The organism is Thermogemmatispora aurantia, from assembly GCF_008974285.1.
Taxonomy (GTDB): domain Bacteria; phylum Chloroflexota; class Ktedonobacteria; order Ktedonobacterales; family Ktedonobacteraceae; genus Thermogemmatispora; species Thermogemmatispora aurantia.
Genome location: NZ_BKZV01000003.1, coordinates 574,974 through 632,644 on the forward strand (window position 1 = coordinate 574,974; position 57,671 = coordinate 632,644).

At 59.7% G+C, this 57,671-nt stretch carries 49 protein-coding genes, 2 tRNA genes and 2 pseudogenes (2 of these 53 cut by a window edge); 23 read left to right on the top strand and 30 right to left on the bottom strand.

The genetic code is table 11. The features are described from left to right. The 5 genes and pseudogenes from KTAU_RS11995 to KTAU_RS12015 form a co-directional block, all read left to right on the top strand. Positions 1–89, top strand: the 3' end of a protein-coding gene (locus tag KTAU_RS11995) for a molybdopterin oxidoreductase family protein (protein WP_151728595.1). The gene continues 2,200 nt to the left of window position 1, outside the view; 89 of the gene's 2,289 nt are visible here — the last part of the coding sequence; its start codon lies beyond the left edge, outside the window; it ends in the stop codon at positions 87–89. A gap of 73 nt (positions 90–162) precedes the next feature. Next, positions 163–663, top strand: a pseudogene (locus KTAU_RS12000) (4Fe-4S dicluster domain-containing protein); the annotation flags it as partial. A 307-nt stretch (positions 664–970) separates the two neighbouring features. After that, complete coding sequence (locus KTAU_RS21935) at positions 971–1,525, top strand: QcrA and Rieske domain-containing protein (RefSeq protein WP_228026424.1); 555 nt, start codon at positions 971–973, stop codon at positions 1,523–1,525. Beyond that, entirely contained in the window at positions 1,522–1,878 is a 357-nt protein-coding gene (locus KTAU_RS12010; protein WP_052889406.1) for a hypothetical protein, read from the top strand. Before KTAU_RS21935 ends, KTAU_RS12010 begins: the two co-directional genes overlap by 4 nt. Before the next feature lie 208 nt (positions 1,879–2,086). After that, positions 2,087–3,196, top strand: a complete 1,110-nt coding sequence (locus KTAU_RS12015; protein ID WP_151728596.1) for a tellurite resistance/C4-dicarboxylate transporter family protein — start codon at positions 2,087–2,089, stop codon at positions 3,194–3,196. A gap of 15 nt (positions 3,197–3,211) precedes the next feature. Here KTAU_RS12015 and KTAU_RS12020 read toward each other — a convergent pair whose 3' ends face one another. Then, entirely contained in the window at positions 3,212–3,571 is a 360-nt protein-coding gene (locus KTAU_RS12020; protein ID WP_151728597.1) for an HIT family protein, read from the bottom strand. A gap of 155 nt (positions 3,572–3,726) precedes the next feature. Here KTAU_RS12020 and KTAU_RS12025 point away from each other — a divergent pair, with 155 nt between their 5' ends. Beyond that, positions 3,727–4,509, top strand: a complete 783-nt coding sequence (locus KTAU_RS12025; protein ID WP_151728598.1) for a MerR family transcriptional regulator — start codon at positions 3,727–3,729, stop codon at positions 4,507–4,509. Then, positions 4,506–5,147: a VOC family protein gene (locus KTAU_RS21780; RefSeq protein WP_174844065.1), complete on the top strand. Its 642-nt coding sequence runs from the start codon at positions 4,506–4,508 to the stop codon at positions 5,145–5,147. Before KTAU_RS12025 ends, KTAU_RS21780 begins: the two co-directional genes overlap by 4 nt. Positions 5,148–6,562: 1,415 nt before the next feature. Here KTAU_RS21780 and KTAU_RS12035 read toward each other — a convergent pair. Continuing rightward, a complete protein-coding gene (locus KTAU_RS12035) occupies positions 6,563–6,955 on the bottom strand; it encodes a hypothetical protein (protein ID WP_151728599.1) in 393 nt (130 codons plus the stop codon). A gap of 1,477 nt (positions 6,956–8,432) precedes the next feature. Here KTAU_RS12035 and KTAU_RS12040 point away from each other — a divergent pair. Genes KTAU_RS12040 through KTAU_RS12050 form a run of 3 tightly spaced genes read left to right on the top strand, consistent with a single transcriptional unit; the run spans position 8,433 to position 11,070 of the window. Beyond that, complete coding sequence (locus KTAU_RS12040; protein WP_151728600.1) at positions 8,433–9,305, top strand: TrmB family transcriptional regulator; 873 nt, start codon at positions 8,433–8,435, stop codon at positions 9,303–9,305. Further along, on the top strand, positions 9,302–10,168 hold the full coding sequence (locus tag KTAU_RS12045) for an alpha/beta fold hydrolase (protein WP_151728601.1): 867 nt from the start codon (positions 9,302–9,304) through the stop codon (positions 10,166–10,168). Before KTAU_RS12040 ends, KTAU_RS12045 begins: the two co-directional genes overlap by 4 nt. A gap of 11 nt (positions 10,169–10,179) precedes the next feature. Then, entirely contained in the window at positions 10,180–11,070 is an 891-nt protein-coding gene (locus KTAU_RS12050) for an alpha/beta fold hydrolase (protein WP_151728602.1), read from the top strand. Between the two features lie 746 nt (positions 11,071–11,816). Here the strand turns inward: KTAU_RS12050 and KTAU_RS12055 are convergent. Together KTAU_RS12055 and KTAU_RS12060 are read right to left on the bottom strand one after the other, a co-directional pair. Continuing rightward, positions 11,817–12,614 (bottom strand): ABC transporter ATP-binding protein, encoded by a 798-nt coding sequence (locus KTAU_RS12055; protein WP_151728603.1) that lies wholly within the window; start codon positions 12,612–12,614, stop codon positions 11,817–11,819. Positions 12,615–12,834: 220 nt separating this feature from the next. Next, the gene (locus KTAU_RS12060; RefSeq protein ID WP_151728604.1) at positions 12,835–14,133 is read right to left on the bottom strand and encodes a hypothetical protein; all 1,299 of its coding nucleotides are present in this window, start codon (positions 14,131–14,133) and stop codon (positions 12,835–12,837) included. 1,018 nt (positions 14,134–15,151) lie between these two features. Here KTAU_RS12060 and KTAU_RS12065 point away from each other — a divergent pair. Next, positions 15,152–16,270: a HoxN/HupN/NixA family nickel/cobalt transporter gene (locus tag KTAU_RS12065; protein WP_151728605.1), complete on the top strand. Its 1,119-nt coding sequence runs from the start codon at positions 15,152–15,154 to the stop codon at positions 16,268–16,270. A 309-nt stretch (positions 16,271–16,579) separates the two neighbouring features. On the opposite strand, the gene KTAU_RS12070 is transcribed toward KTAU_RS12065, so the two are convergent. Beyond that, on the bottom strand, positions 16,580–16,942 hold the full coding sequence (locus KTAU_RS12070; RefSeq protein ID WP_228026425.1) for a GntR family transcriptional regulator: 363 nt from the start codon (positions 16,940–16,942) through the stop codon (positions 16,580–16,582). A gap of 37 nt (positions 16,943–16,979) precedes the next feature. Between KTAU_RS12070 and KTAU_RS12075 the strand changes: the two genes are divergently transcribed. The 3 genes from KTAU_RS12075 (at position 16,980) to KTAU_RS12085 (ending at position 19,189) form a co-directional block, all read left to right on the top strand. After that, positions 16,980–17,231: a hypothetical protein gene (locus KTAU_RS12075; RefSeq protein ID WP_151728607.1), complete on the top strand. Its 252-nt coding sequence runs from the start codon at positions 16,980–16,982 to the stop codon at positions 17,229–17,231. Between the two features lie 570 nt (positions 17,232–17,801). Further along, entirely contained in the window at positions 17,802–18,452 is a 651-nt protein-coding gene (locus KTAU_RS12080) for a TetR/AcrR family transcriptional regulator (RefSeq protein ID WP_151728608.1), read from the top strand. A gap of 38 nt (positions 18,453–18,490) precedes the next feature. Next, positions 18,491–19,189, top strand: coding sequence for a hypothetical protein (locus KTAU_RS12085; RefSeq protein ID WP_151728609.1), 699 nt, complete (start codon positions 18,491–18,493; stop codon positions 19,187–19,189). Positions 19,190–20,914: 1,725 nt separating this feature from the next. On the opposite strand, the gene KTAU_RS12095 is transcribed toward KTAU_RS12085, so the two are convergent. The 13 genes and pseudogenes from KTAU_RS12095 to KTAU_RS22375 all read right to left on the bottom strand — a co-directional run. Further along, a complete protein-coding gene (locus KTAU_RS12095) occupies positions 20,915–22,174 on the bottom strand; it encodes a GNAT family N-acetyltransferase (RefSeq protein ID WP_151728610.1) in 1,260 nt (419 codons plus the stop codon). A gap of 81 nt (positions 22,175–22,255) precedes the next feature. Continuing rightward, positions 22,256–23,284 carry a GNAT family N-acetyltransferase gene (locus KTAU_RS12100; RefSeq protein WP_170293243.1) on the bottom strand — a complete coding sequence of 343 codons (1,029 nt, stop codon included), beginning with the start codon at positions 23,282–23,284 and terminating at the stop codon, positions 22,256–22,258. Between the two features lie 72 nt (positions 23,285–23,356). Next, on the bottom strand, positions 23,357–24,679 hold the full coding sequence (locus tag KTAU_RS12105) for an MFS transporter (RefSeq protein ID WP_170293244.1): 1,323 nt from the start codon (positions 24,677–24,679) through the stop codon (positions 23,357–23,359). Positions 24,680–24,707: 28 nt separating this feature from the next. Then, positions 24,708–25,691, bottom strand: coding sequence for a phosphotransferase enzyme family protein (locus tag KTAU_RS12110; RefSeq protein ID WP_308789048.1), 984 nt, complete (start codon positions 25,689–25,691; stop codon positions 24,708–24,710). Then, positions 25,660–26,619, bottom strand: a complete 960-nt coding sequence (locus KTAU_RS12115; protein ID WP_151728614.1) for a DegT/DnrJ/EryC1/StrS family aminotransferase — start codon at positions 26,617–26,619, stop codon at positions 25,660–25,662. Before KTAU_RS12115 ends, KTAU_RS12110 begins: the two co-directional genes overlap by 32 nt. 19 nt (positions 26,620–26,638) lie before the next feature. Further along, a complete protein-coding gene (locus KTAU_RS12120; RefSeq protein ID WP_151728615.1) occupies positions 26,639–27,775 on the bottom strand; it encodes a GNAT family N-acetyltransferase in 1,137 nt (378 codons plus the stop codon). 71 nt (positions 27,776–27,846) lie between these two features. Beyond that, positions 27,847–29,037 carry a hydroxymethylcytosylglucuronate/cytosylglucuronate synthase gene (locus KTAU_RS12125; RefSeq protein ID WP_151728616.1) on the bottom strand — a complete coding sequence of 397 codons (1,191 nt, stop codon included), beginning with the start codon at positions 29,035–29,037 and terminating at the stop codon, positions 27,847–27,849. Then, positions 29,034–29,993, bottom strand: a complete 960-nt coding sequence (locus KTAU_RS12130) for a hypothetical protein (RefSeq protein ID WP_151728617.1) — start codon at positions 29,991–29,993, stop codon at positions 29,034–29,036. The genes KTAU_RS12125 and KTAU_RS12130 overlap by 4 nt, the downstream gene beginning before the upstream one ends. Next, positions 29,981–31,174, bottom strand: a complete 1,194-nt coding sequence (locus KTAU_RS12135) for a class-II aminoacyl-tRNA synthetase family protein (protein ID WP_151728618.1) — start codon at positions 31,172–31,174, stop codon at positions 29,981–29,983. Before KTAU_RS12135 ends, KTAU_RS12130 begins: the two co-directional genes overlap by 13 nt. A gap of 38 nt (positions 31,175–31,212) precedes the next feature. Then, complete coding sequence (locus KTAU_RS12140; protein WP_151728619.1) at positions 31,213–32,241, bottom strand: class I SAM-dependent methyltransferase; 1,029 nt, start codon at positions 32,239–32,241, stop codon at positions 31,213–31,215. Then, positions 32,238–33,473, bottom strand: a complete 1,236-nt coding sequence (locus KTAU_RS12145; protein ID WP_170293246.1) for a DegT/DnrJ/EryC1/StrS family aminotransferase — start codon at positions 33,471–33,473, stop codon at positions 32,238–32,240. The genes KTAU_RS12140 and KTAU_RS12145 overlap by 4 nt, the downstream gene beginning before the upstream one ends. Positions 33,474–33,522: 49 nt before the next feature. Then, positions 33,523–33,885 carry an SPASM domain-containing protein gene (locus KTAU_RS21940; protein WP_228026426.1) on the bottom strand — a complete coding sequence of 121 codons (363 nt, stop codon included), beginning with the start codon at positions 33,883–33,885 and terminating at the stop codon, positions 33,523–33,525. Between the two features lie 105 nt (positions 33,886–33,990). Continuing rightward, a pseudogene (locus KTAU_RS22375) lies at positions 33,991–34,257 on the bottom strand (radical SAM protein); the annotation flags it as partial. A gap of 82 nt (positions 34,258–34,339) precedes the next feature. Here KTAU_RS22375 and KTAU_RS12155 point away from each other — a divergent pair. Continuing rightward, a complete protein-coding gene (locus tag KTAU_RS12155; protein WP_151728622.1) occupies positions 34,340–34,840 on the top strand; it encodes a histidine phosphatase family protein in 501 nt (166 codons plus the stop codon). A 2,565-nt stretch (positions 34,841–37,405) separates the two neighbouring features. Here the strand turns inward: KTAU_RS12155 and KTAU_RS12160 are convergent. After that, positions 37,406–37,585, bottom strand: coding sequence for a hypothetical protein (locus tag KTAU_RS12160; RefSeq protein ID WP_151728623.1), 180 nt, complete (start codon positions 37,583–37,585; stop codon positions 37,406–37,408). A 253-nt stretch (positions 37,586–37,838) separates the two neighbouring features. Here KTAU_RS12160 and KTAU_RS12165 point away from each other — a divergent pair, with 253 nt between their 5' ends. Beyond that, the gene (locus tag KTAU_RS12165) at positions 37,839–38,744 is read left to right on the top strand and encodes a hypothetical protein (RefSeq protein WP_151728624.1); all 906 of its coding nucleotides are present in this window, start codon (positions 37,839–37,841) and stop codon (positions 38,742–38,744) included. Positions 38,745–39,089: 345 nt separating this feature from the next. After that, positions 39,090–39,503 (top strand): hypothetical protein, encoded by a 414-nt coding sequence (locus tag KTAU_RS12170; RefSeq protein WP_151728625.1) that lies wholly within the window; start codon positions 39,090–39,092, stop codon positions 39,501–39,503. A gap of 8 nt (positions 39,504–39,511) precedes the next feature. Here KTAU_RS12170 and KTAU_RS22380 read toward each other — a convergent pair whose 3' ends face one another. Then, on the bottom strand, positions 39,512–39,874 hold the full coding sequence (locus KTAU_RS22380) for a WD40 repeat domain-containing protein (protein ID WP_151728626.1): 363 nt from the start codon (positions 39,872–39,874) through the stop codon (positions 39,512–39,514). Between the two features lie 379 nt (positions 39,875–40,253). Between KTAU_RS22380 and KTAU_RS12180 the strand changes: the two genes are divergently transcribed. Next, positions 40,254–40,892 (top strand): PIG-L deacetylase family protein, encoded by a 639-nt coding sequence (locus tag KTAU_RS12180; protein WP_151728627.1) that lies wholly within the window; start codon positions 40,254–40,256, stop codon positions 40,890–40,892. Here KTAU_RS12180 and KTAU_RS12185 read toward each other — a convergent pair. After that, positions 40,869–41,243: a hypothetical protein gene (locus tag KTAU_RS12185; RefSeq protein ID WP_151728628.1), complete on the bottom strand. Its 375-nt coding sequence runs from the start codon at positions 41,241–41,243 to the stop codon at positions 40,869–40,871. The genes KTAU_RS12180 and KTAU_RS12185 overlap by 24 nt on opposite strands. 32 nt (positions 41,244–41,275) lie before the next feature. Then, positions 41,276–41,464 carry a hypothetical protein gene (locus KTAU_RS12190; RefSeq protein ID WP_151728629.1) on the bottom strand — a complete coding sequence of 63 codons (189 nt, stop codon included), beginning with the start codon at positions 41,462–41,464 and terminating at the stop codon, positions 41,276–41,278. A gap of 1,077 nt (positions 41,465–42,541) precedes the next feature. Here KTAU_RS12190 and KTAU_RS21570 point away from each other — a divergent pair. Together KTAU_RS21570 and KTAU_RS21575 are read left to right on the top strand one after the other, a co-directional pair. Continuing rightward, positions 42,542–43,483, top strand: a complete 942-nt coding sequence (locus KTAU_RS21570) for a class I SAM-dependent methyltransferase (protein WP_170293248.1) — start codon at positions 42,542–42,544, stop codon at positions 43,481–43,483. Positions 43,484–43,487: 4 nt separating this feature from the next. Then, on the top strand, positions 43,488–43,733 hold the full coding sequence (locus tag KTAU_RS21575) for a tyrosine-type recombinase/integrase (protein ID WP_170293249.1): 246 nt from the start codon (positions 43,488–43,490) through the stop codon (positions 43,731–43,733). 77 nt (positions 43,734–43,810) lie between these two features. Here KTAU_RS21575 and KTAU_RS12205 read toward each other — a convergent pair. The 4 genes from KTAU_RS12205 to KTAU_RS12220 form a co-directional block, all read right to left on the bottom strand. Further along, a tRNA-Gly gene (locus tag KTAU_RS12205) sits at positions 43,811–43,883 on the bottom strand. Between the two features lie 62 nt (positions 43,884–43,945). After that, positions 43,946–44,018, bottom strand: a tRNA-Pro gene (locus KTAU_RS12210). A 203-nt stretch (positions 44,019–44,221) separates the two neighbouring features. After that, positions 44,222–44,677 carry a hypothetical protein gene (locus KTAU_RS12215; protein ID WP_151728632.1) on the bottom strand — a complete coding sequence of 152 codons (456 nt, stop codon included), beginning with the start codon at positions 44,675–44,677 and terminating at the stop codon, positions 44,222–44,224. Between the two features lie 174 nt (positions 44,678–44,851). Next, on the bottom strand, positions 44,852–45,250 hold the full coding sequence (locus KTAU_RS12220; RefSeq protein ID WP_151728633.1) for a response regulator transcription factor: 399 nt from the start codon (positions 45,248–45,250) through the stop codon (positions 44,852–44,854). Positions 45,251–45,585: 335 nt separating this feature from the next. Here KTAU_RS12220 and KTAU_RS12225 point away from each other — a divergent pair, with 335 nt between their 5' ends. Further along, positions 45,586–46,575, top strand: a complete 990-nt coding sequence (locus tag KTAU_RS12225) for a GAF domain-containing protein (RefSeq protein ID WP_112433877.1) — start codon at positions 45,586–45,588, stop codon at positions 46,573–46,575. 238 nt (positions 46,576–46,813) lie between these two features. Here the strand turns inward: KTAU_RS12225 and KTAU_RS12230 are convergent, their stop codons facing one another. Together KTAU_RS12230 and KTAU_RS12235 are read right to left on the bottom strand one after the other, a co-directional pair. Then, complete coding sequence (locus KTAU_RS12230; protein WP_151728634.1) at positions 46,814–48,214, bottom strand: sigma-54-dependent transcriptional regulator; 1,401 nt, start codon at positions 48,212–48,214, stop codon at positions 46,814–46,816. Further along, positions 48,211–50,751: an ATP-binding protein gene (locus tag KTAU_RS12235; protein WP_151728635.1), complete on the bottom strand. Its 2,541-nt coding sequence runs from the start codon at positions 50,749–50,751 to the stop codon at positions 48,211–48,213. The genes KTAU_RS12230 and KTAU_RS12235 overlap by 4 nt, the downstream gene beginning before the upstream one ends. 899 nt (positions 50,752–51,650) lie before the next feature. Between KTAU_RS12235 and KTAU_RS12240 the strand changes: the two genes are divergently transcribed. Further along, a complete protein-coding gene (locus KTAU_RS12240; protein ID WP_151728636.1) occupies positions 51,651–52,367 on the top strand; it encodes a DUF1345 domain-containing protein in 717 nt (238 codons plus the stop codon). On the opposite strand, the gene KTAU_RS12245 is transcribed toward KTAU_RS12240, so the two are convergent. Both KTAU_RS12245 and KTAU_RS12250 read right to left on the bottom strand, forming a co-directional pair. Next, positions 52,364–53,680, bottom strand: coding sequence for a cytosine deaminase (locus KTAU_RS12245; protein WP_174844066.1), 1,317 nt, complete (start codon positions 53,678–53,680; stop codon positions 52,364–52,366). The genes KTAU_RS12240 and KTAU_RS12245 overlap by 4 nt on opposite strands. A 269-nt stretch (positions 53,681–53,949) precedes the next feature. Next, positions 53,950–55,329: a purine-cytosine permease family protein gene (locus KTAU_RS12250; RefSeq protein ID WP_151728637.1), complete on the bottom strand. Its 1,380-nt coding sequence runs from the start codon at positions 55,327–55,329 to the stop codon at positions 53,950–53,952. A 571-nt stretch (positions 55,330–55,900) separates the two neighbouring features. On the opposite strand from KTAU_RS12250, the gene KTAU_RS12255 reads away from it, so the two are divergent. Further along, positions 55,901–57,671: the 5' portion of a GAF domain-containing protein gene (locus KTAU_RS12255; RefSeq protein WP_151728638.1), read on the top strand. 326 nt of this gene lie beyond the right edge of the window; 1,771 of the gene's 2,097 nt are visible here — the first part of the coding sequence; its start codon is at positions 55,901–55,903; the stop codon falls past the right edge of the window.

Below are 57,671 nucleotides of genomic sequence, written 5' to 3' on the forward strand. Positions count from 1 at the left end.
CCATCGATCAGGAGCAGCTGACCCAGGCACAACAGCGACGGCGCGAGCTGCCTGCCGCTGCCCGCCGTGCTGTACCGCAGCCGCGCTAGCGAAGGGAAATGGATAAGGAAGCAAGAGGGAAGGAGGAGAAGGAGCGTGCCGGAAACGGTCACCATCAAGCAGATGTTCCTCGATCCTTCGCGCTGCATCGGTTGCCGTTCCTGCGTGGCGGCCTGCCGTGAGTGCGACACCCATCGGGGCGAGAGCATGATCTACATCGACTACATTGAGCGCGCTAACACGGTGGCTTCCTCGCCAACCGTCTGTATGCATTGCGAGGACCCGCTGGCACCCTGTGCCCAGGTCTGTCCTGCCCAGGCCATCCTGGTGAGTCCCGATGGAGTGGTGCATCAGGCCGATGAGACGCGCTGCATCTACTGTCGCAACTGCGGTTACGCCTGTCCCTTTGGAGTGCCCAAGTTTGATATCCGCGGACACTACATGCGCAAATGTAATCTCTGCTATGACCGAACCAGTCAGGGCAAAGGGCCAATGTGCGCGACGGTCTGCCCGACCCAGGCCATCTTCTATGGCACCTACGAGGAGTGGCTGGCGGCAGGCCGGGGAGCGCAGGGAGCAAAGCCCGTTAATCTCTTCTATTTTGGGAGCCAGCGCGTGCGGACCCGCAACTACGTGGTGCTCACCGGAGATGACGAGGCTCTCGATCTGCTCGCACTCCTGGACGAGGCCTCGCTGGGCCTTGGACAGGAGGCTCCCGCGGCAACAGCGAGCCGCAACGCTGCTGACTGGGTGGACGCGCGGACAGCGGGCATCCCTGAACGGGCTGCACCTGCCCAGCCGTGGATGCCACGCGAGCCGGCCCCTGCTCCGGTACCAGCCAGTCCGGCAGGCCCTGCCTGAAGGGATGCAGCCAGATAACCGGTCGGCCTGCCGACCGTGCCAGTAACGCAGACGGAAGGAGATTCTGCCTATGGAATCAGCAACGCATCGTTTTCGGGTCCGGCGCCAGGATCAGCCCGGGTCGGCGCCTCACCCTTCTGAACCTGCCGCTGAATGGCGCCAGGAGTTCCCGTACGTCTGGAGCGAAGACGAAGTCGTGACGCGCCGAGATACGCTCTACTTCTTGCTCGCTGGCTCAGGGGCGCTCTGTCTGGCAACGGGCACGCTGGCGCTCATCGGCAAGCTTTCAGAAGGCAGTCCCAGGAAGATGGTGCCCGTCGCGCGCGTGGGCGAGCTGGCAGAGAATCGCTGGAAGGTCTTCGCCTACCCGGACGAGTACGCTCAGGGCATCCTTATCCATTTGCCAGGCAAGGGGCTGGTAGCCTACAGCGATGTCTGCACCCATCTCTCTTGCGCAGTGACCTACCAGCCGGAGAGCCAACGGCTCTACTGTCCCTGCCATGAGGGTCTCTTTGATGCCGCCACGGGCAACGTGCTGGCTGGACCACCCACTCGCCCGCTGCCGGTGATCGAGTTGGAGGAGCATCAGGGAACCATTTACGCCGTGAGGATGGTGCTGCGATGAGTCAGACAGTCAACAGCGGGACAGGTCCAGCCCGGCCCCTGCGTCGTTCGCTCGGGCCAGCGCGGGCCAATCCCGATGACCCGCCAGTTCAGCCGCCCCCGCGCGGTCGGTATGGTCCGCTCCCCGGTCCGCGCTATCTGGGTATTCCCGGGCGTGCAGCCATCGTTCAAGGGCAGGTCTTACTCGTCGCGCTCATTGTCATTGTGCAGCTGTGGCTGGTGACCGACGCGCTCTACGAGCTGCTCTCAGGGAGGACCAGCCTGCTGCCCTGGTTGGCGCTTGTCAGCTTGCTGGGCTTTGGGCTGGCCCTGCTGATCACGCTCTGGCCCCGCCGCCAGCTTGCGGAAGAATAGGGGCAAGCCGGGTGGCTGCTCTGCCTGCCTGGCAGAGTGAGGAAGGGAGCGCCCGGGCTGGTCTGAGCGAAGAAGGGCCAGCCAGCCCGGCGCCGTGCGTGGCGCAGCGCGGCGAGCGAGCAAGGAGCGTCCCCGGGCCACGCATGGGGTGAGTGACTGGCTGAGCATCAGCCAGGAAAGCAAGTGCACATGCGCAGAGGAGGATGCTGTGAAGAAACGGCCTCTGAGTGACTACCAGGCACATTGGTGGAACTGGGTCAGGCAGCTCTATCCTGGCTATTTTGCCTGTGTCATGGCGACGGGTATTGTCTCCATTGCGCTCCTCTTGAATCGGGCCGTGCTCGTGTCGGTGATCCTGGGCTGGCTCGGTGGTGGCCTCTTCCTCTTGCTGCTCGCTCTCTATCTCCTGCGACTTGTGCGTTATCCCCGGGAGGTGCTCCAGGACGCCACCGATCCAGGCAAGCTTTTTGGCTATTTTACGGCGGTAGCAGCTCCGGGAGTGCTGGCCACCCGGGCCGCCTTGAACCACTGGGTGGGGCTGCCCATACTGCTGATTGCTTTTGCTGCAGGAATCTGGTGCTTCCTGACCTACTGGGCTTTCGCCGTACTCCTCTTCCGCAATGAGCGGCCTCTGCAACAGGCTGTCAATGGGAGCTGGCTCATCAGCATTGTGGGGACCGAGTCACTGGCGATCAACTGGACAATATTGACTACCTTCTGGCCGGAGCGGGCCGCGGTGCTGCAACTGGTGGCTTATGCTTTCTGGACGCTAGGGGTCTTGCTCTATCTGATTTTCATCACCTTCATTGTCTATCGATTCTCCTTTGGGAAGATCTTGCCCGCCGATCTGACGCCTCCCTACTGGATCAACATGGGGGCAATGGCAATCACCACCGTAGCCGGCATCCGCTTGTTACAGGCACCCCATCCAGCGCCCCTGCTCGTCAGCGTCCAGCCTTACATCACCGGGTTCACCCTCATGATGTGGGCCTGGGGGACCTGGTGGCTGCCCCTGCTGGTCCTCATCGGGATATGGAAGTATGGGATCATGCGCCAGCCTCTGCGCTACGAGCCGGCACTTTGGAGCATCGTCTTTCCCCTGGGGATGTATGCGACAGCCCTGCACCTGCTTGGGCAGCTTCCGGGTATAGCCTTCTTTGAGGTAGTGGCAGCCCCTTTCACCTGGGTTGCGTTCAGCGCCTGGCTGCTGGTGATGGGAGGCTGGTTGTACTCGATTGGGCAGACGCTGAGCCGGCTGCGGGCGCGTGCCCAGGCGAGCGAGTCGCCGCCGCTAACTGTTTCCGAGCGCCAGGGGTAAGCCGGCAGCGAAGGGTCACCAGCCGTCCCCGGGAAAGGCCAACGGCAGCCAACGCTGAGCGTACACCTGGCCGTCAGTGAGGGAGGGAGGTACGCAGGCGCACATCGAGCGCGGCGATGTCAGGCGCTCCGCCTCGTGGTGCCTGGGGCCACTCAGTGACGTGCCCCAGTACTGAGACGGTGCCCCGGGATGGCGAGCGATCAGATGGAGATGCAGGTGTGGAATGGGATCCTCCAGAATAAAGGCGTAGACGTGCTTGGCCTGGAGGACCTCATGGAGCGCCTGGCTGAGCCGCCCCATGAGCAGGCTGACCGCCTGGACCTCGTCAGTGGTCAGATCAGCCAGCCCTGGTGCATGGCGCAGCGGCTCGATCATCAGCTCTTATGAGGTGAAGCAAGCGCTGGAATGCGGCGGGGAAGGCCGGTGGCCGGGCTGGTCGCAGTGACCAGGGCAGCTCTTGCCTGACAGAGAGGCCTTGACCCTGACACAACGTCATGGAGTAGCATACCTGTCAGAAGGAGGTGACCACAGTGGACTATACGATCGGGCAGCTCGCCCGGCTGGCCCGCGTCAGCGTGCGCACCCTGCGCCACTACGATCGCATCGGTTTGTTGCATCCCAGTGCTCACTCCCAAGCTGGCTACCGCCTCTACTCCAGCCAGGACCTGGAGCGTCTGCAACGTATTCTGTGCTATCGCCAGCTTGGCTTCTCGCTGCGCCAGATTAAAGCGCTGCTCTCAGCGCCAGCGACCGACCCCCTCGCTGATCTGCAGCAACAACGTGCCTTGCTCTGCAAGCGGATCGCCTCGCTCCAACAGATGCTGGAGGCCGTCGACAAGCTGCTCAAAGCCCGCTCAATGGGGATTACGCTGGAGCCGGACGAGATGCTGGCCGTCTTCGGTGAGGATGATCCCGTTGCCTTCTCCGAAGAAGCGCAACAGCGCTGGGAAGAGACAGCCGCCTGGGCCGAGGCCAAACGGCGCGCTGCATCCTTTAGCCGGGCGGATTGGCAAGCGATGCAGGCCGAATTCAGCGCGCTCATGCGCGGCCTTGCCGCCGCTTCCGCTCAAGGGGTGCCGGCTGCGAGCGCTCAGGCGAGGCGGCTGGCCGAAGCCCATCGCCTGTATATTGAGCGCTGGTTTTACCCGTGTAGTGCCCATCTACATTGTCGACTGGCCGATCTCTATGTGAGCGATGCACGCTTTACTGAGAGCTTTCAGCGCTTTGCTCCCCAGCTCGCGCAGTATCTGCGCACCGCCATCTACGCGAATGCGGGGTATATGAGCGCCCGTGAGAGAGGAGATGACCGATGACTTCTTCGGCTTTTGATGCTGAGCAGCCTCATGAGGAGGCCGCTGTGGAGGTGCCCACGCCTGAGATTGACCTGAGCATCTATGTGATGCCCTTCTTCGCCACGCTCACGGTCAGCCAGCTAGAACGCTCGCGGCGGTGGTACGTTGACGGGCTGGGCTTCGTGGTGCTGGCAACCATCCCGGGGCCAACGGGCGAGCCGGCGCTCATCCATTTGCGTCGCTGGCGCTATCAAGATCTGTTGCTGGTTCCGGCCCGTCAGGAGCAAGAGCGAGCGCCATCCTCGCTGGCGCCGTCGTCGGCAGGCTCGCGCATTCGGCTGACGTTCGCCGCCCACGGTACCGATCTGGCTCAGCTGGCGGCGACGGCCCGGACGGTGGGCGACGGGACGATTGAGGGGCCCTACGCGACTCCCTGGAATACGTTCGATGTGCTCGCCCGCGACCCCGACGGACACGAGATCGTTTTCACGTCCAGGCTCCCTGCCGAGCAGCACGATCCAGCTTTTGCGGCGCGGATGGAGCAGGTCCGCCAGCAGATGCAGGGGACCGGGCAGGCTTCTCATCGAGCGACGGCCCCTTCCAGGCAAGGGCCTTCTCTTCCAGTCGGGCCTGGTGAGGAGATCTCAGGTACCCCTTGATGCACCTGGGCTGGTTTTCTTCAGTAGTACAGGACCACTGTGGATAGCAGCGGTGAGCGTGCTCCAGGTGATCCCTGGTGAGCCTCACACCGCCGCGAAGGCGAGATTCTCGCGCTGCAGACTCCTGCTCCAAGGTACGGGTGGGATCACTTTTTTGTCCATAGGCGGCGACAAACTGGTAGGTTGTCTGTAGCTGATTGCATTCCTGGAGCATAGCCTGGAGAAGCGTTTGATACAGCTGTAGGCTCAACTGAAAGCGTTTCGTCGCCGCCACGCTCAGGGCCAGAGCGGATTCGCGGAAGCCCAGCGCGAGCAAGGAGCCGATGCGCCCGCCCCAGTCTCCGAAACGCCGTCTTCAGCATGAGCTGACCATGCCTGCCGGCGTACTCACCTCCACGGGGGCCAATGCCCCGGCACTGCCCTGGGTTGCCTCTCTGTCCGCCCTGGCTTTGCTCTTGAAACCATCAGTGCTCACGCCGCCACGCTCTGCGAACGGCTTATCTTTGCGGTTAAAGTAAAGGAGTCCACTCCTCCCTTTCCGCTCCTCACGCGCTCTCTCAGCCCTGGCTAATCCCGCTGGCTGCGCTTCGGCGTGGACATCGATGGTCTGCCTCTTTCTTTCAACTCCAGTCTCAACTTTCAACCCCAGACGGGCTTCGTCACTGATTCTGACCCCGCGGATCAACTACCAGCACCATGCCATGTATCGGTCTCAACCCCAGACGGGCCGTCTCGCTGATTCTGACAGTACCCTCTGTAGGGTAGGGGAGCATCTGGAGCGACCTCCGTCAAACTGTTTCGATGATCCCAAAAATCGGTCATCAATGACTACTCTCATACGGTCATCATTCCAGCCACCATTGCCCTGCCGCCTCTCTGCTCGCCGCTTCGAGGAAGTAGATTCAGCAACAATACAATCCTGTGCAGCTCGTTTCCGGCCCCTGGTTGTGTTGAGGCAGTGCGTTGCCCACCTCAGCCAGACCAGCCCTCCCGCGCAGGCCGTCTTGCAGATGAGAAGCCGGCAGAAGGGTAAAGTGTGATCTCTCCCAGGGGTATCCAGGAAGGTAACGGCTCCTCGCGGCGAGCAGTATCTGTCTATGAGTGCCCGGGCCGGGCGGGTCTTCTTTTATTTATTTCTCCTTTCATTTCATTAGGGCGCAGAAGAAGTACACAATCGGCGTGTTCTATCGTATACTCTTGAGAGATATACTGCTCTCTTCCTGACTACAGGAGTGAGCTGGCTCGCGACAGAGACGATGCTGCTGGCTGGTTTGCACTGATACACCGAGAGGGAGGCCGCCGCTCACGATGTCTACACCATCCTCTTCCGCGCTTGCTATGACCGGGTCAGGTCGAAGGCTGGCGCTGGTTATCGGGATCAATGGCCCCCCTGCGGCTCACCGAGTGCCGCTGGCCTATGCAGAGGCCGATGCCTGTGGCATGGCGGAAGTCCTGGTACAAGCCAGAGCAGCCCGAAAAGGCGTGCTGCCGAAGAGAACCCCCTCGGTAAAGAGCAGCTCTTCGTCGCTGGCAGGAAAGAGCGTGGTAGGGCATTTGAGCGGGCGAACAACCTCGCGGCTGCTTGCCAGCCGAACCCAGCGCTGCAGATTGTTCCTGGCCTCGCGCTGGAACTGGCGGAGGAAGAGCGACTGAACAATCTCTTCGATCAGGGGCTTCAAGGTGTCCCAGCCATATTTCTGGAGAAAGCGCCGGGTCAAGCCCTCGACAGTTCGGCGATCCAACCGGGCTGAGATCAGGCGACGCTGCATCATGAGCCAGCCAAGCTGCAGGGTCAGCAGGGTCGTCACATGCCTTTCGACCTCTTGTTGCAGATCGGCGTAGAAGCGCCTGGCCAGGATCAGGGCCTGCTCCTCATACAGATCATTGACGATCTCTTCAGGAGTAAAGTCTAAAACGAACGATTGCAGAGCTGTAGAGACATACTCGGCAGCGAATCTTTCCAGATGCTTTTCAATGATACGAACGTAGACGGCCTGATATTGCCTGGCTGAGGGACTGCTTGCTCGGGCTGAGCTGGGGAGGAGAGACCTACTCCCGGGCCTCTTGTTCAGGTGACAAGGCTGCTGATGGCTGCGGCCCTGCTCTTCGCGCTCTTCTTCCTGGTGAAGCGCTGGGCCGCTGAGCGGCAGCAGCTCAGCCTACCCGGCCACGAGATCTTTCTACTGTCCTCTTCCTAACCTGTGCCTACGGCTTCACCTTCTTCGGCATTCTCTACTACTCGACTTGCCGCTCTTTATTTAAGCCGTCCCTGGCCAGACCTCCCTCAGCTCCAGTGCAGCCCTCACCTCGCTCTTGCTGGGGGTAACCGTTGGCTCGATCGCCTCCTGCCTGCTGGTCTCCAGGCTCGGGCGCTACTGCATCGTCTCACTGGTAGGATCGCTGACGCTGCTGACAGGCACGGCGCCGTTTGGCGATACCGGGCATGGGGAGCACCCTGACCCGCGCGCAGCTCCTCGCGGTCGTCGGCGGCAGCGATCCCACTGCCCGTCAGGAAGGCCTCCTACGGTGATGTGGGTGAGAGGCATCTAGCAGCACTTCGACCTGTCCCGCTTCCCGCTGAGAGGGAATACTGCAAGGCGCGATGATGCCAGCCACTGCCTGCTGTTCGAGTCACACTCGTAGATAGCGCCCGTGTGTGCCTGATCTCTCGACCAGCTCGGCAGCGGTGGCCTGGCCTAGGAGGCGTGCAGGACCCCGGCCCGCGGCGCGAGGACGGATGAGGCGCGATGGGCCGACAGGGACCCAAGGCGGAAAGAGAGGGAGGTGAAAGGGGACCATGAGGGCGGACAGGCGGATGAGGGACACGATCGATCGCGCTCACACGGAATGGCATCCCCCAAGGTGCCCAACAGGCGCCCGGTTCGTAGGAGCGTGATTTATCAGGCCCTTCCTTGGGGCCTCGCTGGCACCCAGCCCTTCCCGTCCAGCTAGGTCGCCTTGGTAGAATGGAGGCCAGCGATGACCGTAGCAGGCAGAGGCCCGCTGGTCACGTGGCGCCGGGGGAGGGGCGCGCTTCATCATACCCGTACAGACTTTTTAATCTTTCTGACATTCTGATCCCGGCTGCACTCGCATTCCCTGGATTGCTGTTCACTCCTCTCTGACAGCTTCAGCCAGGGCTATGAGTGCCAACCTTCCCTATCGGCGGCAGGCGAGCTTGACGCTCTGTAGCCTCGGAAGTATAATGTTGTTATCAGACTAACAACATACGACGGCGTCGAGTAGCACGCCCTCACCGGTCGAGCAAGCGGCCCGAGGAGAGAGATGGCGCAACCGGATTCCCTGATTGACCTCTTGCAACAGCTTGGCTTTACCCAATACGAAGCCCAGTGCTACCTTGGCCTGCTGCGCCAGCATCCCCTCAATGGCTCGCAACTCAGCACTGTCTCTGGCGTTCCACGTTCGATGGTCTACCAGACCCTGGATCGCTTAGAGGCAAAGGAGGCCGTGGTCCGCATCAGGCGCGAGCCAGGGGAACCACAGCAGTATGAACCGGTTGCCCCCAGACTGGTCATCGCCCGTCTCTCCGCCCAGTTCCAGGCCACCTGTGAGCAGGCCGAAGCCGCGCTGAGCGCGCTCGAAGAGACGCCTACCGCCGACATCGTCCTCAACATCGTTGGGACCGACGAGATTCTCCGGCGCGCCGCCATGCTGGTTCGTCAGGCACGGCTTCGGCTCGGCCTGATGGGAGGATCACAAGAGCTGGCCGCGTTAGCACCTGAGCTCCGGGCGGCGGTGGCCCGTGGAGTGGTTCCACGCCTTGTCAGCATCGGACCGGCTCCGCAGGTGGATGGACAGATCATCACCTTTCTGGGAGAGAATGTCTCTGCGCCAACGCGCTTTCTAGTCGTGATCGCAGATGCCGCCTCCTTGCTCATGGCAACATTTGCGCCTGATGCACAAGCCACCGCCGTCTTGACAGAGAATCCCCTGCTGGCCCGGCTGCTCTCCGCGTTCCTGAACACCGAATACTACCTTGTTCGCGCCGCTAACCGGCACCCGGCGCTGGTTGGGCAGATGCTCGAAGAGGTCCTGGAACCTGAAGATCGAGAGCGCTATGCCCGCATCTTAGGCTTCTTTCAGCGCCGGGCGCGGTCTGTGCAACCTGAGGCAGACGAGAAGGAGAGCACCCCATGAAAATCATCCTGTCAGAGATCTTTTACCAGCAGGTCCCGGTAGACCAGCAAGAGCGCCTGTCCTCCTTTCGCACGGCGCATCCGCGTCAACAGGTGGATCTGCTGGGGGTCACGTGGAGTTATCTGCTTGGGGGACAGGGCAGCGAGACGCTTCTGATCCTGCCTGGGGGTGAACGTTTGGGGGACGTGGCCTTTCCTCTTATGGAACAGTTTGAGCCAGCATGTCGCTGCCTTTACCCTGCCTATCCCCCGCTCGCCACGATGGAGGCCCTGCTCGATGGCCTCGCGGCCCTGCTCGACCGGCTTTCGATCGCCCAGGTCATCCTCTTTGCGGCCTCCTTCGGGGGCGATGTCGGCCAGTGCTTTGTCCGCACGTATCCTGAGCGGGTCAGCAAGCTCATCTTACTCAACACTGGCCTGCCAGAGGCGCAGTTTGGCAAAGCGGCCAGGCTTGGGAAGGTGCTGATCTCCCTCTTGCCGCTGAGGATCATGCGCCTCCTGCTTCAGAGACGGCTGATGAGAGGGCTGGCGGTGCGATCAGAAGAGCAGCCGCTGTTTCAAGCGATACTGCGTGAACTGGTGGCCCACCTCACGCGGGCGGATCTGCTCAGTGCCTTCGATGGTACCATCGATTATCATCTCCATTACCGCTTTTCGCCTGAGGACCTCTCAACCTGGTCCGGGAACGTGCTTATTCTCCAGTCGGATGATGACCCTGTCACGACCCCGGCCAGGCGTCTGGCCCTGCGTCAGGTCTATCCGCAGGCCCAGATGCACCTCTTTCAACAGGCCGGCCATACCCCGTTTCTCTCCCAGCCAGACGAGTTCTACCCGCTTGTGCGCACCTTTTTGCGTGAGTCTTGAAAGGAAGAGAGATGGCTGCCTTCATTCCCTCCTCCACAGATGTCACCATCCAGCTACGCGATGGGCGCCGTGTGGGCCTGGCGATGATCGGGCCAGAGGATGGCTTTCCCATCATCCATTGTCACGGATCAGGCAGTTCACGTCTGGAAGCGACGCTGTTGGCCGTCCAGGCAGAGCAGGCAGGAGTACGACTGATCGCACTGGACCGACCGGGTGTCGGTCTTTCTGATCCCAAACCCAGCTATCGGCTGCTCGATTGGCCTGATGACGTCGCGGAAGTCGCCGATCATCTGGGGATCAAGCGCTTTGCTGTGGAAGGCTTTTCCGCCGGTGGCCCCTATGCCCTGGCCTGCGCCGCCAGGATTCCGCAGCGGCTCACAGCCTGCGGCCTGATCAGCACAGTCGCCCCGCCTGACCTGATCAGAAAAGCCGGCCCCCTATGGATGCGCATCATATGGGGAGCCGGAGCGCGCCTGCCCCATCTGTTGCTGTCCTATGCACGTCTGGTACAGCGCATGACCGGCACTAATGCCGCCAGCATTGAAAAGTATCTCGCCCTGTACGCCAAACAGCTGGACCCGGCAGATCAGCAGCTCCTGAGCAACCCGGAGATCAGACAGCACCTGGCCCAGGCGATGGCTGAAAGCTTCCGGCAGGGAGCGGCAGGCAATCTTGCAGCTGTGCGGGCTGAGGTGCAACCCTGGGGCTTCTCGGTCGAGCAGGTGGCATGCGAGCGCCTCCACTTGTGGCATGGAGAGCAGGATCGCGTCATGCCGATTGCGCCAGTCCGTCTGCTCGCGCAGCTTCTGCCCCATTGCGTTGCTACCTTCTATCCCGAGACCGGGCATTTCTCGACCCTGGCTCACCACTGTCTAGAGATCTTCAGCTTGCTTCGTGAGTAGTTCGCACCTGTGATGAAAGAGCGCCGAACTCGGGATCGAGGGAGAGCCTGGTCAGAGCCAGAGAGCGCTTGCTGAGGCTGGCCGAGCTATGCGTGTAGGAGGCTGCGGCGATAGTAGGCGGCAGCCCACTGAGGATTGAGACGCGGAACCTGGTTGAGATCAGAGAGAGCCAGTTCGAAGTGGCCGGGCTGCGCGTGACAGGCCTACCAGTTCCCTTCTGCTTCCTGTGCAGGAAGAGCAGGGGCGAGACGGCGAGGGCAGGCCGGGCTGGAGCAGTCAGCCCCAGCGAGAACGGCCCTCCGGGCTCACACCAGCAGCCTGATCAAGGTGAACAGAGAGGGAATCATTTCCCCAATGAGAGCCAGCAGCCCGCGACACACCACGGTAAAGCCGCCCGGCTGGCCGGACTGAGTAGAGACAAAAGAGGCATTCGATCAGAACCTTCCAGGGCAGCGCCTGGGACAAGAATGGCAGGCCAAGCAGCAGCCTGATCAGCAGATCAATATTCGTGATACGCAGCAGGATTCTCCAGGGCAGGAGAGCAAAGAAGAAGCAGCTTGGAACGGCCAGGAAGAGGGCGATGAGCAGGGTTATCAGCAGGCTCACGCAGACCTCTGTCAGGCCGAGCAGGACAACGACGATCGCCAGCGGCAGAAGCCACGGCAGCAGGACCCTTTGCCCGGCGGTTCAGCAGCAGCATATTCAGCCACTCCGCGACGTCGCGCACCCCCGGGCTTCTCTTTATCTCAAGGATCTCCTCTCATCATATATGCGAAAGGTAGGAAGTTCACCATCTCAGACCCATCCTCATAGGTAACACTGCTATCTTCCTCATTCTCGTCTCCATCCTCATCGCAGGGGTCGAACCAGAGCGGGACCTGTTGCGACCAGTCGACAGAGGCTAGCGGCCCACTGTAGACAAGCTGGCCACGTCTGAGCACCAGCACCTTCTCGGCCAGGTCCTTGAGCATATTGAGCAGATGACTGGAGACCAGCACACAGCGACCCTGAGCGGCGCGTCTTTTGAGATCCTCGACCAGCAGCGCCAGCGCCAGTGGATCAAGAGCGTTGAAGGGTTCATCAAGGAGCAGAACAGCGGCGTCGATCATCAGCGCGCGAATGAGCGCAAGACGCTGCAGCATGCCGCGAGAGTAGCTACGGATCGGCTGATCGAGAACATGGTCGAGGCGATAGCGCTCAGCAAGCTCCCTGGCACGCTCAATTGCTTGCGGTTGACGGTAGACATCGGCGTGGAATTGTAGATGCTCCAGGCCCGTCAAATGAGGTGTGGCAAAGGGGGCATCGGAGAGATAGGAGACACGCCGCCGCACCTGCAGACCCTGGCGCTGAGGCGTCAGGCCGAGCAGAGAGACGTTCCCCCCATCGGGCGCGATCAGGCCGACCATCAAACGCAGGCAGGTGGTCTTGCCTGAGCCGTTATGACCCACCAAGGCCGTCACCTCGCCAGCCGTGACAGTGAAGCTGACGTCGTTGAGGGCCACGAACGTGCCGTAGCGCTTGGTGATGTGCTGAAACTCAATCATAGATCCTCCTCACAGGTAGTGGATGAGCAGTAGCATGAGATAGCTTTCGATCAGGCCCGCCCGCATCTGCTGGAGCGCGCAGGAGTCCAGGCATCCGAGCCAGGCTGCGCTCCGGCGTGCGGATCTCCTTTCCTTCTGCTTTTCCCAACAGCACCAGCCCCTGTCGCCCTGGAGGTCCCGTCCCGCGCAGGTGGCTCAGGACAGGCCTCCAGTCCTCCGCTCACATGCACAGAGCGGCCAGCAGTTCGATGAGCGCCAGCGCCAAAAAGCCTCCCAGACGCGGCACCCCGCTCCAGGCACAGCAGGCCAGAGCAAGGACCCCGGCTAAGCCAAGTAAGAAACCGGGCAGCAGGCCGAGCGAGGGAGCTGCCACCAGGCAGATGATCAGAGCCACGATTATGGAAGGTAGATAGACCAGCGCGAAGGCCACCGCGAAGGCACGCAGACCATCAGTCGACGCCAGCGGCAGACCCTCCCCTTCCAGAGTGCGATAGACGTTTTGCAGATAGAGATAGATCGGCCAGCCAAGCCGAGCACTGACCAGGAGGATAGAGGCCAGCCAAAGCTCTTGATTGCTTAAATGAAATAGATACCAGATTGGCACAATACTCATATTTAAACTTACTATAAGTGGCAAAAAACGCAAGTGAGGTGAGAAGAACATGTCCAGGGAGAGCCAGCAGGCTAGGGACCAACCGGAGCTGGGCAGCCAGCGCAGGAGATAGCCAGAGGGGCGACGGGGCACACGCTCCTTCTGTTGCCAGTAGCGTAGTAGACCTGGCACGGTCACCCAGGCAAGCAACGCGGTCGCGCCTGCCAGTGGCAGCCAGAAGATCAACGCGCCCCGCATACTCTCGACAGCCCAGGTGCTCGGCCAGAGCCAGAGCGCGACCAGCCGCACTACCTGCCAGCGCAGAGCCGCGACCAGCCCCAGCTGAATCCCGGAGCGCTCCAGGGGCGAGAGAGCTACGATCATAACGATGATGACAAGGCTGGCCAGGCGAATGGGAATGACAACATAGCCTTCTCCCCGCAGCGAGAGTAGATGAAGCGCGGCTCCGGCCAGCATAATAAAGAGGCAGTAGAGGAGCAGGGCGGCCTGAGCCTGCAGCGTTAGCGGAAAAGGCGTGCTGGAAGTCAGCATGCAGGCGGTCAGAGGAGCGATCAGAAAGGCCAAGACGCAGAGGACACTGGTCAGCAACCACTCAAACAGCTCAACCACAGCGATGCTCACAGGCGAGAGCGGCAGAGTGGTCAGAAACTCCCATTCGCGCGCCAGGGCCAGATTGAGAGGGGTCTGGCGCCCGACGTTCACATCGATGAGCAGCACCCCCACAGCCAGCAGCCAGACCTCCAGGTCAGCAAGCGCCAGGTGATGGCCCTGGCTGAGGCCGAAGGCCACGGCAAAGGCCAGCAGACAGAGAAAGAGCGCGCTGACAAAGACCACGCTCCAGACAAAGAATGGAGCAGCGTTGTTGCGCCGTCCACTCAGATATTTATAGCGGATCAGGGCAAGCATCAGGCCACCTTCTCAGGCAAGGGAACAGCGCGTAGACCCTTTTCCCCTATGCGACATTCGGCATATTCGTGCGTCAATCGACAACAGTATACAACACTGTCTAGCTGTCCAAGGGGCTGGCCAGGCACTCACCGCATACCAGTAGCTATCCAGCAGCCCAATAGTGAGAGAGGTCACAATTGGGCTAATGATGGGGAACTCCAGGGCGGCCAGTCAGGCACCACCAGAGATCACGGTGTCGACGATCGCGATAGCTAAATTCGTGTCGCAGACCCCATAAAGCAGAGGATGGCCTAGACGTGGGCATCGCCATGCGCGAGATGGCTTAGCACAACCAGCAATAGATCTGAGTCAAAGTACTAGATGCTCGCCAAGAGTACCATCACCTCCACTAGTCTCCTTGCTAGTCTTTCTCTGTCGTCCTCTTCTCACCTGGGAGAACACCGCATAACACTGCTAGCTCTACCCCATCAGGAGGATCAGGCCACATCCCTATCTCGCGAAGTAGTGGGCTGTTGCTGTTCATAGAGCAGACCGGCCAGTGTCTAGATGCAGAAACTGGACTCGCTGACCCTCCCGCCAGCAGAGCCGTTCGATCGGCTTCCAGATGGCTGGCTCAGGGGTGTTGTTCTCAATACCTGGATCATCCACGGGTTGGGATAGTACTGCTGGAGCAATTGCCTGATGACCCAGCCTCCCAGCTCGGGCGGCTCACTGTGAGCTGGGAGCTGGGACCTGGGACCTGGGACCTGGGACCTGGAAGCAGCAGCCAGGCCAGCAAGGAGGCTCTGGGGCAATGAGCAGGCGCTCGCGCTCGGGAAAGCGCCCCTGCCAGGCATGTTGAGCAGCTCAACAGAATTGACACTCTTTCGCTGATGAGAACTACTTGCAACTGCTTTGCATTTGCAAAAACCGCCCTCTCATGAGTATACTTGCAAGCAAGAGGGTCTCAGACAGCCCTCTCAAGAGCTGAAAAATGTCAGACAGTGGCCTTCGTCATTCTGCTCAAGGAGATTTCATGAGTAGCAATTTTGGAATTTCCGCGCTCCGACGAGTCTATCTTCAGAGTTCGTCCGAGGTCCGTCGTCGAGTGCTCGCCATCTACGCGCTTCTCATCGGCTATAACATCCTGGCCTGGGTCCTGACCTTTCTGGTGTTCGCGGGCCGCCCCGATCTCGTCGCCCTGGCGCTAACAGCCTATACGTTTGGTCTGCGCCACGCTTTTGATGCAGACCATATCTCAGCGATTGATAATGTGACCCGCAAGCTGATGCAGGAGAAACAGCGGCCTGTGGGAGTCGGCCTCTTCTTCTCCCTGGGCCATTCCACCATTGTAGTGATCCTGACCGTGCTCATCGCCCTCGCTGCGGTCGCTGCCGGTAGTTTTACCCAACTGAAAAATATCGGCGGCCTTGTCGGCACCGCCGTCTCGGCTTTCTTCTTGCTGCTCGTCGCGGCCATCAATCTGGTAATCCTGGGAGATATCTACCGCACCTTCCAGACAGTCAAGAAGGGTGGAGAGTTTCAGGATGTGGCCCTCGATGAGTCGCTCAACAAGCGCGGCTTCTTGGGTCGCTTCTTCCGCCCTCTGCTGAAGATGACGGACCGCAGTTGGAAAATGTACCCTATTGGCTTGCTCTTCGGCCTGGGTTTCGATACCGCCACGGAGATAGGTCTGCTGGGTATCGCCGCCTTCAGCGCTGGTCATGGCGTGCCTGTCATGGCCATTCTGCTCTTTCCAGCGCTCTTTACAGCTGGCATGACTCTCATGGATACGACGGATAGCGTACTGATGCTGGGCGCCTATGGCTGGGCCTTTGTGAAACCCATCCGCAAGCTGTACTATAACTTCACCATCACCCTGATCTCCGTCCTCGTCGCTCTGGTGATTGGCAGCATCGAGGCGCTCAGCATCCTGGCGAGCGAGCTGAACCTGAGCGGTCCTTTCTGGGACCAGATCAACGGACTTTCCGATCAATTTGGCCTGCTTGGGGTCATCATCGTGTGTCTGTTCGTGGTGAGCTGGGCGATCTCGACGATCGTCTACAGGATCAAACGCTATGATGAGATCGAGGTGCATGTGACCAGACCGGCCACAAGCACTGAGTCCTCGGGGAGCAGCAGTCAGTCATCCTGACGCTCTTCCGCTCTGCACTGCTCCTGACCTGACCCAGTGAGGTGAGGATCAGTCCAAACACTAATTGATTTCTGTTTGCTCCAGAGCCATTGCACTGCGGGGCCCAGGCGCCCCGCAGCTATCGCTCTTCTATCCTGTCTACAAGCGTGACTATCCCAAGGATGCCCCGCTCGTGTCCAGGGAGGCTGCTGGCGAGCAGTAGCATCTGGTCGGCCAGCCATGCGGGGGACACGGCCCGATCCGGCCTGCACTATTCCACTGACCGACCTTGCCAGACTAGCTCTCTACCAAGGAATCGCCGCGTTGCAATCAGTGGGATGTCATGGGCGATGGCCCAGGCCGAGATCCCCTGCCAAGTGGCCTCACAGAGAGAGCGGCGACCCGCTGGTGGTCGCGCAGGTCTCTCTGCATCACCAACTCGCAAAGTAGTGCGAAGCCCTCCGGCAGATCGGACAGGCTCAGGGCCTCCAGCAGCACCAGCGAGCGCATCGTGTAACAATGGCGCTGTGTCGTGGTCTGCAACGCCTCCCGCAGTGCCGTGCGACTTAGCCGCAACTGGGCCGCCAGCTCTCGCCCCGGCGGGAGACGCTCGCCGGGCGTCAGCATGCCCTGCTCCACCAGCTGCTGGAAGAGCAGGTGCGCGCTGCAGCGCTGAGACGATGCCTTGAGCAAGGGCAGCACTGCAGATCGCCTGTCTGAGGAGCGCCTCATGGCCGCGTACGACGATGCTCTCCTCGGCCAGGCGCACGCGGATCATCAGGTGCCGCCTGCATCTGCGCTGCTCACAGACACTCACCACCTGGTTGAGGAGATCAGTAAGATCCACCGTCTCTGCCGCCTCCAGCGAGGGCCGCTGCTCGTGGCTGTGACCACTGGAAACGGCTTCTGCGCTGTGGAGTGGCTGGCGGTGGGGGCTGCGTCACAGGCCACGAGCAGGCAGGCAAGACAGAGGCAGCAATAGATCAGCAGTGGCTTATTCGGCATGATTCTCTCCGTGGTTGATAGCTGGCAAGGTTTCAGACAGTTGCCTCCAACCGGGATGGGAGACAACTTCACCGTCAATTCCATCGATCAGATAGCCCCTCCTCCAGGCCCCTTGCTCGTCAGCGGCTGCGCCTGCTAAAAGGAAGATACTCTGGCGGGTTACAGAGAAAGGCCAGAAAGCCCTGCGTCTTTAGACCAGGGATGAATGGCCATCCCGTTTAACTCCTTATATATCGTTTTGCTATCCTGGCAATATGAAATACGTACATGAGCATCACAGAGCAGGTGTCCGCCTTTGTCAAGGGGCCTGCTCGCACTGGGTGGAGCCCGCCCAGCAGCGGAAGCGCTGTGCTCAGGAGGGTGCCATCACGCTTCTCATGGCACATCTGAGAGGTGGAGCGCTCATCTGAGAGTCCCTCTATCTCGAGCATCCTGGCCTCGCAGGTGAGGACATGACAGCCCGGGCCACTCTTCTGAACCGTTTCCTCTCCAGGGCTTCACGACTATTGGCTAGCATTTATCCTATTGAATAGGGTATACTCTCTCCATGGAACAGAGCACCAAGTCCGACAGAAAAAAGCGCCCCTATCACTCGCGCGTGCGCCAACGTCATGCTGAGGAGACGCGCCAGCGCATCCTGGAGGCCGCACGTTCGCTGTTCGAGAGCCGCGGCTACGCTGCAACTACCCTGGAGGCCATCGCCGAGCATGCGCTCGTCTCGCCCAAAACGATCGTCGCTACCTTCGGTTCCAAGAGCGCACTATTGGCAGAGGTGATCAACCCTGATGCGTTCAGTCCATCCCTCAAGCTGCTCATCGACGAATTGCGTGCGACGGCCGATCCATTGCGGCAGATCGCGCTGGTGGCTCAGCTCACCCGCCAGGCTTACGAGTCAGTGGCCAGCTCGCTGGAATTGCTGCGGACTGCCGGCGCGCTGGCCCCCGAACTGGCGGAGCTGGCGCGGCAGGTCGAGGCGAGACGGCGTGAGCATCAGGCCCGGTTGATTGCCTTTCTGCACGAACAGGGTGTCTTGCGCCCTGACCTCTCGTCTGAGGAGATGACAGATATCCTGTGGGCGCTGACGAGTTATGACGTCTATCGCTTATTGGTCGTAGAACGCCACTGGGAACCTGCGGGCTATGAGACCTGGCTGGTGCAGCTTCTGGCTCAGCAACTGCTTGCGCCAGCTTCTGCATGACAGTTCATGCAAAATAGATTGACGTGGAGGGATTCACCATGGCTCACTCTCACCAGCTGAATCAGCAGATCGCTGCTGATCCTGCCTATCGCCTCGTCCAGCGTGTCTGTCTGGCTGCCTGTATCGTTCTGGCGCCTGTCGTTCTATTCCTGGGGTTCGCCGTCGATCCGACCGGGGGCCTGGGCGTACCAGCGAATCTGCAAGGAGTGGCCGCCTCGCTCAAAGGGGTCAGCCCGCTTCAAATCCAGGGATTTCTCTATCTGAATGCAGTGACCGTCTACTTCTTCGCGCCGAGCTTCGTTGGCCTCGGACTGCTGGCCATGCGGCGCTCACCGTGGCTGGCGACCGCTGGGATGATCTTCGGTCTGGCCGGCTCGCTTCCCTTTGGGATCTTCGTACCACTGGAGGCGTTGGCATTTCGAGCGGCAGCGAGCGCGTCGACCGCAGCCGTCTTCCAGTCTGTCGACGCTCAAGGGTCGCTGCTCTTGCTCGGAGGCAGCTGGGTGGTGGGCCACCTGGTCGGGTACATCCTCATCGGGATGGCCTTGCTCCGCTCGCGGGCCATTCCCTGGTGGGCAGCGAGCCTGTTCATCGTGGCTGTTCCCTTTCAGGCCGCCGGTTATGGCACTCGCCAGAATATGCTGCAACTGATCTGCTTTGTGCTGATCTTCATTGGCAGCCTTCCCGCCGCCCTCGCCATGCTGAAGGGACGGGATGAAGCAGCGCCGCTCACCTGACCTGACTTGAGGCCGCGAGCATGGTGCGCGCTCCATTCCTGCAAGGAGCTAGATGAAATGTGATCGGTCAACGACATGGGCAATTACTCCCTCCTGGGGATCGCTGACAGCGCGGTAGAGGCACTACCAGCCTCATGCCGAGAATAGCGGCCATACCAGTGGGTATTGTGCTCAGTCCTGCCGATCAGGGTCTACCGAGCCGTTTTCCTCTCCACCAGCCAGCGGTCCCGGCGAAGAGATCCTGCTACCAAACCAATTGCCCGCTCCCTGCGCGTGGAGGCAAGCGCCATCTCTGGGGCCAGACCTCCAGTGGATATTGTCGGGTTCGTGGCAGCCGATCCCAAAGCGGGTGGTAGGGAAGCCTGGCCCAGCCAGGAGTCACCAGGGTCCCACGCCGATCCAGCTCTGACTGGCCGGCATGGCATGGCAGGTCGGCTGTGGTGGGATGAGCCAGCCGGTAAGCAGGTCGGGATCGACGCAGGACTGACATCCGGCAGAAACGCTGACATCGATACCTCTTGCGAGAGACAACAAGGAGCAGGGCGGCCAGTCAGCATCGTCAGACAACCTTCCAGGACCTTGCCCAAAGGTATCTCCAGGCCAAAGGCAACTGGAGCCTGGAAGGTAGCACCATCTAGCATCTGTCGCGTTCCACCCTTCCAGCAACACCAGCTGGCTCCTTTTCCAATAGCTGGGCCTACCAGCTGCTTCTTCTTCCTGCCAGGGGGCTCAACGGGCCAGGCGGGATATAAAGCCTGGCGGCTTCTCCCCTCTTTCCCTCCGCCATCGTTCCACAGGCAGAGGGCAACCTGTGTCTCGGCTTGCGTGTCGGCTTTCCCCGGGAAGCAAGATCCCGGCTCTCCCCCAGAAGTTCCTACCAGCAGCTCCGTCCTGGCTATGCTTTGTTTGCTACTGCCTTTGCACCAGAATGAGGAGTCCGCAGTCGCCTGGGAACGCTGGCAGGTGTTCCAGCCAGCGTCGGAACATGCAGCTCAGGTACACCTCGAAGAAGAGGAGATTTCCTTCAGCCAGATACGAGCATGGCCAGAAGACGACAAAGCGATAGCAGCAGCAGGAGGCAGTATCTGGCCTGCAGAGAAAACCTCGGTGCCTGTTTCTGCCCGGAATATTCCGCTGCCTCTGCATGAAGCCACGGCGTGGGCCTGCGCACAGGCTCTCGCGATCAGCGAATGTGTGGGCAACACATGGAGTTGCGGGTGCCTCCTGAGCGCTGAGCTTGAGCGAGCTAAGCGGACAAGCAGCGGCTGCTCAGCGAGCGCTACAGCGAGAAAGCACCTATGCTTCCATATGCTTCCACCAGCTAGCGTCCACCTGATCTGCCCTGGAGCTCCAGCGACAGGATGCTGAACCTTCTGTCTCCGTGCGTTGAGATAATTCGGAATTTCTAGCTACTGGATTCGCTTGTGGGCACCCAAGGGAACCTGGCACCAGGCCTCAAGCGGTAGAGTAGAGCACCGCACTGACTGGGAGCAACCAGGGTACCTCAGCAATGTCCTCTGACTGGCATTGTTGAGCAGCTCCCTGAGCTGCTCGAAGGAGCAAATCCTTATCTGGTCCAGAAACGCTTCGAGACCCTTTGATCACCGCGAGAGAAGGGAGGCGGCCTGCCGCTTACCACAACAGTCAGGGATGAGAGAAAAAAGCAGTTGGGCGTGGGAAGCTAATCAGCAATGTTTTCTCTCCCGATGTTGTATTATTGCCGCCTTACCCAGAGATGCTGGCCAACTGCTGGAGCGTCCTCATGATCTCCCCTTTTTCCCCCCAAGGAGCCGGCGCGGGCCGCCCTGTGATTTGAAGAAACCAGTGTCGCCAGCGCTCCAGCTCAGCCTCGTTATGATGCCTTATCAGAGTACGCTGCGCGGAAGTGAGAGGAGCAGCTGGCAAAAAAAGCGTCCAGAGCGGGACGAGTTCAAAGCCACGCCGAAGTTTAGCTTCATAGGCTTCTGGGCCTCCGTGCAGCCATCTCAAGCCATGCTCAATGCCATAGCGTAGCGGTGCGTAATAGGCAAGCGCAAAGTACTCCATATGGTTGCCTCTGTCCTCACGAGAGCCAAATGTTCGCCCATAGATCCCCTGATGTGACACCACTACGTTGGCAGCCGCCATCAGCCTCCCTTGACGACGTGCACAGAAAGAGAGCATCTGATCACCCAATACTTGGGATTGGGCCATCAACAGCTCTTGGATCTTCTCTCGATCAGTGACTCCCCCGTGCCGGCTGTTGCTATGCAATACCAGCTCTGTCATCTCTTCCAGAACCTGTTGGAGCGGCTCTATGGTAATCTCAAGGCCAGCTTCGTTGAAAATTCTAAGTTCACGCCTGATCATCTTTCTCATGTTCCTCTTACAAGAGGCAACAAAATTATCAAAAGATGTGCTTCTTATCTCTTTCAATGTATTCGGGGTCGTCAGCAGAAAGACACCTTGCTCTCCAACGAGATCAACTAGCACTGAGGCAACATCTGTTGGTAGAAAAGGCAGAGCGATACAAGGGGTTCCCCGCTCGACAGCGATTCGCTTCACCTCAGATAGCAAGGCATTCCAGATAGCTCGTTGGAGCTTTACCTCGTTTGCTGGCAAGGCGGGTAGAACTGCCAGGTTGCTGTTCCAGGAGCCGGCGATCAAGGTAGGATACCAGACAGAGGGCAGCAGATCCCTACCAAGAACCGGCCCTAGCAGACGGCGTACCTGGTCATAGGAGCCTCCGGGGCGTGGAGGTGTCAGCAGTACAGGAAGAAGCCCGAAAGCCTGGCCTCCGGGCTGATTATAGACCACCAGATAGGAGAGTCTGGTGCCGACAGCTTCGGCAAGCTGGAACCACGTGACAGAGCCATAGAGGGCACCAGGCCCCTCATGTTGGAGCCAAACCTCTTGGGGGACCTCTGCCGCTGTCGCATAGCGGACTACCTTCAGGTGCGATCCATCAGCCATCGCTCCATCAATGGTACGCCTGGATTGCGCCATAATGCTTTTCCTCCCATTGCTCGAGGACCCATAGCCGGGTTCACCCTGAATCTGGATCAGAGTAGCCCCATTGTTTTCCAGCTATCGGTCCACCATCTCGCTATAGATCCGACGTATCCCTACTCCCCGCGCCAGATACCCGGCCAACCTCAGGTCATGGTCACTCCGCTCACGGCGAAGCAGCTCGGTGACGGACCCGGCTGGCCAGGCAAAATCTACCCGTGCTCGACGGTCGGTCTCGACCAGCGTCTTGAGTCTGTCAGGGGACCCGAAGAGGTCGATGTAGTGCAGTTTCTCCCGCCCCCAGCGCAGGAGCAGGCCATCGAGGAGGAGAAACATGCCAGGGGCCAGAGCTGCATAGCGCTGGTCGAAGGACCACTCCAGTGCATACACCCTCTCTCGGAAGAGGCTATCCAGCCGGTAGGCAATGGGGTACTCGTCCAGAGTAGCGACTGTCAGCTCCACCAGACCTTCTAGAAGCAAACGCTGATAGTACTGGAGCTGTCCATTTGACTGCAGATCAGCATGCAAAGATGATTTCCATGAATTCGCTTCAATGGCAGCCAGAGCTTGTACGGCTGATAAAGGGGGCAAAGTTACGGCCCGCAAAGACTGCCAGCGTTTCCTTTTCCTCGCAGCCTGGGAACCATAGCGTTCCATGAAGCGCCCGATCAGTCCTTCACCGCCATCATCCCAGGAGATAATCGGTGAAGGACTGCGCTGCCAGCAGTCCATGGCCGGAGTAGCCTGTAGCAGGTGAGCAGCGCGAGTCTCCGCATAAGCCAAAGGGAAATAGAGAGCAGAGGCACCTAACTCCCGACACAGGGCGGCCAGGATTTCCCCTAGCAGCTCAGGAGGAAATGCCAGGCTGGCCAGGATAGGTGCCCCTGGAAAGAGGGACACCCACACTCCGTCAGGGCGTTGGCGCAGTGCCAGGGCTAGCTCCGGCGGTTCACCATTCCGGCGACTATAGACAGCGACCACACAGTCGGCACAGTCGGGGCAGCCCAGCCGTGCAGAGAGCACGCCCGGATGCTGGTGAGGCATCTCACCATGCTGGACGAAGAGCTGGCCTACAGCGTTCAGTAAGCCCTCGTCTGGGGCTGCCATTTTGGCCACCTCCCCAGCGCATCTGTGGTAGAGAGATTGCTTCCACTTCATGGGGAGCTTCCCCTCCCCCCCTTAGAGGACCTCGGCCTGCGACTCTTGGTCCAATCCCTGGAGCCCACGCCCAGCAGGACTGCCTAGAGCCACAGCACAGACCAGGAGCAGCACCATTCCACCAGCTGCCAAGACAAGGGGGGCTGGCAGATAAGAGGCCAGAATGCCCATACCAGCGTAGGCCGCAGGCAAAAAGACAAGTGAGCCTACCAGCAGGATACTCGTAACGCGGCTTTGATAGTCTGGAGCGACATAGCGCTGTAGCAGGTAGTTGATCAAGGTGACAGCATAGACGTTGACCCCCATCACTGCACCCGCGCATACTATGGTCACCAGACTATGAGCCACAGCCAGTAACAGGCAGGCTACACCTGGCCCAGCCATAGACACAAAAAGTAGCGCACCTGTCTGACGCACACGCCGCAGATAAGCCAGCGAGGCAGAGGCCAGAACTGAGGAGGCTCCCTGGGCCGCAAGCGCCAGGCCATAGATACTGGCAGAGAGATGGAGATTAGCGATCCGCAATGGAAGCAAGACGTAGAACGGGGCAATACAGGCGACATTCGCAGCTATAGAGACAGCGATGAGCCATTTCAGCCAGGGACGCTGGCCGATGTACTTAAATCCAGCAATGAGATCCTGGTAGCGAACACGCTGAAAGGAGATAGAGCTGCGTATCCGACGCATGAGAAGCATGGCCAGGAAGCTGAGCAAAAAGGTCAGGGCGTCAAAACCGAAAGCCACGGCGATGCTATAGCTGACGATGAACCCACCGAGAGCAGGCCCAACCAGTGTCATCAGGCTAAAGGTCGCGCTATCAAGGGCGTTCGCGTTCTGCAGCTCATGGCGAGGTACAAGCTCGCCAATGAGTGGGCCAAGAGAGGGGAGCGACAACGCTGAGGTAACGCCTAACCCAGCGGCCACGACCAGCAGCAAGAGAAAGCTGACCTGCCCTGCCGCTGTAGCAAGAGCGAGTAGAGCAGTAATCATCATTGCTGTAGCATCAGTGACCAACAGGAGATAGCGACGACTCATTCTATCTCCCAGCGCTCCTCCGAAGAGAGCCAGTGCCACCTGGAGCGTGGTGAAGGTTCCCACAATCACCCCCATCGCCATACTTGACCCAGTTACCTTATACACGGTCCAGCCCAGAGCCACTTCGTAGACGGAATCACCCAGGCGAGAGAGATTACGGCCCAGCCAAAGGAGCCTGAAGTCTCGGTACGACAGAGCAGAGAAGAGGAGCCAGATTCGTTGTCTCGCGCGCGCGAGCTGTCCAGGGAACCGCCTTGCACTGGCCGACTTATCTGTTTTGCACTCGATACTTTTTTCTCTAGGTAGCACAGCTTTGTAACGCTTCTCCTCTCTGGAGCTAACTCGAACGATCTCTCTTTTGGCTCTCCTGAATCAGGAGCAGAATAGTATGGATCTTTGTTGATTGCGAGAGAACCAGATCAGCAGCAATCTCACCACGAAGAAAGCGCGTCCCGTGGTGGGCAATGCTCTCAAACTTGCCCAGGATCATAAACACTAGCAGCGCATCCAGGCTAAACCCAACCCCTCCTCCCTGCTGATAGGCAGCCACCATTGCTGTCAGATCAGCGAGAGGATCCCTGGAGCGTGAGCGAAAGACGATTGTCTGTCCCACAGTAGCAAGATCAGCCAGGGGGGCATCATAGCGACAACTTGCCCAATCTAACGCCCCGATCAGCCGCGGGGGATATCTTTCAGAGAGGCGCAGATTCGGATGGGAAGGGTCACCGTGGATAAGCTGCATAGCTGTCTGCGAGTGAGTAGCCAGGTATTCATCGATGAGCCTGGACGCCTGGAGGAGCACCTCCTTGTCGGCTTCTGTGAAGCCCAGGCACTGCTCTTCGAGCGCCAGAAGGCGTCCACGCGCAAAGAGCGTGAGAGCACTCTCCTTCGAAACTGCCAGCTCTGGGGAGAGGGGGGCCAGCCAGCAGTGCAAGCCTGCAAGGCCTCGGGCAACGGCGAGCGTATCTTCGATCCGTGTTGGTTCAGGTTGCCGCCCAGGAACATGAGCTGTGAGCCACCAGACACGCCCGTGAGCCTGCACAAACAGTTCCCCCTGTGCTTTAATCACAGAAGGGACTGCCACTGCACCAGGCAGTTGCCCACGTTCACTCAGACAGGAATAGAGCTGTAGCTCCCTGCTGACTGCTTCAACCTCGTAGTCATAGGTACATGATAGCCAGTAAGGACCAGCACGCCACGTTCTTTTGTTAACACCTGTGTCTACGGTCTCAAGGTGTTCTTCAATATTCCAATATTTCCTAACAACACTTCTAGCAATATCTTCTAATTCATAATAATTTTCCTTCACAATATCCTCCACTATCTCTTTGCTCTACATTAATGTAAATTACTCTTATTTTTTCATACAATGCTTCCAGATTGGGTAAAGGCTCATCTGCAACTGCGCCGAAGCGTTCGCGAACGGCCTGTCTCCAGACGCTACTACGATAGGTAGCATCTGGATTCAAAGGGCGGCCTGGTCCTTGCAGGCAGGGAATCTTGGACAGAGCACGGGAAGATTGGGTCCATCCCGGCAGACACCAGGCCTCCGCCGCCAGGAGCTTCTTTCTGGTCAAAGCACGCCACTCAGTACAGAGCTGCACCTGCCGCGCCAATCGGCGTCGGGCCGCCTCAGCAGCCTCTGCGGCCAGCGAGAGATTCACGCCGAGAGAGACCTTGCGCCCCCTACGATCGCGCCCAGCATTAAAAAATGTACGGGCTGCCTCTATCACCATTTGCCGCCCGGCGATCAGCCCCCCCCCAGACGCTCCCAGTGGCTTGCCAGATCGAAAAGAGGTGATTGCTGCTGTCACCCGTGGGGCAATCTTCTGCCAGACCTCAAGGTCGGGTGACTGCACCAGGTCAGCAATCAACGTGACCTGGCGCTGCTGTGCCCACTTTAGCCAGTCTTCAAAGTCAGGTGCGTGCCCCCCAAATGGGGCATAGACTACCAGAGAAATTTCCGCGCCGACCTTTGCGCTGATACGCTCCGCGGCCTGTAGAGACATGGTAAAGTCCTTTTCAACATCTACAGGCGACGGCCTCAACCCCGCCAGGATCAGCACGTGAAAAACCTCGGAGCAGATCCAGCCAGGAACAAGCGCCAGTGTTCCGGGACGTCCCAAATGACAGGCCAGCGCCAGCAACCCGGCAGCAGCGCTTACTGTTGCTACTGCGTCTTCCGTATGGAAGAGAGATGTCCCTAGAGTTTCCAAAAGATGATGTTCATCGTTCTCATAGTATACCATCTCTTGCAATAACCCTCCCTCAAGAGAGCCTTTGCTCGTCTAGCATTGCAGCGCAGGCAGCCAACTGCTGATGAGTCGTGAGATCAAAGCATTTCATAAACGCTGTTTGCAGCTCAAGGTGGCACCCGCGCCACAGCTTGGCCTTATATGCTTCAGCCCCGTAGTGTATCCGTTTGAGCTTTTGCTCAATAGCGTAGGTGATTGGCTGATAGTAGCCGACCTCGAAGTAGAGAGGCAGCCTTGCCGTTCGCTCATAATCAAAGCCGACCTGCTCACAGTACAACTCATCACGATAACGGTAGCAGAGGCAGAACGCTACGATCTCTCCCTCCTTCCGAGCCAGTACGACCAGCGGCTCACCGGGGCGCTCGCGAGCGGCAACAGCCAGAAAAGAGTTCTCAGACGGTGGGCGACGGGCAGACTCACCGTGATACTTCGCGTCAACATTCCCTTTGAGAATCTCCAGGCGCGCCACGTCTGCTAGCTGAAGAGGAGCGATGCTCAGCTCGACGCCTGCTCTGGCAATCTGCAAACGTTCCCTGCGAATACTATGCCGACGCTTACCAGACAGGCTCTGAAGGTAGTCTGAGAAAGAGGACCAGCAGATATCGAGTACGGCCAGCCAGACGTTGGGGAAAGAGAAATAGTCATGTTCCAGCAATACTGTGCGCAGCACGGCATCGTCGCCTGCTACGTATGGACAGCAAATGGAACAGGCCCCCCAGGAGCGCGCCTGCTCTTCAATCTGAGAGAGCAAGAGGCTGATGCAGGCCTGTTGCTCCTCTACTGGGATAGATCGATCGATCAGGACACGCGCCGACGTGACCTGATGCGAGCCAATGGAGACCGCAGGCAAGATGGCCTTGGCTCCTGGAACAAAGCACTCAAACTCTGGACCTGCCACCCGACGCAGCATCAGATCCGGTCTTTGATAAGCAGAGACTGTTGTTGACTCATGGAGCAAGTAGATCGGAACAGCGCCGCGAGGGGTCATTGTCGCATCCCAGACCATGAAAAAGCGAGCCATTTTAGGGCGTGAGCGTTGGATAAGTGCCAACATCGGCGTGGTCAAAGTAAAGTCTGCTCCCCTCGCCAGACTATTCCACTGCTCAGAGGGGATCTCCTCTACTCTCTCATAAACAGTGACCCGATACATCGTGTATCCTCTCCAGGTGACAGGCGTTGCATGCCCTCTCTGAGACCGCTTGTCAGCCCCTGCCTTGAGGGCTACTTCCAACCAGAAAGAATCTGGGCGCAGAAAGCGGCTACCTGCTCAGCTCCCCGTGTCCCGACCAGGGAGACCAGGCCATCCCACTCTTTCCTCTGCCGTGCTCGGGCCAGCGCCAGTGTCAACCGCTCCTCCAACTCCCTCCATACGGCAGGCGCTTCCGCAAGTGCCTGCTCTAGCGAGGCATAAATGAAAGAAACGGCAGCCTCCTCCCCCTGAAGACGGAGGCATTCGACAGCGCTGAGGTCCAATACCTTACGTGGCCACGGCACCCGGCAGTCTGGATCAACATGGGCAGCAAAGCGATCGCTATTGAGAATCTGACTGAGATTTTGAGGAGGGAGACAGACCGTCGGGACTGAGCGACAGCCAGCCTCGATCAGGGTCGTCAGGCCCGGAGAGCAGACCAGGAGTTCTGCCTGCTCCAGCAGATCGAGAAAGGCAGCATGTGATCGCGGGGCCATGTGAATAGCTGCTGGCAGAGAGTCCACCATTGCTTTGTCCATGCCGATTTCGTCGAAGTCCTGCATATTGCCACAAACCTCAATTAGCGTGTAGCCGGCCCGCACCAGGGTTTGCAACGCAGGCATCAGAACCAGCTTGGGATAGGGCCTGTTTCCCGAGGTACTCAGAGGCGAATGCAGTCCACCAAAACTGACCACTGCCAGACCAGGCCTGCAGGTACGTTGGCTCTTCTCTCTCGTCGTCGTGATCCCTTCTACCCAGTGTAGGTGACGCACACGCCGCAGTGGTTGCCAGGCAGGCCAGGGAATGGAATCGCACAGCTGAGCGGCATAGATAGTCACCTCGCTCGGGATAGGATCATGTTCCGTCCACAGGTACGGCAGACTATCGACGTACACGGTGGGACAGCCGGCCCGCTCTATAGCAGAGGCTACCTCGGGATCCAGGACAACCAGCGCGGCTGTTACCTGATGGCGGTCGATAATAACCCGCACCCGGTCGAGCAGCAGTGGCTCACGCTCATACCAGGCCTCCACTGGCAGATTACCGAGTACCGGGCGCCCCAGGCTGGTGCCCAGTACCACCAGCTTGAGATCGTAGCCACAGCGGTTGATCAGGACCCGCAGGATACTTTCCAGTTTCCCTGCACTTCCCCAGCCAAAATCTACTCCACAGATCAACAGGGTGGCCTGCAGGCGTCTAGCGACATCCAGCGGTCTTTTCATCGCTCTCTCCTGAAACTCCCTCGAGACAGCTCTTGCCAAGAATGGCAAATCTTCTCCCAGAAAGCGCGATGCTCCCTCCCCCAGTCTTCCCCCCCTTCTCCCATTTCGCAGCACGATGGCAGTTCGTCGATCGTCAGGCGATCCTGCGCCGCTGCTCGCGTGGCCCGCTCATCTCCTGCGCGCCCGGGGGCAGGCACCGTTACCAGGTGCTCTGTAGGCCACTGTCCATTCAGCCGTCTCGCCAGCGCCACGGCCTTGACCTGTTGCACGTTCTCCACCACCAGCATCCCGCGCAAAGGCCTCCCGAGCAGGTGCTCAAGCACAGGTTGCCGATAACAGGCCAGATTGTAGCGGTAGTACTCATAGTAGTACCGAAACGGTGATCCGGCCGGAAAGGCCGAGCCATCCCTCAGATGATAGAGACCATTCAGCGCGACCGTCGGCAGGCGAGTCCGGTCCCTCTCGACTGTCTCTGAGAGCACGGCCCAGACCACCTCATCGTGCGAGACAAAGCAGCGCGAACCCGTGGGCAGTTCCAGGGTCTCAAACACCGAGAGTACCCTTTCCGCCACGCGGTGCCAGCCAGCAGCCCGCTCCGCTCCCCGCGGAACCAGGCGAATCTCCTGACCCGTGCCAATAAAAGAGACCAGCGGCACGGACAGCAGCCGGCTGATCGCCGCCCCATGCACCAGATCGGCGATCACGGTCGCCGCCAACCGGCGCGGCTCGGCCTCAGCATGATCGATGCAGGGAGAGGCCACGACCACCTCGATGCTCTGGGATAATCCGCTCAGCCTCCTGGTCCCTGCGACAAAGAACAAGGCGGCCAGCTGCGACCTCGTTTCCTCTTCTTCCTCGAACTCGAAGGGAGGAGAATCAATCCCATAGGTCTTTAGCAGAGGCCAGATCCCTTCTCCGTAGAATCGCTGCATGAAGTGGAGAGTCAGCTCTCGCATGCGCGCTCTTCCCCTCGGTATAGCGCCGCAAGGACCCACCGTTCCAGGCCCAGGCCAACGCACCCTGTCACCCGTCCCGGGCGTCCATAGCCACGGACAATGAAGTGGTCTCCATGCCGGTTAATGGACGCCAGCGCCAGCTCCTTCCCTGCGACGCTGCCACGAAACTCGCGCTTGTGTCCTGCCTTTCCTCCCCCCAGGAAAAAAGGATCATGAGCCGCTACCCAGCGTCCCTTGATCCCCAGGTCAGCAGCAAGACCAGTGAGCAACAGCTCTACTTCGGAGGTAAAACGTTCCTCCCATGTTTGGGAAGCGCACCAGAGAACCTCCCGGCAGGTGAACGCCGGCATACGCCCAACCGCACTATCATAGTGGGGCTCGCGGCGAAACACAGTAGCCAGATGGGTGCCCAGCACAACGTCATCTGCATCTAGCAATGGATAAGAATTCAGGCAGGCGGCTGGCAATAATGCGGTATATTCGTCAAGATGAATAATTTGCTCAGGATGGGCGTCATAGTAGCCCAGGTGACGCAGCTGATCCACGCTAATCAACGGACTGGCTGGGGCCCAGAGAGTTCCTCCCCACTGAATCACGAATGCCTGCACTTCCCGCTCGATTCGCGCGATCACCGCCCCGGCCTCTCCTCCCCGTAGCCTGGTTGCATCTTCAGATCCCTGGACAGCTCCTCCTGGGAACGATGAAGGGGTAGGCCCTGCAGAGAAGACATCTCCCTGACTCAGTACACGAGCCATCGCCTCTGAGACGGGAAGGCTGCCTGGATCACTGGCACTGCTGAATACGGACAGTTGGCGACCACGTGAAACAGCGACCCTGGCCTCAGGACAGGCAAGAGCCAGGCGGTACTCGATTTGCCGGCGGGACTGTGGCAATACCCCTTCCTCCTGAGCCTGGTCTGGCGGAGGCTCCACATCGAGACGCAGACGCGCCTGTACAGCGAGACGCCTGCCATACCTTTCGATCGCGGCCTCTAATGCTGCTACACCGGATAAATCACCCGGGCCCAGCTCGGCTTCATCGAGAACGATACCAAGTTCATATTCTGTGACGACCAGGGCGGAAACGAGGTCGAGGCTGTCCCATTCCTCATCAGCGTTCAAGAGTTCTGCCTCCGCGAGCGCTTTGCGCAAGCGATCCCGCTCCTCCTTTGTCAACTGCACGCCTCGCTCATCCTTTTCTCTGTCTGCACCTGTCCCAATCAATTGAGATCACCGTCCCCCATTGGCTTTCTACCGACGCCAATCATCATATCTCCTCTTCGCATACAGCGGGCCAGAAAGCGAAGATGTCGCAACTGGAGATAGAGCGTTCCAACCCAGGAGGAACCTCGCTGGCTGTCCTGAAGCGCTTCTCTGAGCTCCCGCTTTTTATAGTCCCTATCACGTGCCCTATCATAGAACGTGATATGCTGGAAACCTGTCCGACGCATCATAGCTGCCAGCGAGCGCTGCGTAAAGTAGGTCAGGTGGCTCGGCGGCGAAAGGAACTCCCAGACGCCAAGCGCGGGGAGGAAGAGCCGGCGGCTCATGGACGGGATCAATCCGTCACCTCGCGGCGTCGATATGATGAGCGCACCGCCAGGTCTGAGCATTCGCGCAGCCGCAGCTACCACCTCGAAGGGATTGACCATATGCTCAAGCGAGCTGAGAATCGTCACAGCATCGAACTGGCGATCGAAAGAGAGGAGAGAGAGATCCCCCTGATAGACCTGCAGTCCGTACTGCCTGCTCGCGTAGGCCAGGGCTTCGCTATCGATATCCACGCCGACGACCTGATAGCCTCTGGCACGCAACAGCGAGGCGAACTGGCCATGACTGCAGCCAACATCAACGACCCAGGAGCCGCTCGGGACACAGCTGAGCACCACCTGGAGCTCGGGACGAAATTTGCGCTGCACAACCTCGGGTGGATAAGGCTGCCACCTGCGCCTGTTGTAGAAAACCCACATATCTTCCGCTCGCGGCATAGGGTCCACCCAGAGGAAGCCGCACTCACGACATTCAGCAATGCGAAAACCACGGCGCCAGGTGAATGGAGCGGTGCGAACAGAGCCACAGGCCGCACAAGGAGCAGTATCAGCATGAGCTGGATAGCGCTGGCGTACCAGCTCGGTCGCCTCCTCACGGGTCAGCGCCCTTTGCGCGATAGTCGTTTCTTGCGCGTACCCATCAGAGACATCGCGCTCCCGGCTGTCAGCTCCCTCTTGCTGCTCAGAAGCAGGGTTCATGGCTTCCTCCCGGTGGCGCCATAAGCTGCGCGGAAGTAGGCCATCACCTTGCGGATAGCCGCCACGGTATAGGAGAGATCTTCCTCATCCAGCCCCGGCCCCACCTCGATACCAATCTGGCGGCGGAGCAGATCTCTGGCCACCGGAGCAATCTCTGGCCCATAGCTTGGGCGCTCTTCAGGGGGCAAGGTACGGAAAAAGTAGGGACGTTGTTCGCGAATCCAGTCTATATCGAGTAGGTGGGGATGACTGGGGTCACAACCCACGTTCTCAGCTTGAAGGGCATCTACTATCTCATTTCTGTAGGGAGCAAGCTCAGGTGGGACAAGGGCGTTCAGCTTAAAGTAGGCATGGGTGCTACCAGCGGGAACGAGGGGGAAGCTCAGTCCTGTTTCGGCCACTTGCTCTTGGACCCAGCGGGCCAGTCGCTGGCGCCGCTCCAGCTCGCTGTCGAGTCGGCGCAGCTGGTGCCTACCCAACGCAGCCTGGACTTCCGTCATATTGTAACTAAAGCCCATTTCCCGGTAGTCAAACCAGCCCTCGCCTTTCCCCTTATGAGCAAGCGAGCGGGCCGTCGCTGCCAGCTCCTCATCGTCAGTAATGAGGATTCCCCCCTCCCCAAGGGCAATATGCTTGCGACAGCACAGGCTGAAGGCTGCAGCCCGCCCAAAGGTACCAGTCTTACGCCTGGCCCAGAGCGCACCATGAGACTGCCCACAGTCCTCAAGAAGTGTAAGGTCATGGGCTTCCGCAATCTGAGCTAGCTCAGTCATTGGACAGGGCTGCCCATACATATGCACTGCCACGATTGCACTGGTGCGCGAGGTGATCTTGCGGCGGCAGTCCTCTGGGTCCATAGCCCAGCTTTGAGGATCAAGATCCACGATCACTGGGATAAGATGGGCCTGAAGCAGTGCTGACAGCACAGAGACATAAGCGTTCGCTGGGATCAATACCTCAGAGCGCTCTGGAAGACGCGCTGCCAGGTACATGACATGGAGTGCAGCTGTTCCTGAGCTGACCGCCACAGCATAACTACGCCCAAACCAGGCTGCATATTCGCTTTCAAAGGCTCTGACCTGTGTTCCTCCATAGAACTGGGCAAGAGTACCCTTGGAGAGGACAGCCATCACCTCCTCTTTGGCCTCCTGGCTAATGACAGGACGAGCATCCTTTCGGCAATCACGAACAGGTTGACCACCGTAGAGAGCGAGTTTCTCGCGTTCGATCACAAACAGGCCTCCCTGCATCAAAAAACTGATTGTTGCTTGCTGCCGAGCCTCATTCTGAAGGCGGGGAGTGGATAGCAAGGCTCCGCAACACATGATTCATTGCACGAGAACCGGCATCACAACGAGAGCAGACGCTATTGTTCCCTTCCAGGCAATGCAGACGTAGCTGCTGAAAAGCCTGACTTTCCCATGCCTCCGATGCTGAAGTCGCTAAGATATTACTCAGCGGATTTTGAGCATAGACCAGCATATTACAGCCGTAGACATTGCCAGTATCTGCTCGTACGTAGGCAGTAAACTGCGGTACTGAACAACAGACTGAGCCTTTTTCTGAAAACATATCAGCGTCGGCGACGAGCAGCACCCCCCTGGCAGCCCCTTGCTCGTGCAAGGCTGGTAGCAGTTGTTTCATTCGATCGATCTGCCCCTCATCTGGCAGAAGTGCTCTGTTCCCTCGTACAGGAATGAGGTGCCACCAGCGGGGTGGCTGAGGCCGTGTGAAGAGCAAGTTGGCCAGCAGTGGAAGATCATCGATGCTCTCTGCTTGAAGCACAGTATTGATACCATAGGAGAGGCCAGCTTCCTGGATGGCGGCCATGCCTTCGAGACAGTGTTCGAAGAGCCTCGGGGTGTTGCGGATGCGATTATGGTGGTCCCCCAGCGCATCTAAACTGAGGACAACTTCGCTGCAGCCAGCGTCTGCCAAAGCGCCTGCTTTCTTCGCCAGTAACCGCCCATTCGAAATCACAGAGACACGCACCCCGGCTTCCGCTGCTTCTCGAATAAGAGTCCGAAGTAAACAACATCCAACTTAGGCAGGAGAGGATGATCCTTCCCTATGCACCTGATTTCTCTCATATGAGGGTCTGCTTGCCCTCTTCTGCTCCCGTTCCCTGCGCGCGAGGCAAACAGCTCGGTATATCAGCGAGACAACCGGCCTGGTTCCAGAAGTGCTTGCGGGATTGGAAGAGCGTACCTTCCATGCGCTGGTCGGCCTGACACGGGAGCAGATTGCGAATCGCTATGGGACTGGGACCCTGTTCGCCTTAGAGCACCGTAGTGAGGGACTCGAACTTGCCGGAGAGGAAACGCTGGCTCAGGCGGCTGAGCGCGTACATGCAACTGTAGCGCATATTCTGACTCATCCTCACCAGCGCCTTGCCATAGTTAGTCATGGGGGACCACATGGCTGGCTGCTGGCGTCGGCTCTCGGTCTGGATGTGAGGGAGTCCCGTCTCTTTCGCCTTGATGAGGCCAGCTTTTCTATTTTCGCATTCCAGCCGGAGGAGAAGGGCTTCCGACTCACTCGGATCGTGACACTCAATGCACGCATGCTACCAGCCGGTCTCCTGGCTCAAAATAAGTAGACTGGTCTCCTTCAACGACTGGAGAAACGATGATCGATCTCAGCAGGGGCTGCCTCTGCATGATCCACCTTCTGTGGACCGCCAGTCTTAAAATGGTATATGGTCAGCAGCGCTCCGGGTGCTTGCATGAGTAATTCCTCCTGCCAGGAGCTGGAGAGTGGCTTTCTCATTTCTCTGGCTGTGCCTCAGAGTGAGGTAGGGGAGGCTCCATCGACCAGAATGATCAGCCTCTCTGGTCGGTCCCCGCTGCTGCACCGCAAAGCGATTTCTCGATAGGCTCCCTACAGAAAATAAGCGACGCGAGCGTGCTAATGCGCTCACAGATGCCGTGGGGAACCACCAGCGGAGCCTCCCTCTCCTAGGTGCGTTTGCCTGATCCATCGCACGCAGAGTGATTGCCTCCACATATCCCAGGGCGATGATAGACTCTCTGATGTGAGTAGGCCGGGCCCTCCAATAATGGCCTTTGCATAGCGCCGGTGCGCCGCGCCGTATTGCCCTGCATGGACCCCTTCGGCAGCCGAGAGGAGAAGAAACTGCCAGGAAGGAGTCCAGACGCTAGCGGTGATCTGGCTGACATGTGCCACAGGCGAGCCGAGCCCAGGCACACTGCTCTTGTTCGGCGGCTCCAGAGAAAACGGCAGGCCCCGGCCTCGCTCGCAGTCGAGAAGCCCGTTCCAGGTAAGGAGCTAAGTAGCAAGAAAGTGCCCCGGACACGGGTGAGGGAGCCCACACTTTCAGGCCGCTCGGACGCCAGGGCTACCGGCCAGGGCAAACGGGTAGCTTGCTGAGCCAAGCAGCCAGGTACGCGGCAGGACACCCTCAGCATATCAACCTCGACAACACAGGTTGAGCCGTGCCCGGTGGCTGCACAGGTGCGGGCTTGGCGATGCCACTCGTCTGCCTCTTTGCCCATCACATGGGCGTGAACCTGGACCACCAGGCAGGATCAAAGCCGGCTCACCGTCTGGGTACGAAAATGCTTTCGATCAGGGCGGTAATGAACCCGACGAAACCGACCCAGCAACCGTTGAGCACCTGGATGAAGGCGCATCTCGCCGCTTCAGGCAGCGGGAAGCTGAAGGCTATGAGATTGGAGGACTACGCCCAGGAAAACCACTAGCTGAGCCAGGACAGCCCACAAGCGCTTGCTGCCGCAGGCCGGAGAAAAACAACCACGCTGAGGAGCAAAGAGGCCATGACCAGGGTCAGGTAGAAAAGCGTCCGCCGTTGAAGTATTGAGCGTCCGGCCAGGTGGGCATTGCCTTCTATACTGGGAAACGCTCACTCAATCCACTTTTGGGAGGCTGGGTCAAGGGAGCGAGTCGTTCCTGCAGCGTCAGCCGGCCGGCCCCCAACTGGGCCATGCCCAAGGTGTTCAGACTCAGCCTCTCTGCACAGAGCTGCGCGCGCAGCTGCGGGTCCAGCCTACAATTGCAACAGCGCAGGGCCTTCTCCACGCGGCTGGCAGCGTATCATCGCCACCGCCAGCGCTTCCTGGCTGCCTGGCCGGTGGCATGAGCAACTCGTTCCTGGGGGACAGCTGGTCATAGATCTAAGGGGAAGATCGAGTCACGGCGACCCAGGCTGGAAGTGTCCGGGTCCTGACGGGAGAGGAGTGGCTGACGCTGATGGGCAATGCCCTACCATGTGGGCTGCAATTCCAGCGCGCCGCCGGGTAGCCGATCGGCAGGCCCCCTGGCGGCCCATGTGAATCCGGCCCCGCACTCATCAGCAGCCCTTGACGCTGAGCATAGGCCTCATAGACCGCCTCCAGCTCGGGCCCATGCGTCGGATACCAGACCTCCAGTCCGTCCAGGGGGATCTCTGCCCGCAGCTGCTCCAACGGCTCTGGAGTGTAGAAAGTGAACTTCTCTAGTTGGTTCTGGTCGCAACCAGGGTGCGTGATCAGGACCAGCCCCTCTGCGATGCGCCGTATCCACTGTGTCTGCCAGACCGGCTTTGATCTCCTCCCGATCGTCCACCTCCCGAATCCGGGTCAGCACTGCCACCCACTCCGAGGCACAGCCATGTGCCAGTAGCAGGGCGGCGTGGTCCCCTGCCCCCCGGAGCTGCTTGCCCATCGCCTTCAGCTGCATTTCGCGCTTGGGGAAGTGAGAGCCGCGGTGGAGCAATGCCTCATACATCTCCTCGGCGTTGGCGCACTCTCCCGCTCTCCCTGGCGCACGCGCTCGACCAGCTGAAAGGCCGGGAACTGTGGATCAATTCCGCAGACCAGGACAGCCGCCATTTGCCCGTGCCAGGTGGCACTGATCTCTACGGCAGGCAACACGGCCACCTGCTGTGCTGCCGCCTGCCGTTGCAGCAGAGGGATGGTGTCCGACCGATCATGATCGGTAACAGCGATCAGCGCCAGGCCTGGGGCGTGCACATATTCCAGCAAGGCTGCGCCACAAGAGGTGGTCGCACGTGACTTCTCCTTGCTGAGACAAATCCGTTTGTACCTGCTGCCATCGCCGGGCTTCCTTGCTCCAGGGAAAGGAAGGTTGCCAGGGAGTGGAACGAGCTCGTCAGCCAGGATGAGGAGGCGGAATAGTTCCACCGTCAGCCAGGCGTCCGACAGATGAGCGAGAAGGGGCGTGCTGCTGTCATGCTCCCCATTTCATGCAGCAGGGTGACCTCTCCCATGCCCTCGCCGACCTCAATGAGGCCCTTCGTCTCGATCCCATTGCTCCGACGATCAACCGGGCGCTGAACCAGGTCCAGCAGGCCACGAAATAGCAATGTCTCCGGGTGCTCGTCAGCGTCGTATAGTATTCCAGCGAGGTCATAGCTCGTACTCCTGATTCGTAAGTTCTAGATCGCTGGCGATCATGGAGCCGGGTATGCCTGACACCAGGGGTCAAGATTGCCGCAGGGAGATCCCGGTGGCGTTGAGGATATACTGAGGAATTGCTGAATGCTTCTTGAGGAAGAGGTGCTACGATAGACAGCAGCCAGCCGGACGCAGCTTTCACACGAGAGGGACCAAAGCGATATGCCACTGCTAGATGTGCAACGCTTCTGCCGTTGGATAGTCACAATCGTCCTGGCTGTGCTTCTGCTGGCGGCCTGTGCACCAGCCGGGAGTGGAAGCCAGTTGACCGGCTCCCCATCCCCATCCCCATCCCCAGCTCCTGCGCGTACCTATACGTGGATGATCGCGTACTCCGCTGTGCAACGCCTCGAACAGGTTGATCCTTCAGACACCCTGGCCAAAACCTATTTCGATAATGCTCATACGTACCTGCTTGGTGCCGGCGCCCCCAACTTTCCTACGCAGTGGCACAGTATTCCAACCGTCACGTTTGCCAGCTACGCTGCTATGCAGAAGGCTTTCGCGTCGCACACGATTCCGGCTTCGGTGAAAGCGGTGGTGTACGATAATGAGGCCTGGAGTTTTACCCCCGCGCAAGAGCAGCGTCAGCCGGGACGCTACGATCAACTCGCGGCTGAGCTGGTACACGAGCATCACCTGATCTTTATCGCTACCCCCGCAACGGATCTGGCCCACGTCATCAACCCCGCTGGCGGGAATAGCTACCAGAATTTCCTGCGCCTGGGAATTGCGGGGGCAGCAGCACGCTATGCAGATATCTATGAGATCCAGGCCCAGGGTTCAGAGCTGCACACGAGTACCTACGTCAATTTTGTGCGCCAGGCTGCTGAGCAGGCGCGAGCAGCGAATGCTCATGTCATCGTCCTTGCCGGACTGAGTACGAATCCTGGCGGACAACACGTGACTGGCGAAGATCTCTATCGAGCCGTAATGGCCACACAGAGCATGGTGAGTGGCTACTGGCTCAATATCCCGGCGGGAGGCCGGTATTGCCCTCGATGTGGCACGCCCCAGCCCCAGGTAGCCATTGACTTCCTCAAGCGGCTGTCTGGTCAGGATCAGTAAAGACCCCTGGGAGGTTCCCAAAGCGCTTAAGCTATCAACGAGCCTGGACGAGTCTGCTGGCTGCAACTGCGGCTGCTGCCTCCAGCCTTACGTCGTGCAGGAGGGCAGGGCAGGCAGCTGCCAGAGCAAGCTGATCCTCGCCCTGCCGGGTGAGCCGGGAAGACGGCAGGCCGGATCAGCCCACCCTTTGCTCAATGCTGCTAGAGCTATCGTGTTGTGTGAACGCGGTCATAGACAGCGATGTAAGGACACGGTAAGCTGGCTGCAGATTGGTACATGAGGACGTTCCCGCGTCCGTCACCGGTCTGGCTTCTGATCAGCAGAGGTGTCGAAAGGAGCCATGTCATGATGAGCACGCTCACTGTCTCCATCGTGGGTCCACAAAGCACTGCAGCAGGGGAGCATGGTGCCCACGCCCGTCGACTGATCGCACGTGTCACTCTTCATCCTCGACAGAAGCAGGTCGAACTTATTATTTACGATCAGGGCTATGGAGAGCAGCTTATAAGATGCTTCACTCCCCACTTTAGGTTCGTAGCTGGTGGAGTGACCCCTGAAGGATATGCCTGGGATGCCGGGGAGCACATCTACCCCTGGGAGCCAGCCTTTATCGGCGTGCTAGAGAGTCGGCTCCTGGAGCTGAAGCTTCGTTGCGTTCCTGAGCACAAGCTGCCTCTTCTCTCCTGGCTCTCTCGCTGGCGTCGGCATCAAGGGTCAGGAGATCGTGTCCTCCTCACTGAGAGGGATCTTGGCGGCTGAGGATAACGCTACGAACGCTGGCCCACTTTTCCCCACCAGAGGCGGACCAGGCGATCCTCGCTGGCAGTCGCCAGGCGCCTTCCATCTGGCGACCAGGCGACTTCCCGCACCCAGCCAGGATGACCCTTCAGAACGGCCAGCTCCCGCCCACGGCTTCCATCCCACAGCGGCTGGATCGAATGGCTCGAACGCAGCGATGGTATCCAGCCCGCTGGGCCGGCCACCCGGCGCCTGTTGCAGTGGGGGAAGGACAGCCAGAAGCAGATTGCCTTGCTTCTCTCCCTGCAACGGCGTCGCCGCGGCCATCCACATCTCCTTGCCACCTCGTTGCGCGATCCCACCTTCAGGGAGATACTCTGACCTGACATCATCTCATCCTGGCAGCCCCGTGGCTCTCTTCAGCGCTGGGCAGAGAAGGCCGGGGCTGTGGCAGGCCTGCCCTTGGCGGAAGCGTTCCATTTCAGGGATCTCTCATGCCTCGACTCGACGCCGACATCCCCCTCCCTTTCCTCCCTGTCGATGAGAACTTCAAGAAAACAGAAGAGATTAATAATGCAAAAGAGTATAATTCAACAATAGAAGGTATTGTCTCAAAGTCAGCAGCAACTGTCTCTCAGCAGCGATGTGCCCGGGAAAGGAGATGAGCGTCTCTATGCCTGAATCCACTTCTCCTGTTCTGCTTCCGCCTGGCGGGCAGCGCATTCTCTTGGTGCACGTGGTGCAAGCTCATCCAGATAACGCTGAGCACCTGTGTGGGGCACCATTGCATTACTGGCTCGTGAAGGAAAGGAGGTCCATTATCTCCTGGTGACGCGAGGAGATAAAGGCAGTGATGATCCACACTTACCTCCCGAGCACCTGGCAAGGATTCGGGAGCAGGAGCAACGTGAAGCAGCTTCCGTGCTCGGCGTGCAGTCGGTGACCTTTCTGGAAGGGTATTCCGATGGGGAAGTGGAACCCTGCCTGCAGTTGCGGCGGGAAATCGCGCTGGTGATCCACCAGCTCCGACCTGATGTTGTCTTCACCTTCGATCCCTGGAAAAAGGATGAGGTCCACCCTGATCACCGAGCAGTCGGGATCTGCACGGTGGATGCAATTGCATGTGCACGGGGCCTCTGGTATTACCCAGAGCAGCTCCAGGACGGCTTCACTCCTCATGCGGGGCGCCAGATCTATTACTTTGCGACCGATCGCCCGAACCATTGGGTGGATATTGGCACCGTGGTCGAGCAGAAGGCTGCAGCTCTGCGATGCCATGCAAGCCAAACGAGCCGAAAAGACATCCTGCAGTGGATACGGGAGAAAGGTATGGTAGCAGGGGCAGAGCATAAATTTAAGATCGAAGCAGGACTTCTAGAGCATCGGTCAAGTAACAGTGACAACAGGTGACAAGCCAGCAATCACAACGTCCAAAACGTGCCGAGCCATCGTGTCTTTCGTGATGGTCTGGTCTCCCCGGCTCCACTGCACTGCGGGACCGAAGATGGCCCAACTGATGACCTGCGCTGTGATTTCTCCTGTTTCCTGGCAGATGGGCACCGACGATGGGGCCTGGTTCAGCCAGTGCAGAAGGACCTCCTGGAGTTCTTGCTGCAAAGCGACTTCGAAGAACGGCACAAACTGCCTATCGGCTGGCTTGAGGTGATACTGCCAGAGGGCCAGAAAATCGAACACAGCGAGAAGAAGCAGGCGCAAGGTGCTCATCTGCAGGGTGGATATGGCGGGAAGCTGGCTCTCCAACGCGTGGTGAAGCTTCTCGCACATCCAGACCTCTAAGAAGGCATATTTGTCTTCAAAGTGAGCATAAAAAGTTTATCTATTGATTTCTGCTCGTTATGCGAGTCTTGTACTGAGATAGAGAGAATGTTTTGTCGTTCTTCAAGCAATGAGATGAACGCTTGCAGCAACAACTGACGGGTCAGTTTGACCCGAGGATCGTTCCCATTCGCCAGTGTGGCCATGTGCTCTCCTTACCTACCCTGGTAATGTCCTTATCATAGCCCTCTGAAAAGCAACAGTTGCCTTCCTGTGTTGCCTAAACAACGATCCGGCCTGTTTGCTAATTGCTTGCAGTTCAGAAGCAGCGTACTATTCCTCCTGTGTAGTATACACGACAGTGTTGGATAGATAACACTGTTATCTATCCAATGTAATTCTGTTCACTCGATACCGGCAGTGGTGTGAGGAAGTGCTCAGGCCAGGATAGCTGGTCTGAGCACCACCGCAAGCGAAAGGGCCACCAGATGACTGAAGCAACAACAAACGAAGCACCTCGACTCTCCAATGATCACATCAATGACGTGCTGCTGCGGTTTGCCGAGAGGTTCGGCCAGCCGCAGCGGTCACCGGTCTTGCACTCTCCCTCGGAACAGAACCTCGATGTGTGCTGTTACCTGGCGGCGTAACACCGTGTTACGTGGGGAACGAGTTGCCTGCATGCTGTTGTCTCCCTGCAATCGCTCAAGTTCCTCCTTTCTCACTCTACTTCTCATTGGTTGCCTGGGCATGAGTTGCCTGTGTTTACACCGACCCGGGTCTGACTCATGAAGGCCGGGCAGACGGCTGATCTGTGACTTTTCCAGCCTCTGCCGCTTGGAAGAACAGTCGGCAAACAAACGGAGACGAGGCCGCCTCAGCGATGCCTGCGGCCAGGCAATGGTGAGGGAGACAGGGCTCCTCTCTCCAGCTTGCACCCTCTGCCGAAGCTGGAGGATCCTTCCTCGAGAGCAGCCCCTTGCACGCTGGCAACCTGTGAAGGGAGAAGGGGCACGCGCAGCACACACCCAGGCGCGCAGCCCTCTTCCCCAGAAAGGAGACGGCATGGGAAAGCGGATCAGCTGCCCGAACTGCCAGGGGACCAGCTTCACCGCTGCTGTTCCCTGTGACCGGTGCCAGGGAGGGGACGGGCCAGGTCGAGCTCATCGCTGACTGGGGACAACGCCGTCCCGTCACGTGCTTCCGGTGTCTGGGCACCGGTTTGTTGAAGGAAGGGGACACCTGCACGATGGGTGGTGGCTCTGGCGAGGTGGAGAGCTGAGATGCCAGGTCCTCTCACGCTGGACTGGACCAGTGCGAGCTGGCAGCAAGCCTGTGACGCGCTCGCTCAGCTGACGGATGCCCCCGGGACGCCCATCGACCCCGGCATCGTTGAGACGGTCGTGCTGCTCATCCTCCTGGGCTTTCCAACCGTGCAGTCGTGCGAAGGACACCTCGATCACAGCACGGCCTATCCCTGGGTCATGGTGGCAGAGCACGCGCTGCAGCGACGCTTCCTGCAGCAGTGGCAGCAGGTCTGCCAGCTCCAGGAGCAGGCGCACCAGCGCGGCGACCCTGCCGCGCTCGATCGCTCCTATCGTGCGCTGGCCGAGCTCCAGCTGGCCCAGGCGCAGTGGAACCAGGAGGAAACGCTGCGAGCGCGGCTGATGGAGCGGCTGGACGCGTTCTCTGCCCAGCAGCCCTGCCGTTGTCCCGCCACGCGGCTGCTGGTGCAGCGGCATCATCCGGGGCTGTATCGGATCAGGCCCGTCTCTGCCGCTGATCCGCCACCGGGGAGACATTGCGCGCCAGCTCCCTGGAGCGAGGGCAGGAAGAGATGCGCGCCTGGACGCGCTCGCTGCGCCAGTGCTGGGAGAGGCAACGGGTCGCACAAGCACGGCGAGATGCTTCCTGAGCGTGGGAGAGCACCGTCCGGGGAGCAGGAGCGCGTTCCTGCTCCCGCCATGCGGGGAGCTGGCCCCAGAGAGGGATCGCAGCGAGCCGCGTCGGCGTCAGCACATGGAGGCCCCCTGCTGGACGTGGGCACCGGCATCGGCATCTGGGCCTTCGACATGCAGGCGATCTTCCCGCACGCCCTCATCGTTGGCGTCGACCTCTCGCTCGCGTCCCTACCCCAGCCGGTGCCGCCCACCTGCCTCTTTGTGCGCGCCAACGTGCTCGAGGGGCTGCCCTTGCACGCAGCACGGCAATTTCCTGACCGATAGCTTCGTGCGCCGCAAATATTACCAGCTCCTGGACCAGGTCAGCTTGCCGCGGATTCACTTTCACGATCTGAGGCATAGCACGGCCACCATCCAGCTCGCGATGGGAGTCAATATCAAAGTCGTCCAGGAACTCCTCGGTCACAGCCAGGTGACGGTCACCCTGGGCATCTATGGGCATGTGTTGCCAGAGATGCAAGGAGAGGCTCTGCGGAAAATGGAAGAGCTGTTGAGGGGAGAGCAGAACAAATAGCTGTCACTTAAGCTGTCTTGAGGACAAAGGGCGGCTCCCCTGTAGTGGGGAGCCGGCCACGTGGCTTGGGAGGAGGGAGCGGGAGACGGGACTCGAACCCGCGACAGCCTGCTTGGAAGGCAGGTACTCTACCACCTGAGTTACTCCCGCCAATTGCCATCACAAAACGAACATTGCGGGCAAAGAGGGACCAGCCACGGCGCTACCACAAATCGGGGTGCGCGGATTTGAACCGCGGACCTCATGGTCCCAAACCATGCGCGCTACCCACTGCGCCACACCCCGTCAGCTGACTGGCTTACTCGCCTACACTGCTCGCGCTCTTTGCCCAGCCCGCTACAGGTGAGCGTTCGCTTACAACTGTGCATCTGCAACTATAGCACGGCCTCATCTCGCTGTCAAGTAGGAACCCACCCATTACCCCCTCTTCGGCAGCACCTCAGCCGGCAAAAGACTACCAGCAGCCTGTCTTCAATCCTGCCCTGAGTCTACAAATCACGCTTGCGGCGATAGCGCAGCTTTAACAGGAAAAGCTGCCAACGAGTTGTCAGGCGCGACAGCCGCTGGGGACGCAAAGGGGTTACTCTGCCCCTCCCATAAGCTGCCGAAGAGTAACGCGGGCGCCGCCAGAGCTGGACAAGCAAGACGGCCACCAGGCAGACCAGGCTCACAATCGCCATCAGCCCGGTAAAGACCCCAGGGCCTTGCAGGGCATAAGCAAAACCACCCGCGATCAGGGCTGCAATGATGCTGAGGAGCAAAAACCACTGAGAGGCATCCAGTGTCCAGGCAACCGCAGGAAAACGCAGACGCGGCAGCGAGAAACGCCACCGACGACCTGCACGGGAGCGACCGGAGAACCGCGACCACCGCGAGTCCTGCGACTCACTCTGTTCCAGGTTCCGGAGGATCTCCTCAATCTCGCGCTCATATCTGTTTGGCATGGCTGCTCTGCTTCCTTAGGAGGAACTTGCCAAAAACGCCCCTGTTGATAATGATACCAACTTCTCCGCCATCCCGCAAGATCACAGCTGGCTTGCCTGCCTTGGCCCAGCGCCATCCACCCTCAGTCAATACCGCGCTCGCCCAGCGCACCCTTCCCAACCAGCTAGCCTGCCTCACTTTACCTCATCCCAGCTGGCTTCACACGACAGCATTCGGAAGAGACCTTTGACCTTCTCCACCAGCTCCAAGGGATGGAATGGCTTCGTAATATGATCCGCCGCCCCCAGATCAACACTAATCCGCTCATAAATGTGCTCAGCATGAGCCGTCATAATGATTACCGGTATCTGATGCAGGACCGGATCATGACGCAAGCGGTTAAAAATCTGATAGCCGTCTAGCCCCGGCATCATGACATCCAGAATAATCAGGTCCGGCCTCTCCACCTCCAGGAGCGCAGCCAGCTGTCTGCCGTCCGCCGCCGTGATCACCTCAAAACCATTGCGGCTTAGCACAAAGGTGATAATTTCTCGCGTTTCCTTATCATCATCTACTACAATAATACGTTTCATCGTTTGTCTGCCTCTCCCGGCCCTTCCCCTGGCGTACCAGTAGGGCTGACACAACGCACGCCGATGCCTGCGGATAGATAGATAAGCGCTGTAGACTTCACAACTGTCCCCACCTTACAGTATAGTCTCCGATGGAAGAGCTGCCCCATAAGGTCATTGAGCATGCTTCGCCTGACACAAGCGGACAGCTGATTATTAGAAGGGCGCACGCCACTCCCGTGAGAAGGCAGAATCGAAACTGGCGTCTTCTGGTTGACTCTGCCTGTTCCCTCTGTTATCATATGCCAGAAGAGCATCAATACAGGAACAGAGAGTAGGAGTCTGAGGGGGCGAGTATGAGCGTGAGCGAATCCCCGTCCTGGCAGTCCGTCTTGCAGCGGCTCATCCGAACAACGGCGGAGCGCCAGCGCCTCGCAACGGCGCTCGGAGTAACGACCATGACGCTATCTCGCTGGGCGAACGGCGAGTCAAGGCCTCATCGCTCCCACCTGATCCGCCTTGTCCAGGCCGTTCACCCCCAGTATCGACAGGAGCTGCTGGAGGCTCTGCGTCGCAGTTTTCCCGATATCGATGCCCTCCTGCGCGAGAGCGCCGTCGAGCAAGTGCCCTCTGAGTTCTTCTCCCAGGTGCTCAGCGCCCGTACCACGACGATCGAATCGCTGCGCTTCTGGCAGATCGGCGAGATGGTCCTGCGCCAGGCCCTGGCCCAGCTCGATCCAAATCACCTGGGCATGTCTATCACCCTGATCCAGTGTATGCCCCCTCACCCTGATGGGAAGATCCGCAGCCTGCGCGAGCGCATGGGAAAAGGGACACTCCCCTGGACCGCCGATCTGGAGCAAATGGCCCTCTTCCTGGGAATGGAGTCGCTGGCTGGCTACGTGGTGGAGTCCGGGCGCGTCCAGAGTATCGAAGATTTGCGCAAGTACCACCTCGTCCCCGCTTACCAGAGCGAATTCGAGATCAGCGCCGCCGCCCATCCAATCTGGCTCGGAGGGCGTGTCGCCGGCTGCTTGTTGGCTTCCAGCACCGAGGTGGGCTATTTCTCCCAACAGCGTATGAGCTTGCTGGCCATCTTTAGCGATCTGGCTTCGCTGGCATTCGATCCCAGCGAGTTCTACGCCCCCTCGCAAATCGAGCTGCGACCAATGCCCTCCCCAGAGAAACAACGCCCGATCTTAGCCACCTTCCGCCAGCGGGTGGCCCGGCTCCAGCATCAACGCCGCCTCTCTAACGCTGAGGCCGAGCAGGAGGCCTGGCGTGAGATCGAGGCGGAGCTGCTGCGCCTGGGCGAGGAAGAGAATGAGACACTGCTCGACTCCTGAGCCTGGCAGCGCTTCGCCTGGCTGCACTCCCTCGCCTGTCGCTGAGACCGGGCCCCGGCTCGCACTGGCGCCCTTGCCTCTCTCTCCTCCCTACCCTCTGCGGAGAGTGTCACACATAGGTCGGCCTCGCCCTAACCCTGGCCAGGCACTGGGTGCTCTCCTACTGCCCACCTCCCGGGTTTAACAGGCTCCAGCAGGCAACCGGCTGAAAGCAGTCCCGACCTCGTTCCCTTCGCCTTCATTCAATGCCATGCTTGCGCATCAGATAACGCAGCTGGTCGACTTTGCTCATCCCTAGCAATTCTGCCGCCCGCGTACGATTGTGCCCGGCTTCGCAGAGCGCCTGACGAATGAAATATTGTTCCACTCGCTCTACAATACGCTCCAACGGCAGGGGCTGCTCTGGATGGCCAGCCAGCCACTCCTCCCAGGGATCACAGGCATCAAGCTGACGGCTCTCGCTGTAGCCAACGATCTCCTGGGGAAGATGGGCCGGCTGGATTTCATCGCCGTTGCTGAGAATCATGGCCCGTTCAATGACGTTCTTAAGCTCACGCACATTACCCGGCCAGCTGTAGGCGAGCAGAAGACGCTGGGCCTCGGGCGAGATACGGCGCACGTTGCGCCCCAACGACTTGTTGAAGTCTTCGACGAAGCGCGAGGCGAAAAGTAAGATGTCCCCCGGGCGCTCACGTAACGGCGGCAGGTTGATCTGCATGACCGCCAGACGATAGAAGAGGTCGCGGCGAAAGGTTCCCTCAGCCATCGCCTTCTGCAGATCACGGTTGGTGGCAGCGATGACGCGCACGTTGATTCTGACTTCCTTGCTCCCTCCCAGACGAAAGAAGGAGCGCGTCTCCAGCACGCGCAGTAGCTTGGCCTGCATATCTAGCGGCATTTCACCGATCTCATCGAGAAAGAGCGTCCCACCATCAGCTAGCTCCAGGAGCCCACGCTTCTGCTTGCGCGCATCGGTGAAGGCATATGGCTCGTAGCCAAAGAGTTCGCTCTCCAGGAGGTTATGGGCGATGGCAGCACAGTTCAGGGGCTGGAAAGGGCCAGAGGCGCGTGGACTCTGTTCGTGAATGGCATGCGCGACGACTTCTTTGCCGGTCCCGCTCTCGCCAGTGATGAGGACAGAGGCGGTGTCGCTGCGAGCCACACGGGCAACCATCTCAAATACTTGACGCATGCGCTCGCTGTGCCCAACAATGTAGTTGAAGTGATAGTTATCGCTGCGCTCGCGCCGCAGCTGGCGCAGCTCGCGGTACATGGCGCTGGTCTCCAGGGCGCGCTGCACGACGAGCAGCAGCTCTTCAAGGTCGAACCCTTTGAGCAGGTAGTCGGAAGCTCCCAGCTTCATGGCTTCGACCGCGCTGCGTACGTCCCCATAGGCGGTCAGCATGATTACAGGAAGCTCCGGCTCGCTGGCCCTGATGCGTTTGAGAACCTCTAGCCCGCTCAGCCCAGGCAGGCGCAGGTCCAGCAAGACAAGGTCAACCGAGCATTGCTGAATGATCCGCAGGCCAGCCTCACCTTCGGCGACAGTTTCCACTTCGTAGCCGTGTCTGCCCAGATAGCGGGCGATCTGGTGCGGCAGGTGCGGCTCATCATCGATGATGAGAATGAACATGCTCATGATGTCTGTGGTCTCCCGCTCGTTGATTCTGTGGTCCGAGACTCGCCCTCATTTTCGATCTCAGCACCATTGTCAGCAGGCGCCAGAGGCAGGCGAATGGTGAAGGTGGCGCCGTAGCCCAGGCGGCTTTCGACGCTGATGTGTCCTTGATGGCTCTCAATGAGACGCTGGGTAATGGCCAGGCCAAGCCCAATGCCGTGCGCTTTGGTAGTGAAGAAAGGCTGGAAGATAAGATCTAACTGCTCCGGCGGGATGCCTATGCCTGTGTCGCTGATGGAGAGTTCTAGCCACTGCTGCTCCTCTGATACTAAATAACTGCTTTCGCTCTCAGCAACTCGCACCCGCGGCAGGACATAGCTGGCACCAGCCCCAGACCGCGGACGCAGGACGATCTGAGCCGAGACGGTGAGGATTCCTCCTTCTGGCATGGCCTGGATAGCATTGGTGTAGAGGTTAAAAAGTACTTGTTCCATCTGTTCCATGTCGGCCAGCACAACGGCAAGCCGCCGCTGCGGCTGCTCCAGAAGATCGCGCTGATAGACACGATGGACGACGATCCCAGCCTCATTAAGGCAGGGCTGAAGCGTCTGCAAGACGTGCTCATTGAGGGTAATGAGATCACAGGGCACACGATGCAATTGGCGCGGTTTGGCGAAGAGCAACAACTCGCGTACGATGTTGTCGAGACGCTCAACTTCTTTGAGAACAACAGCGATCGACTCCTGAGCCCCACGATGCTCTTCAAGGCGGGGCTGAGCCTGGCCTCCCCGATCACCGCCTTGGCTGCCTTCGGCTGCTTCACGCTGCACGAGTTTCTCCAGGTCGTCCATGAGCATCTGCATGGTGATTTTGATGGAGGCCAGGGGATTGCGCACTTCATGGGCAACGCTGGCTGCCATCTTGCCCAGCGAAGCCAGTTCGTCCAGTCGACGCTTCTCTTCCTGCAGACGATGCATGGAGGTGACGTCACTGAAGGTGAGCAGGGTACCGATCTGCCTCCCCCGGTCGTTACAGAGAGGCTGCCAGGTCATGTCAAGCACCAGGTCCTGCCCCTGCCGATCGTGGGTGATGAGCGTCTCATGATAGGTCGCTGGGGAGCGGTGGCCAAGACCAGACTGCAGGACTTCGCGCAGGACCTGGGGATTCTTGAGCGGCAGGATCTTGTGAACCGGCTGACCCAGGGCTTCGTAGGGATGATAGCCCAGGATGAGCGAGGCCGCCCGGTTGAAGGTGGTGATCTGCCCGCTGAGATCTATGGTCATCAATCCGCTGGGAATGCTCTCCAGGATCAGCTCTTTGAGACGCTGGTCGTCAAGGACCTGGCGCAGGAGCTTGCGCGCTTCGTTGCGCGCTTCGATGACCTCCGTCATGAGGTGAATATTCTCCAGGGCGGCGCTGGCCTGACTGGCCAGTACTTGCAGCATCATCAGTTCAACATGGCGCACTTTCCAGGGCCGATAAGTGCCCCCGACTAAGAGGCCTAGCACTCGCGGCTCTCTCTCTTCGGGACCACAGAGCCGACCACGCCGCCCAGGATCGCCTCCGCTGATGAGCGGCAGGGCAATGAAGGTATTGAGGCCGCCTGGCAGATGACTGAGATAGTCAGCAGTGCGCGGACTGCCCGGGCGCTCGATGAGGAGCGGCGTGGGATGGCCCCCCTGCTCGCGGGCATAGCGGAAGAGCGCTTCGCTCAGGGCCGGACTAATCCAGGGCGCCTGCCTGCCCATCGGAGGCGAGAGGAGAACGTCGCAGAGATCAAGTGGCGCAATTTCACGACTGCGCTGCATGATGATGGTACACAGACGCTCAAGGTCGTGGACGGCGCTGTTGATCTGGCTGCCGATGCTGTTGAGCAATGAAAGCTCATGGATACGCTCACGGTCTCGCTCCAGCAGCAGGGTGTTTTCAAGGAGCATGGCACTGACACCAGCGACGGCTTCCAGCACATGAATCTCTTCTTCGCTCCAATAGGCCGGCAGGCGGCTGCCAATGGCGCCATCAGGAGAACCGGCAGACTGGCCCCCAGCCGCGGGCTGGCCTTCGTGGCCGCCACGGATGGCTACAAGGACGCCGGTGGCCCGCTGACGGTAGATCAGCGGCACGGCAACCAGCTGCGGCTCGTTCTTGTCTGCTGGCGCAGTGGCCACACACCGCAGCCTCCAGGCTCGGGCCTCGGGCCGCTCACTGTTGAGGTCGATCGGATTGATCTGGGCAACCGCCAGCAGCGAGGTCGACCAGCCCGGGCGATCGTCAAAGGTCCCTGAGACGAATTGCAGCGTCTCTCCGATACGCTTGTAGAGCAGGACGTAGCGACTCCGCAGCAGTGAGGCCAGCCGCCGCGGCAGGCTGTCTTGCAGCACCCGATAGTCACTAATGGCGCTGAATTCATCGAGAATGGTGGTGACGAGAATGGGCGCGCTCAGCGGCGCAAGAGCTGAGGCGGCTCCCTTTCCCTCTTCTCCAGCAGTCTCTCCTGCCTCCTCGCCTGTAGCAGACCGCGAGGCGAAGATGCCCGAATCATGCTCTGCAGTACGCATGTTTCCCCCCTTCTCCTGACCGCTCCAGTCCGCTGTGCCCTTGTCGAGCAGGACGCGCTAGCCGTCCGCTCTGCTGAGTGCTCACATGGAGGTTCTCTTTGCTGACCACACTACACCTCTTCCGCTCTCTCTGCAAGCTGGAGCCTCTCGTAACACGCTCTGCGAGGAACATACCCCGGCCCCGGACAGCGGATTATCCCAGTCGCTTCCATAGGCCATATGCTGGTTGTCCTCTGCCTGGCTTTGTGCTTGCCTTGCGTGGAAGACCACCAACCAGGCTGGGCCATCGCCATCGCATCGCCCCTACTGGCCCCCACAGGCGCTCTGGCCGTTTCATGGTCTCATCCCTCGCCTTTTCAGCCATCTTGCTTGATACTTGCCTGCCCCCCCCACAGGACGACTGCTGCTCTTCCCAGGCCAGGCACTACAGGCACTATCCCCCGCACACCTGTCTATTCCCCCACTTGCCCACTGCCCGCCAGGCCACTACCAGCTTCCCCACTCCTGTAGTCAGCCTCGCCCACAGTACTTCCCCCTTCCCAGCAACAACCAGCCCTCCGGGGTCCTCTCCTGTTTTCTACTATAGCAGATACTAGCCTATTTTGCACCTGTCATTGGTCTTGTTTGAAAATATTGCCATTATCTCTGCCTTTTCTCCCTCCTTTCCTGCTACTATTATGACTGATCATTCATAATCTTGTGTAAAATCAGAAGAAGATCGCACCGCTCTCTTGTGCAGCAGGAGGAGGAGCATCGAGAGAAGGGAAGAGTCAGGGACAGGAGAAGAACTTGCAACTGGGTAACAACTTCGCTACCCTGATAGGCGAGCGGCAGTCTGCTCTCGCCCGGTCAGGCGAGAGCAGACTGACTGCAGGCGATTACACAAGAGAGAAAGAAGCATGGAAGAGCATCAGAAATCGCACGGAGTGACAGGAATACAGCAGGGAGCAGGCGAGCAACAGCAACAGTCAGGAGCAAAAGAGAGCAAGATCGCGCCGCGCTGGCTGGCCCTGATCGCCGCCCTACTCTGCGGCCTCCTCTACGCTGTCCTGCCCCCTTGGCTGACCCTCGGGCCGAACTGGCTCCCGTTGGTCTTGGAAGGAATCATTGTGGCTGGGGTCATCGTGTTCAGATTCCTGGCCCGGTCTGGCTGGCAATCTCAACACATCCACCGTTGGCAGCGCCACCTGGCTTTTGGGTTGCTCGCGGTCGTGACCCTGGCCCTGGGCAGTGCCGTGGCGTTGCTCATCTTCAACCTGCCGCGCAGCACGCGGGCCGATATCCTGCTACGGGCTGCCGCCCTGCTCTGGACCTCCAATATCTTGGTCTTTGCCCTCTGGTACTGGGAAATCGACGGCGGGGGACCAGTGGGACGGCACCGACGCGGCCACCGCGCCGCCGACTTCCTCTTCCCCCAACAAGCGAACGGGAACAGCAGTGGCTGGGTGCCCCACTTCCTCGACTATCTCTTCCTGGCCTTCACCACAGCCACCGCCTTCAGTCCGACGGATACTATGCCACTGACGCGCCGGGCCAAGGCACTGATGATGCTGGAGTCCTTGCTCTCTCTACTCGTCCTGGCCATCCTGGCGGCGCGGGCCGTCAACATTCTTTAATCTTCCGCGGAGACTGACCAGGCGGGCGGAAGGCGAAAGGTGACCTCACTGCCCTCGGTCTCACCCTCGCGGCGCAGCAGGCTGCGGGCTGGCGTCGTTGCTGCTACCTCCCGCCCCCCTTTGAAGACATGCAGGCGAGCCGGCAGCAGGCGTAAGGCTTCAAAAGCCGAAGGGGCATCGAGCAGCACAAAATCGGCAGGCTTCCCCTCTTCAATCCCATAGCGGTCCTCGATGCGCAAGACGCGCGCCGCCTGGGTGGTGATCAGATCCAGCACGGTATTAATTTCCTCGTAGCCGCTCATATGGCAGAGCAAAAGGGCGAGCTGAGCCGCGGCCAGCATGTCGCCGCGCCCAAGTGGGAACCAGGGGTCCATGATCGAGTCGTGGCCGAGCGCCACCGTCACCCCGGCCTCCAGCAGCTCCTTGACGCGCGCCAGGCCGCGGCGCTTCGGATAGGTGTCGAAGCGGCCCTGCAGGACCACATTATCAAACGGATTGGCAATGACATTGACCCTGGCCCGCGCCAGCAGGCGCAGCAGCTTGAAAGCATAGGCATTATCGTAAGAATGCATGGCTGTGCAGTGGCTGGCCGTCACCCGCCCCTGCCAGCCGGCGCTGAGGGTCTCCGCCGCCATCACTTCGGTAAAGCGGGAATGGGGATCGTCAGTCTCATCACAGTGACAGTCAATGTCGCGATTGAATTCGCGCGCCAGGGCGAAAGCATAGCGCACATCCTCAACGCCGAGATCACGCGTCCACTCATAGTGGGGAATGCCGCCGACCAGATCGCAGCCCAGCTCCAGGGCGCGACGCATCAGTTCCTGACCACTGGGGAAGGAGAAGATACCATCCTGCGGGAAGGCCACCAGCTGCAGCTCACAGATGTCGCGCACCTCCTCGCGCACCTCCAGCAGGGCACGCAGAGCCGTCAGAGAGGGATCACAGACATCGACATGGCTGCGAATGTAGAGTGTACCCTGGGCGACCTCCCAGCGAATAGCCTCCAGGGCACGACGCTTGACGTCCTCGCGACTCAGGGAGGGCTTGCGCTCGCTCCAGATCTGAATCCCTTCCAGCAAGGTGCCACTACTGTTGTAGCGGGGCTGGCCTACCGTGAGGACTGCGTCAAGATGGACATGGGCATCAATAAAAGGCGGCGAGACCAGGCGCCCCGCGGCCTCGATCTCGCGCGCAGCGGTGTCCGCGGACAGCTCGGGAGCGATACGGACAAAGCGCCCATCTTGCACGGCAAGGTCAACGAGCGTCTCTTTGCGGTGGAGACGTGCATGGCGCACAATCAAATCGTAGTGCATCGATCGTTCTTCCTCGTCAAGTGTGTGATGGAACTCGCCAGGAAGGAGGAGCATGAGCAGGGGACGGCGACGCACGACCGATAGCGAGCAAGCGAGTCTGACAGAACGCTCAGGGGCCGTCCCGAAACAGCAATGAGGGGCAGGCGACCTGTGGCTGCTCTCTTGCCCGTCGTCCGCCTGCCCCAGGATGAATACCTTCCCCCTCCCTCCTCAGAGGTGCTCAAGGGAAGGAAAGCCATCTCGCTCAGGCCCGCTTGGCAGCCCGGCGCTCAGCGCCCAGTCTGTCGCAGCTCAATGGGGCGCAGGAGCAGATAGGCGATCGCGGCCAGGACAATGCCTAGCTCGAAGCCGATATCCATGCCATAGGGCGGGTTGACCAGCTTTGCCAGCGGGCCGACATAGTAGACCTGCGCGGCCCCCAGGGCCACGCCGATCAGGCCGATAACCATCGCTACCAGGGCCGCCCAGCCGATAGGCAGCTTCTCTGGCGTATTCCAGTCATCGACATTATAGACGCCGTGGCGAAAGACAAAGTGCTCCAGGATCAGGATAATCGACCACGGGCCAAGCCAGTAGGCAATCAGCAGGAGGAAATTTTCCAGCGTCTGGTTAAAATTCTGTGCCGCCGGCAGGGCGATCGCCACATAAATCACCGCGCCGATCAGGGTCCAGACAGCGCGCGGCACCCGCTGCAGGGATCTGCCAACGACCTGGATCGAAAGGCCAAGGCTATAATCGTTGGGGATGTTGTTGGCCACCACACTGAGGGCCAGCAAGACCAGCAAGACGGTCCCGAAGCCGCCCAAAGGCTGCAACACCCCGGCCAGCAGATCGCCACCACCCTTGGGAATCCAGCTCGTCAGGAGCATGCCCAGGGTCTCCAGGGCTACGCAGGGCAGAAAGACCCCCAGAAAGGTCAGCCAGAAGACGCGGCTGGCCGGCGTCTCCTCCGGCTGCCGGACATTGTAGTCAGCAGCGTAGGAACTCCAGCCGGTAGCAAAGCCGTAGATCGCTCCACCGAAGGAGATCAGCGAGGCGAACCAGGCCGCGCTGGCCGCCGGCGTCGGCACAATTTTCATGTGTGGGGCCGCCACCACCGTCATGATGACAAAAATGATGGCCATCGGAATCCAGGCAAAGCGCTCGTAGCGATGAACGTAGCGATAGCCATAGATACTGACAAGGGTTGTCAGCAGAGCAATGACCAGAATACCGGCCCAGCGCGGAATCGCGCCATTGCTCAGGGCCGCGACCAACTGGCCGCCCACAATGACATTGACCGCCGACCAGCCGATGCAGGCCGCGACATTGAAGAGGGCCATCACAATGCCCCCGACCCAGCCGAAGGAGAAGCGCGAAATGGTCATCTGGCGCAGGCCGAGTTTGGGACCAAGGGTCGAGAAGAAGGCGACGGGAAGCACGCCCAGGGCATTGAAGATCACAATCACGGCCAGACCATCCCAGAAGCCCAGGCCGAAGACCTGGTTGGCCAGGGCCCCCAAAGCCACCGTCGAGATCACGAGGTTGGCTGAGAGCCACATGGTGAAATTGTCAAAGATGCGCACATGAGTGCGAGCAGTGGGGGCTACCCGTTCAATACCATGAATCTCAATGCCCCGTTCTTCAGGAATAGTGACGATGTCAGACATACTGCTATCTCCTGGAGAAAAACTAGTGGGACGCTCCTCGTTCGCTCACGTGCGAGTTTCGCGCGCTGAAAGGGCTGTCATCCTCGACCTTCCTCGCTCGCGTTGCGCCATTCCACCGCAGGAGGCACCCTGGGAGAACCTTGCGTTGGGCGGCATTTGGCACAAACAAAGAGGTGTCTGGGAGAGCAAGTTGAACCACCTGGCCGCCTCTCCGGAGCGCACGAAGGATGAGCTAATTCCAGCTCTATTATATCAGCATCGCCGCCTCCCTGTCACGGTCCCCTGGCAGCTCGCTAGTGAAGCCAGTCAGAGCGAGCAGCCTCCACGGAAGAGGACCGTATAAAAAAGCCATAAATCCGCATAGGCAGCTTTGACCAGGGAAAGGAGTCCGTCACACTAGACGCTCCCTGGATAGAGTAGTTACAATGCACACATATAGACATCATACGTCTGTCGGCTGCCGACGACGCGCGCGAGGGAGCGGGCGAACGCATAAGCCAATGAATGGGCATCGGGTCCGTTAGCCGCAGCGCACGATGCAGCAGCTATCTCTGTCCATCAGGAGGTCGGCATGGTATCCAGAACAGCCCCGGCTCGCGCCGGGAGCAAACGCCAGGCGGAGCAGGAGAACCACGAGCTGGAGGAGCTACGACGAGAGAACAGCCGGCTGCGCGAGGTCTTGGCGACGAAGTCGCAAGAGTACGCGCTCCTCAACGAGATTATTGCTGCTGTTGGCTCGACGCTCAAGCTCGACGAGATCTTGCACCGTCTTGTCGATGCCATTGTGCGCGCCGTCTCCTGCCACGCCGCCTTTCTCTACCTCTACGATCCTGAACATGAGCGCCTCGTGCTGGCAAGCGCCAGCGAGCCGTACGCGCGCTTCGTTGGCAAGGTCGAGCTGGCCCTGGGCCAGGGCATCGCTGGCTGGGTCGCGACCACGCTAGAGCCGGTGATTCTCAAAGGGCAGGCGCGCAGCGATCCCCGCTTTTACATAGTGCCGGAGCTGGACCGCGAGGAATTCCAGTCGGTGATGACGGTCCCCATTGTCAGCCGCGAGCGCCAGCTGATCGGCGTCCTGTCGATGAATACCGCCGCCCCGGCGACCTTCAATGAGGAGCAGCAGCGTTTTGTCTGCAATACGGCGGCCCTGGTGGCAGGCGCCATCGAGAATGCCCGGCTCTATGAGCATACGCGACGCAAGCTGAATATTCTCACGAGCCTCTCGGTGCTCAGCCAGACGATCAGCTCCAGCCTCTACCTCGATGAGATGCTGCGCTCGCTGGCCGCGCTCACAGCGCAAATTATGGAGGCCGATCTGTGTGTGATTATGCTGGTGGATCAGGCGCGAGGCAGGCTCACGGTGCGGGCCGTGGCTTCAGGGATGACGGAGCGTGAGCATCCGCTGCTGCAACCCCTGGAGGCGGAGCGCTCAGCCCTGGAGGCCCTGCGCGAGCCGGGCGGGAGCGCCCCAGCCGGTACCAGCACCGGTGGCACCGGTCCGCTTCCTCCCCCTACCGCCACGACACCCTGTCTGCTCGATAGTGCTCCCGGTCCCGGCCTCCAGAGCGGAGACTATCAGACGCAGACCTTCGAGGGCTTCAACCCGCTGAAGGATGGTCAGCATCGGACGTTGCTCTCGGCCCCCCTGGTCTCGGGCACGGAGCACCTGGGGCTGATTAACTGCTATTTCCGCAAAGCACGGCGCCCCAGCCCCGAGGACCAGGCCCTCCTGAGCACCATCGCCAATCAGGCCGCCATTGCGATTAAGAATAGCCAGCTGGTCGATTTATTGACCCAGAAGAATCTGGTCAAGGCATTCTTCGATGAGCTGCTCGGCGGCGCTTACGAGTCGGAGGAGGCGCTCAAGCAGCGTGCGAAGCTGCTCGGCTGCGATCTGGAACGCCCGCATGTAGTGGTGCTCTTTGAGCTGCTCCCCGCAGAGAGCAACCCTGGCGCCAGCCCGCGCTGGTCATTGAGCGAGGAAGAACGCCAGACAGCCTATAAGCGGACCTGCAGTCTGATCCGGCGTCGCCTGCAGGAGGCTTACCCCGGTTCGCTACTCTACGAGCAGGAACGTACCCTGACCTGCCTGGTTCGCCTGAGACAAGACGGCGAGCCTTCCACCTCCACCCCCCAACTGGCCACCCTCAGCCCTGGCAGCAACGCACGCCTCAAGAGCTGGCTACGCGAGCTGGTCCACCAGATCCACCAGGAACAGCCCTTGCATGTGGCCGCCGGCATCGGCAATCCCTGTCAGCAGCTCGCCGACTATCGCCGCAGTGCCGCCGAGGCCCGCGAGGCCCTCCAGATGGGCCGCAGCCTCAATGGCGACGGGGTGACCC

Excerpts from the sequence above, each read along its gene's own strand:
- KTAU_RS21935 (WP_228026424.1), top strand. The coding sequence starts at position 971 with ATGGAATCAGCAACGCATCGTTTTCGGGTCCGGCGCCAGGATCAGCCC.
- KTAU_RS12010 (WP_052889406.1), top strand. The coding sequence starts at position 1,522 with ATGAGTCAGACAGTCAACAGCGGGACAGGTCCAGCCCGGCCCCTGCGT.
- KTAU_RS12020 (WP_151728597.1), bottom strand. The coding sequence starts at position 3,571 with ATGATCGAGCCGCTGCGCCATGCACCAGGGCTGGCTGATCTGACCACT.
- KTAU_RS21780 (WP_174844065.1), top strand. The coding sequence starts at position 4,506 with ATGACTTCTTCGGCTTTTGATGCTGAGCAGCCTCATGAGGAGGCCGCT.
- KTAU_RS12040 (WP_151728600.1), top strand. The coding sequence starts at position 8,433 with ATGGCGCAACCGGATTCCCTGATTGACCTCTTGCAACAGCTTGGCTTT.
- KTAU_RS12045 (WP_151728601.1), top strand. The coding sequence starts at position 9,302 with ATGAAAATCATCCTGTCAGAGATCTTTTACCAGCAGGTCCCGGTAGAC.
- KTAU_RS12050 (WP_151728602.1), top strand. The coding sequence starts at position 10,180 with ATGGCTGCCTTCATTCCCTCCTCCACAGATGTCACCATCCAGCTACGC.
- KTAU_RS12055 (WP_151728603.1), bottom strand. The coding sequence starts at position 12,614 with ATGATTGAGTTTCAGCACATCACCAAGCGCTACGGCACGTTCGTGGCC.
- KTAU_RS12060 (WP_151728604.1), bottom strand. The coding sequence starts at position 14,133 with ATGCTTGCCCTGATCCGCTATAAATATCTGAGTGGACGGCGCAACAAC.
- KTAU_RS12065 (WP_151728605.1), top strand. The coding sequence starts at position 15,152 with ATGAGTAGCAATTTTGGAATTTCCGCGCTCCGACGAGTCTATCTTCAG.
- KTAU_RS12075 (WP_151728607.1), top strand. The coding sequence starts at position 16,980 with ATGGCCGCGTACGACGATGCTCTCCTCGGCCAGGCGCACGCGGATCAT.
- KTAU_RS12080 (WP_151728608.1), top strand. The coding sequence starts at position 17,802 with ATGGAACAGAGCACCAAGTCCGACAGAAAAAAGCGCCCCTATCACTCG.
- KTAU_RS12085 (WP_151728609.1), top strand. The coding sequence starts at position 18,491 with ATGGCTCACTCTCACCAGCTGAATCAGCAGATCGCTGCTGATCCTGCC.
- KTAU_RS12095 (WP_151728610.1), bottom strand. The coding sequence starts at position 22,174 with ATGGCGCAATCCAGGCGTACCATTGATGGAGCGATGGCTGATGGATCG.
- KTAU_RS12100 (WP_170293243.1), bottom strand. The coding sequence starts at position 23,284 with ATGGCAGCCCCAGACGAGGGCTTACTGAACGCTGTAGGCCAGCTCTTC.
- KTAU_RS12115 (WP_151728614.1), bottom strand. The coding sequence starts at position 26,619 with ATGGTATACTATGAGAACGATGAACATCATCTTTTGGAAACTCTAGGG.
- KTAU_RS12120 (WP_151728615.1), bottom strand. The coding sequence starts at position 27,775 with ATGTATCGGGTCACTGTTTATGAGAGAGTAGAGGAGATCCCCTCTGAG.
- KTAU_RS12125 (WP_151728616.1), bottom strand. The coding sequence starts at position 29,037 with ATGAAAAGACCGCTGGATGTCGCTAGACGCCTGCAGGCCACCCTGTTG.
- KTAU_RS12130 (WP_151728617.1), bottom strand. The coding sequence starts at position 29,993 with ATGCGAGAGCTGACTCTCCACTTCATGCAGCGATTCTACGGAGAAGGG.
- KTAU_RS12140 (WP_151728619.1), bottom strand. The coding sequence starts at position 32,241 with ATGAACCCTGCTTCTGAGCAGCAAGAGGGAGCTGACAGCCGGGAGCGC.
- KTAU_RS21940 (WP_228026426.1), bottom strand. The coding sequence starts at position 33,885 with ATGAAACAACTGCTACCAGCCTTGCACGAGCAAGGGGCTGCCAGGGGG.
- KTAU_RS12165 (WP_151728624.1), top strand. The coding sequence starts at position 37,839 with ATGCCACTGCTAGATGTGCAACGCTTCTGCCGTTGGATAGTCACAATC.
- KTAU_RS12170 (WP_151728625.1), top strand. The coding sequence starts at position 39,090 with ATGATGAGCACGCTCACTGTCTCCATCGTGGGTCCACAAAGCACTGCA.
- KTAU_RS22380 (WP_151728626.1), bottom strand. The coding sequence starts at position 39,874 with ATGATGTCAGGTCAGAGTATCTCCCTGAAGGTGGGATCGCGCAACGAG.
- KTAU_RS12190 (WP_151728629.1), bottom strand. The coding sequence starts at position 41,464 with ATGGCCACACTGGCGAATGGGAACGATCCTCGGGTCAAACTGACCCGT.
- KTAU_RS21570 (WP_170293248.1), top strand. The coding sequence starts at position 42,542 with ATGCCAGGTCCTCTCACGCTGGACTGGACCAGTGCGAGCTGGCAGCAA.
- KTAU_RS12215 (WP_151728632.1), bottom strand. The coding sequence starts at position 44,677 with ATGCCAAACAGATATGAGCGCGAGATTGAGGAGATCCTCCGGAACCTG.
- KTAU_RS12220 (WP_151728633.1), bottom strand. The coding sequence starts at position 45,250 with ATGAAACGTATTATTGTAGTAGATGATGATAAGGAAACGCGAGAAATT.
- KTAU_RS12225 (WP_112433877.1), top strand. The coding sequence starts at position 45,586 with ATGAGCGTGAGCGAATCCCCGTCCTGGCAGTCCGTCTTGCAGCGGCTC.
- KTAU_RS12230 (WP_151728634.1), bottom strand. The coding sequence starts at position 48,214 with ATGAGCATGTTCATTCTCATCATCGATGATGAGCCGCACCTGCCGCAC.
- KTAU_RS12235 (WP_151728635.1), bottom strand. The coding sequence starts at position 50,751 with ATGCGTACTGCAGAGCATGATTCGGGCATCTTCGCCTCGCGGTCTGCT.
- KTAU_RS12240 (WP_151728636.1), top strand. The coding sequence starts at position 51,651 with ATGGAAGAGCATCAGAAATCGCACGGAGTGACAGGAATACAGCAGGGA.
- KTAU_RS12245 (WP_174844066.1), bottom strand. The coding sequence starts at position 53,680 with ATGCACTACGATTTGATTGTGCGCCATGCACGTCTCCACCGCAAAGAG.
- KTAU_RS12250 (WP_151728637.1), bottom strand. The coding sequence starts at position 55,329 with ATGTCTGACATCGTCACTATTCCTGAAGAACGGGGCATTGAGATTCAT.